A 56,588-nucleotide genomic window follows, 5' to 3' on the forward strand; every position below is an offset into this window, starting at 1 on the left:
CGCGATCGTCAGGTTCACGTTGTCGACGGCCGTGCTGTCGCCGAACTTCTTCACGACGTTCTCGATGCGGACGAACGTATCGTTCGGCTTGAGCATGTTTGCCGTCAAACGATTCAATGCATCAGGTGTACTGAATGAATCACGTTTCATGATGGTCCGTGTTGAGCAGGTAAGCGAATCTCAGGCGTCAGGCGCGACCGGAATCGGCCGATGCACTGGCTGTCGTGAACATTTCATCGGTTTTCATCGGGCTTTCCGCACGTTTCCGTCGTCTCCAGGGCGAATTTTTAAACCCGTCAAAAATTTTTTGGATCGCGGATTTCCGTTCCGGACATTGAACGGGATCGATGTTTGGGGAAGCAGGAAAAAGAGGGGCACGACACGGCGCCGCGCGGGAGCGCGGGCACCCGGCGGCTCGTGTGCCGCCGGGCGAAACGGAGGGTGGGGAAAACGAGCAGCCGGGCCGGCCGCTGCGCGCGGCCTGGGCGCCGAGCGGAATGGCAGGAACGGGCACCGGCCGGCAGCCGGCGCCCGTCGGGCGGAACCTGCGCGGCACCGCTGCTGCGGCGCCGCGCGGGCGTCAGAACGGCTTGGTCGGCAGGTACTTGCCGTCGAGCGTGATCACCGCGCGCGAACCACCCTCGGGATCGTCGACCTTCTTCACGTCGAGCCGGAAGTTGATCGCGCTGATGATGCCGTCGCCGAACTTCTCGTGGACGAGCGCCTTCAGCGTCGTGCCGTACACCTGCAGCATCTCGTAGAAACGGTAGATCGTCGGGTCGGTCGGTACGCGATCGTCGATGCTGCCGCGCAGCGGGATCGTCTGCAACAGCAGTACCGCGTCGTCGTCGAGGCCGAGCTTGTCGGCGACGACGCGCGCCGCATCGGCCGGCAGCGCATGCTGGCCGAGCAGCGCTGCCGTGACGAACGCTTCACTCAGGCCCGTGCCTTCGGTGAGCTGCGCGAACGACAGGTTCTTGCGCGCCTTCGCGAGGACGACGGTTTCCGCAAGCGCGTGGCGGGCAGTCTGGCTGTGCTGGGACTGGATCATGGCAATTCCTCGTGGTGGGGTGGGAGCAATCCGGATTCAGGCCGCGACGGCGAGCGTCGCGGGGGTCGCGCGGACACCGGGGTGGTCCGCGAGGGACACGAACCGGCCGGTCGCGCCGTCGTAGGCGTCAATGCAGCCCGATTCGATGTCGTAGACCCAGCCGTGCAGTGCGAGACGCCCTTCTTCGAGCGCGAGCCGCACGGCGGGGTGCGTCTTCAGGTTGGCGAGTTGCGCGACGACGTTCTCGCGCACCATCGAGTCGATCCGCTCGCGTTCGCTGCGATGCGTGCGCGCCTCGTTCACGACGCGTGCCGAATCGGCGTAGCGCAGCCAGTGGCCGACGGCCGGCATGTGGTCCATGCATTGGCAGGTCGCGATCGCGGTCATCGCGCCGCAGTCGGAATGGCCGCAGATCACGACGTCGGTCACGCGCAGCGCGGCGACCGCATATTCGACCGACGCCGACACGCCGCCCGGCTCGGGGCCGTACGACGGCACGATGTTGCCGGCATTGCGGATCACGAACAGGTCGCCCGGTTCGCGCTGCGTGACGAGTTCCGGCACGAGCCGGCTGTCCGAGCACGAGATGAACAGCGCGCGCGGGTTCTGGCTGCGTGCGAGGTCGCGGAACAGCGCGGCGCGTTCCGGATAGGCGTCGCGCTGGAACTTCAGGAAGCCTTCGATGATGTCCTTCATCGCGTGTTCTCCGGTGCAGGTGGAATCGATGAAGGGCAGGTTACGCCGGACTTCCAATAACGTAAAAGACCGATTTATGATCTAGCCGATAAGCAAGACTTATAGGACCCGCCATGCTGCTGCGCCATATCAACTACTTCCTGGCCGTCGCCGAGCACCGCAGCTTCACGCGTGCGGCCGCCGCGCTGCACGTGTCGCAGCCCGCGCTGTCGCAACAGATCCGCCAGCTCGAGGAGACGCTCGGCGCGCAGCTGTTCGACCGCACCGGGCGCGTCACGCGGCTGACGGACGCCGGCGACGTGTATTTCCGCTATGCGCGGCAGGCGCTGCACGATCTCGCGGAAGGCCGTCGCGCGATTCACGACGTGCAGGACCTGAGCCGCGGCTCGCTGCGAATCGCGGTCACGCCGACCTTCACGAGCTATCTCGTCGGGCCGCTCGTCGAGGCGTTTCATGGGCGTTATCCGGACGTGACGCTGTCGGTGCGCGAAATGTCGCAGGAGCGCATCGAGACGCTGCTCGTCGACGACGAGCTCGATGTCGGCATCGCATTCGAGGACGTGCAGTCGGCGGAGATCGAAGTGGAGACACTGCTGGTCGAGACGCTCGCGCTCGTCGTGAACCATCGGCATGCACTCGCGGGCAAACGCAGGGCCGGCCTGCGCGCGCTGCACGACGCACCGCTCGTGCTGCTCACCGCGGAGTTCGCGACGCGCGCGCAGATCGACCGTTATTTCCGCGTGCACGATGTGCAGCCGCGCGTGCTGATGGAAGCGAATTCGCTGGGGGCGGTGATCGAGATCGTGCGCCGCACGCACCTCGCGACGCTGCTGCCCGCGACGATCGCGACGGGGCATGACGATCTCGCCGCCGTCGCGCTCGATCCGGCCGTGCTGCGGCGCACGGCCGTATTGCTGCAGCGCAAGGGCGCGTACCGCAGCGCGGCCGCGCGTGCGTTCGTCGAGCTGGCGCTCGCGCAGGCGGCGGGGCCGGTCGGGCATTCACGATGACATGGACCGTCGCGCGCGGCCCGCTCGGCTGCTGGCGGCTGCCTGGCCGGCTGGACGTGTCGCGCCGGGCCCCACGTCCAGCCGGTGCCGACGTCGCCGAAATCGTGTGATTTATCCTGTAAAATCGCGAATCGAGAGAATTTGTACGATAAAACCGGCGATCGAATCGCTGCCCGCTCATCGTTCTCGATTCAAGAGGGCCACGACGATGAATTCCCAAGAACTGGTTCGCGCGATCGGCGGCGGCCTGTTTCAGCAAGCTCGCCTGCTCAAGCTCGACACGCCGCTGGGCCAGAATGTCCTGCTGCCGCAGACGGTTCACGGTGTATCCCGGCTGGGCCGCGATTACACGTTCACGGTCGACGCCGTGTCGACTCGCGACAATATCGAGCTGAAAAAGCTGATCGCACAGCCTGTCACGCTGTGGATCGAACAGCAAGGCGACGCCTATCTGCCATGGCACGGCTACGTGCAGACCGCGCGCCGGCTCGGCTTCGACGGCGGCGTCACCTCGTATCAGATCCGTTTCATGCCGTGGCTCGGCTTCCTCCGGTACCGCCGCGACCAGCGCATCTGGCAGGATCGCACTGCCGACGAAATCCTGACCGACGTTTTCAACCAGCATCCACAAGCCGCCGGCATGTTCCGGTTCGCGCTTTCCGCGCCGCTGCGGAACCGGTCGTTCTGCATGCAGTTCGAGGACGACTGGCATTTCGTCCATCGCCTGCTCGAGGACGAAGGCCTGTTCGGCTATTTCGAGCAGGCCGGCGATGGCTCGCACCACACGCTGGTAATCACCGATTCGCTCCGCTCGCTGCCCGCCGCCGCGCCGGCACGCGTGCCGTTCCAGCGCACGGCCTCGGGCGACGAGACCCAGGCGCTCGTCCAGTGGTCGGGCTCGCGCACGCTGCAGAGCAGCCACTACACAACGCGCACGTTCGACTACAAGTCACCCGGCACCGCACTCAATCCGAAGGGCACCGACGTCCCGACCCGGCCCGATCAGGGCGACCTGCCGAACCAGGCCGAGGTCTACATGTATACGGGTGCCTATACGTACGGCGCCCAGGGTGACGGCAACCGCCAGTCGACCATCCGGATGGAAGAATGGGAATCGCGCGCGAAGCGCTTCCACGGTATCGGCGGGATGCGCGGCATCGACGCGGGCCGCGTGTTCGAGCTGACCGACCATGCGGCCCATCCGCCGGCGGAACAGGACGGCAACCGGTTCGCGGTCGTCGAGACGGTGTGGTGGATCAGGAACAACCTTCCGGCTATGCCGTCGCATTTCCCGCACGGCCTGGCCGCCCGGTTCGACGCGATGAAGGCGCAGCTCGGCGACGCAGCCGGTGCGATGACCATGCGCCACGCCGATGGCAGCGAAGGCTTCTATCTGGTCGAAATCGAGGCACAGCGCCAGACGGTACCGTTCCGCAGCCCGTTCGAGCACCCGAAGCCCGAGATGCATCTGCAGACCGCAACCGTCGCGGGGCCGAAGGGCGAGGAAGTCCACACCGACGAACTGAACCGGATCAAGGTCCGGTTCCACTGGGATCGCCAGAATGAAGGCGACGAGCGCGCATCGTGCTGGCTGCGCGTCGCGTCGTCGGACACGGGCGGCGGGTACGGCAGCGTGCATGTGCCGCGCATCGGCGAGGAGGTGGTCGTCGACTGGATGTCCGGCGACTGCGACCGGCCGATCGTCACCGCGCGGCTCTACAACGGCGCGACCAAACCGCAGTGGCACACCGACGGTCTGCTGTCCGGATTCCGCTCGAAGGAATACGCAGGCGGCGGCTACAACCAGCTCGTGATGGACGACGCGACCGGGCAAAACCGCGCGCAACTGTACAGCAGCACGGCGAACAGCCTGCTGCATATCGGTTATCTGATCGAGCAGTCCGGGAACACGCGCGGCACCTACGTCGGCAGCGGCTTCGACCTGCGAACCGACGCCTGCGGTGCCGTACGCGCGAACCAGGGACTGTACGTCACGACGCATCCGAACGGCGTGTCGAGCCAGCCGCTCGACGTGCGCGAGACACAGCAGCAGCTCGTCGGCGCCGAGGGCCTGCTCGAATCGCTGTCCGACGTGAGCGAGACGCACCAGGCCGACACACTGAGCCCCGGTCGCGACGCACTGAAGACGTTCACCGACGCGACCCAGCAGAGCATGCCCGGTGCCGCGTCGGGCGGACGCACGTCGGGCGGCGGGACCGGCAACGCGAATGCGTTCGCGCAGCCCGTGATGCTGTTCGGCAGCCCGGCCGGCATCGGGCTGGCGAGCCAGCAGTCGGTACAGATGGTTGCCGACCGGCACGTCAACATCGTCAGCGGCCAGACGACCCATCTCGTGACCGGGAAGTCGCTGATCGCCAGCGCGATTGCGTCGGTCAGCCTGTTCGCGCAGAACGCCGGGATGAAACTGTTCGCCGGCAAGGGCAAGATCGAGGTCCGCGCACACGACGACGACGTCCAGATCACCGCACAGAAGACCGTGAAGATCGTCGCCGCCACGGCGCAGATCGACGTCGCGTCGAAGCAGCCGATCCTGCTGACCTCCGGCGGTGCGTATATCCGCATCGGCAACGGCAACATCGAGATCCATGCACCCGGCAAGGTGGATTTCAAGGGCGGCGACCACAGCTTCTCGGGCCCGACCAGCACCGACTACCCGTTGCCGCGCCTGCCCGAAGGCGTGTGTTCGGAATGCCGACGCAGCGCCGCAAAAATGAAATCCGCATTGACGCCCCGTACATGACATCCGCCGCCTCGATGAAGCCGTTTCACGACCTGACGCGCGCGCTTCCGCTACCGGCTCAGTGGCCGCGCACGACCGTCGCGCAACGGCATGACGATCTGCGCGACTGGCATCGCACACGGCAAGCCGCGGAAACGCGCGCGCTGCGCCTGCTGGCGCTCGTCGACGGCGCGCTGGACGATACGATGCTCGATGCGGCACGAGCACGCGGCATCGCGTGGCAGTCGCTGTATCCGGACACGATGCTCGAAGCGTCGCGGCCCGAAATCGGCCCGTTCCTGCTCGACCTGACGGCGGACGACGACGCGTCGCGCGCGACGATGCTCGACTTGCTGAATGCCGGGAGCGATTCGGATCTCGTTGTGTGGCTCGCGACAGGTCATGCATTGCCCGCGCTCGCCGCGTATCTGCATCCGCTTGCCGAGGCGACGTTGCCGGATACGCGTCAAGCGCTGCTGCGCTACTACGATCCGTCGATTCTCGAAAACCTCGTGCCGATCCTGACGCCTGCGCAACGGCGCGAACTGCTGGCAACGTTCGTCGAACTGCGCTATCGGTTCGATCCGTGGGAGAGCATCGTCGGCGAGGAAAAGGGACCGCTGCCCACCGCCGCCGCAACGCCGATCGTGTTCACGGAGGCGCAGTACGATGCACTCGCACGCGAGGGATTTGCGGAGACACTGTATTTCCAGTTGCATGACGAATTCCTGCCGCCGATGTCGGCCGTGCCGGACCGCTGGGGCATTCGCTATGTAAAGGATCTGGTCGCGCGAGCGCGGAGCCGGCACGGGCTCGTGAACGAGAACGACCTCGCGTATTTCGTGCTGATCGGGATGAACGTGCATCCGGCGTTCGATGCGCATCCGGCGATCGCCGGGAAAATCGCCGCGCGCGGAGAAGCGCCTCCGCCAATGTCGTCAACGCTCGCGGATGTCGACGCGGACGTTTGGGCTACGTTGCTCGATGCGCATCCGCTCGCCGGATATGCCGGCGAGTCGCGGGATGCCGAAGCAATAGCGGCCGATGCGTCGCCTGACGCGGGTTGAGCGACGGGAGATGAGGATGGTGCGCGAATTGACGTGCGGGATGCGGCGGGCCGTTGCGGTGGGCGCGGTAGCCGCTGGCGGTTTGTGGACTGCGTTGGCACATGCGGGGAGCGACGGACCGTATCGCGTCATCGGGTACAACTTCACCGATCGGAGTATCTATCGTTTCGTGATCGACGGGTTTGGGGCGGGCAACCTGCGCGCGCACAAACAGGGCGGTGGCGGCGGAACCGTGTGCTGCGTGGAAGTGCCGCGCGGGAAAAGAACCTGGCATATCAAACTCGAGTACGAGTTGACCCAGGAGCAGTACAAAAACAACCTGCCTGGCGACGTTTACGAAACGGACATCGCGATTCCCCCGCTTCCCGACAAGCACGGTGGATATATCGAGTTTTACTTTCGTCCGGACCGCAGGATCGAGGCTCGATGGGCGGCAACCCCGACCGATCCGCGCAACCCGAATACGACGAGCGATGCTTTGTCCAAGACAAATTAAAAGATAGAAACATGGAGCCGTCGATTATCTTCCGCCGCATCTCGCGCACTCTGATCGTCACCACGACGCTGCTGTTGGGCGGAGCACCGTCAGTTCATGCACAGACCGGGAGCTACGGCCCCTATCGCGTCGTAGGTTTCAATTACACCGACCGAGGCGTCTATAGCTTCGTCGTCGACGGGTTCGGTGCCGGCAGCGTTCGCGCCCGTCAATTCGGTGGCGGCGGCGGCACTGCCTGCTGCATGGAAGTACCGCCCTCCAAGAAGACCTGGCATCTCAAGGTCACATACGACCTGACGCCGGAAGAAGATGCAAAGAACCTGTCGCCGGAAGTCTATGAGACGGACATCGCCGTCCCGAAACTGCCGAACAGACGCGATGGGTTTATCGAGTTCCATTTCCTGCCTGAGCGCAAGATCGACGCCAAGTGGGTCGAATATCGGACAGATCAGCACAACCCGAACACTCGGAGCGACGCGTCCTCCGCAACGAACTGAATGACAGGAACATCGACATGCTGAATTTTCTTCGCCGCCTCATTCTCGGCCCTGCCATCGTCGCGGCACTGTTGCTCAGTGGCGCGTGGTGGGTACATGCACAAACCGGAGGGTACGGACCATACCGGGTCATTAGTTTCAATCACACGGATCGAAGCATCTACAGCTTTCAGGTCGACGATTTCGGCGCAGGAGGCTCGTATGCGCACGAATCCCAAGGAGGCGGCGGCATCGTGTGCTGCATGGATGTCCCTCGCGGGAAAAAAACTTGGCATATCAAGATTATTTATGATCTGACCAAAGACGAGGCTCAGAAAAACGTACCGAATGAAGTGTACGAAACTGACATTCCCGTTCCACCACTACCGAACAAACACGGCGGCTATATCGCATTTCATTTTCTGCCTGATCGGAAGATTGAGGCGCAGTGGGTCGAACGTCGAATCAAGGCAAACATTCCGAACGCAAACTAAGATAGCGAGCGCCGCATGTCAAACGAAGCCAGTTCTGCCCAAAGCGCCAACCCGAGCCGAGCCGATTCAGCGTCCGCGGACTCCCGCGCATCACGCGCAGCGAGCGTCAGCGCTCAGCTCCCTTCCGAACCGCCAAGCCCTTGCTTTCGCTGTCATCAGGAAATCTACCAATCCTTCTTTTTTGATGGATTTGCTCAAGGGCTGAAGGATGTCGATCACCCGTCGAATATCTTTCGACTCTTCAATGCGCACGAAGAAACGAACGACGAACGCGGCATCTACAAGATGTACTACGACGGGATGGGGCGCGACCTTGCCAACCAGACGGTCGGCACCGGCAAAAAGGTGGCAGGGGATATTGCATCCACTGCAGAGAAGATGGCGAAGGACAAGTTTTTGAAGGGGCCCGCTGACGCTATCGTGGCCGATGTCCGCAAACGGGCAATGAGTGACGCCGGCGACAAAGGTCTACTGACTCGAGCCAAATCCGCGATTGTGGAAGGTACTGCAGCCGCGAGCACCACGGCAAAAAATAGTATCAAAGAATCGTTTTCTGTGAAAAAGCTTGGCCCCGAGCTGATCTCTTCAGGTGTGAGCATCGCCGCGGACTCGTACCAGCCTGTCCGCGACAGCGAGTTTAGTGCTGGATATATGGGAACCGGCTTCGACATCCGTGTAAAGCAGGCGGTCGCCGACTTCAAGCAGAACGTACAGGACGCACGGGATTTCGATCCCCGAAAAATTCTACGAATTCGTGTAGCGATGTTCGGCTACGATCGCGGCGGCACCATTGCCCGAAAATTTGCAAACGAACTTATCGGCAAGGTATGCAAGCAAACGAACGGCCAAGTAATGTATGACGGGATCCCCGTCGAATTTGACTTCATGGGTCTATTCGATTGCGTGTCGACTTCTTTTGCGGATTCGATTTTTACCAAGGTCGTCTCCCCCGTGCTTGGCGTCATTCCAGGCGAAGGAAAGGCCGTCAGCTTCAGCATCAAAGGGCTGAGCATGTTCATCGGCCTGGCTAAACAGTCGCTCGGCGAGTACGACCTTCAGAAAGAATTCAAGTCCATCGTTCATCACGTCGCGGCGACAGAACTGCGCTTCTATAAAAATCTCGATTCACCGAGAAAATCGCCCGATCACGCTAATCTGCTTGAAATCGTCTACCCCGGCAGTCAATCCGACGTCGGCGGAGGATTTCGCGAGGGGGAGGACAACAAGTCCGCCGAGCTAGCACGTGTATCTGCACGCAACATGCTTGATCGTGCGTGGGCAGCCGGCGTACCACTCCTCCCGCTGTCACAAATGCGCGACAAGCGCCCCACCGCAGCGAAGGAATTCGAATTCCAGAAGACCGTTAACGTCAACGGAAAGAATCTCACGGTCAACGACCTCTTCGCAGCCTATACCGCGATGCTGCCGAAATCGAGTGGTCCGCTCGAAAAGCACTTCTTGGAGCATCAAAAGCTCTTCGTGTCATGGGCACGCTATGTCCACGATCGAACGGCTCATTCGAGCACCGGTAGCAACCTCTTCATTAACACCGTGGATGCGGACGTTTACAACTCGATCTTCACGAGTGGCGGCGGCTTGCCAAACTACGAAGGTCGCGACTGGTACTACAAGAGTCAGGATCCGAATTCCAAGATCCCCCAGTTCACGTTCGGCGAGCGCCGCACGGTCGACGACATCTCGGACAAGACCGTGCGCGCCTTGGCCACCGCATGGGTACATCCGCCGAAACTGACACCTGAAGTCATCGCATTCTTCGACAACTTCGTACATAACACCATCACGCCGCTCAACAACGTGGCACTCGGCGACGGCGTATTCATGCAACTTCGCGAAATCGAAGAGAAAGGCTGGATGGCGCGTCAGACCGACGCCGCCAAGGACTACATCAAGAAAGTCCTCGGCAACATCTCCAAGAACATCAAGGACGCCCAGGACGAATACGTCCGGCAAGTCACGTCCGGCCAGATTCCTCACGGCGCGTCGATCGGCGATCTCTCCGGCGACTGAGCATCACCCTTCGGTTCGGTTAGCAAACCACCCGGCCGCACGCGCGGCCGGGCAACTCACGCTCCCGCGTCGGGCGTCAGTTGTACCCCAGAATCGCCACCGCCGCGACATCCGGCCGGTCGAGCGTATTCCCGACGAGCGACGTCATCGGTTCCTGCAGAACGGCCTGATACGACGTCACGCGCGCCACTTCGGACACACCGGCATCGTCCGATGCCGGCTCGTCGAACGCCGCATCGAAACCGCTGTAAAACCCCGCTTGGTTCTGCGAAAAAGTCATCTCCACTCCTTTCCTTGATTATGCTTTTGATGGTCTAACCGACCTGCTTCAACACTGCTGCCTGCACGGGCGCACCGTCATGCGCGGCTTCCGATCGCGCCAGCTGCGCGCGCGTGCGCCGCGTGACGTGAATCACCGCGAACACGACCGGCGCGATCAGCAGCCCTTCCGCCAGCTCCGGATCGACCGGCAGGTTCATCACGTGCAGCGCCTTGAACGCCGCCGTCGCGAGCGACAGCACGTAGTACGAAATTGCCGCCACCGACAGCCCTTCAACCGCGTGCTGCAGATGAAGCTGGTTGCGCGCGGTACGTTCCATCCCGGCCAGCAGGCGCGTCACGTCCTTTTCCTGCGCGAGGTTCACGCGCGTGCGCAGCAAGTCGACGGCGCGGGCGATCCGCGCGGCGATCTGCTCGTGGCGGGCCCATACGCTGCGGCACGTTTCCATCGCCGGCGCAAAGCGCCGCTCCATGAATTCGGCGATCGTCGGCATCCCTTCGATCCGCTCCTCGCGCAACTCGTGGATGCGCGCCAGCACGAGCTTTTCGTACGCGCGCGACGCACTGAAGCGCGCGCCGGCCCCTGCCAGCGACTCGACCCGCACCGCGAGATGCGTGAGCTTGACGAGCAGTGCCGTGTCGTCGCCGTCGGCGCCGCTCGCGTCCATCCGCTGCATCAATGCATGCAGCGCCGTGTGGATCTCGTCGAGCTCGCGGCTCATCCGGCGCGCGACCGGCAGCGCGAGCAGCGCCATCATCCGGTACGTCTCGATTTCATACAGGCGCTGCAGCAGGCGACCGCCCTGCTCCTCGCGGAAATCCTCGTCGACGACGAGAAAACGCATGAAACCGTCGTCACGCACATGCCAGTCGCAGAACACCTTGCCGCCGCCGAGCACGCGGCTGCCGACGAGCGCGGGCCCGTCGATCCAGCGGCGCAGGTCGCCGCACACGAGCCGCGCGGCCTCGCCCGACAGCAGCTCCATCCGCACCGCGACGAAGCGGATGCCGGCCAGCCGCGCGAACCATGCGGGTGGAATGCCTTCGATCGCGAGATCGTCGAAATAGCCGGTATCGCGGCGCGGCGCGACGAACGTGAAGGTCGAGAATTCGGTGTGGCGCTCCCACTTCAGGTGCCAGCCGCACGGCGACTGCACCGCGTAGTGCGTCGCGCCTTCGTGCGGCGCGGCAATGCCGGTATCGCGGCACAGCGCGTGCAGCAGCGTTTCGTGGATATCGGGCTGGCCGTCCGCATAGATCGCGTAATGCGTGAGCGACACGGCTTCGGCGAGCCGCAGGAACGGCCGGGCATGCAATTCCGCGGCCAGTGCGGCGCGCAACGGATGGTCGATCATCGATACACCACGCTTCCTTGTTCAGTGCTGCACGCCGGATCGACCGGCCTGAACGCCGCGCCGCCCTCGGGCGAAACGCCAGCGTGATCGCACTATGGCAGACACACAGCAACAATAAAAACGCATAATGCTGATCGTTACGTTCAGTTTTCCTGATACCGATGAAGATGCTCGATCACGACGTGCTGGCCACCGTCGTCGCCGTCGCGGAGACCGGCAACATGACCCGCGCGGCCGAGGCCGTGAACCGCTCGCAGTCGGCCGTGAGCATGCAGATCAAGAGCCTGGAAGACGCGATCGGCCGGCCGCTGTTCATGCGCAAGCCGCGCAGCATCGTGCTGACGCGCGAGGGCGAGGTGCTGCTGGGATTCGCCAGACGAATGCTGGCGCTGCGCGACGAGGCATGGGCGGCCGTGGTGCGGCCGGAAGTGACCGGCAAGGTCGTGATCGGCGTGCCGGACGACTATGCGTCGTCGCTGCTGCCTTCCGTCCTGAAGAAATTCTCGGCGACCTACCCGAAGGTCGAGATCCAGGTGATGGGGTTGCCGAGCAGCGCGCTCGCGCCGCTGATCAAGGACGGCACCGTCGATCTCGTGTGCGGCACCCGCATCAAGGGGCTGACCGGCGACTTCATCCGCCACGAGCCGATGGCGTGGGCCGCGATGACGAACGGGCCGCGCGTCTGGGAAGAACGGCCGCTGCCGATCGCGGTGTTCATGCCGGGCAGCGTCGCGCGCGAGAACGCGATCCGCAGCCTCGAACGCGCGAAGGTGCCGTACCGCACGTCCTATGAAAGCCCGAGCCTGCTCGGGCTGCTCAGCATGGTCGAAGCCGGCCTCGCGGTCGCGCCGCTCGCGCGCTGCGCGATTCCCGCGCAACTGTCGATGCTCGGCCGCTCGCACGGGCTGCCCGACCTGCCGCCGCTCGAACTGATCCTCGCACGCAGCACGAAATCGAAGCGGCCGCCGTGCGACTTTCTCGCGGAACAGCTGATGGAAGACCTGCAGCGGCAAACCGGGCAGGCCGGCGACGCCTGATCAGCGCGTCGCGCCGAACCCGGCCGCGGCCAGCGCCGCGTTGACGTTCGCGGCGACCGCATCGACAAGCGCCTCGAGCGTGTCGCCGCGTACGTGCCGGTGTTCCGGCGCGATGTGCTCGGCCCGTTGCCAGCCCCACTGCGGACCCGACGCGACCGACAGCGTCGCACCGAACCGGTGGCCATGGCGGCGGCCGAAGATGCTCACGCGCCGCTCGGCCACATATTCCTGTTCGGGCAGGTAAAGCCGAATCTCGACTGCGACCTGGACGGGATCGTTGACGCGCGCGGCCGGGCTGACGGCCGCACCGAATACCTTGCCGATCCGCCAGGTCACGCAGGTCTCCCAGGCCGCGAGCGGCCCGCCAATCGCATCGACCCGCTCCGTGTCGACCGACCACTGATGCCTTGCAGGCAAGGCGATCGCCTGATGCAGCAACAATTCGGCCACGCGTACCGTCGTCAGAAGCTGACGCGCGAGCTGCTGACCCGACGGCAGCGACGCCGTCCGCGCGCGGCGGCTTGCCGGCCGCGCGACATGCACTTCTTCCTGGACGTACATGGACACTCCGTATTCAGGGGGTCGCGCCGCGTACGACGCGGCGCACGAACCATCTGCGAACGAGCAATGGTCGTTCCCGGTGTCACCGGGCCCGCGGCCCGACACGCAACCGGCGCGCAACCGGCCCGATCACCGCATCGGCCTGCTGCGCGATCAGCATGTGCAGCGTGAAGTCCAGATCTTCCGGCGCGATCTCGAAGTGGACGTGGATCACGTCGCGCACCGCGCGGGCGCTGACGACATACACGCCGAGCGGCGAATGCAGCAGCGCCGCGAGGCGGCCGCGCGCGTGCCCGGCGGAGTCGGACGTCAGCGTGACGGGCAATTGCAGCCGCGGGCGCGGCGGCGGGAACGGAATGACGTTGGTGCGTGCACCGGCGCGCAACTGGCGGCCGGCGACATCGAAGGCGGGAACGGGATGAATGAAGGTCATGGAGCGGACGGAAGCCGTCTCGGCTGTTCGACACACCCCCAGCTTAGAAGAGACTGCATAAACGTCGTGCAAAAAAATGGGGCGGCCGTGCAAAAAACGGCATGCAGGCGCCCCGATTGCACAGCGTGCACGCCATTCCGCCCGCGCGGCCGTCGCCCGCCCCCGTCAACCGTGACAGGTCAAGCGGCGGCGCTCCGCCGATACACTGTGTGCCATCCCGACGGCCATGAGCCGCAGCATCCCCGATGCGGCCGTCGCTTCGATTGCGCGCGGCCTCCCGCTACCCGCCCCGCGCACCTTCCCCATGCCTTCCAAGGAGCGCCTGTTGAAGCACTTACGCCGCGCGCTGTTCGCCGTCGCCGCCGGCCTCGCGGCCGCTGCGCCCTCCCACGCCCATCCCGTCTGCACCGTCGTCGCCGACGCCGCCACCGGCCGGGTGCTCGTACAGCAAGGCGATTGCGCGACCCGCGTGACGCCGGCATCGACGTTCAAGGTCGCGATCAGCCTGATGGGCTTCGACGCCGGCGTGCTGAAGGACGAGCACGCACCCACGCTCGACTTCCACACCGGCTACCCCGACTGGGGCGGCGCGCCGTGGCGCGAGCCGACCGACCCGGCACGCTGGATGAAGCTGTCGATCTTCTGGTATTCGGAGCAGGTCGCGCAGGCGCTCGGACAGGCGCGCTTCCAGCAGTACACGAGCGCGTTCGGCTACGGCAACGCCGACGCCTCCAGCAAGCAGGGCGAACTGAGCGGCGTGATGGGCGCGTGGGTCAACGCGTCGCTACGGATCTCGCCGCTCGAACAGGTCGCGTTCATGCGCAAGATCGTGCGCCGGACGCTGCCCGTCAGTGCGCACGCGTACGACATGACCGAGCGCATCACGCTGATCGACGCGCAACCGGGCGGCTGGACCGTGCACGGCAAGACCGGCACCGGCTCACCGGGGCTCAAGTACGACGCTGCGCACGCGTACGGCTGGTTCGTCGGCTGGGCGACGAAAGGGCCGCGCACACTGGTGTTCGCGAACCTGATCCAGGACGACAAGCGGCAGACGCCGAATGCCGGACTGCGCTCGCGCGACACGTTCCTCGCGACGCTGCCCGCACTCGACGAACCAGGCCGGCCGCAATGAGCGCCGGACTGCGCAACGCCCGAATCGACCTGCTGCGCGGCGTGTCGATCCTGCTCGTGCTGCTGCATCACTTCAACATCGCGTATCCGCTGCGCGACACCGTGCTCGCGCGTGTGCTCGGCTGGGACACGATCCACGCGATCGTGCGCAACGGCAACTACGGCGTGACGATGTTCTTCGCGATCTCGGGCTACCTGATCACGTCGAATGCGCGCCGCCGCTGGGGCAGCCTCGGCACGCTCGACGTGCGTGCGTTCTACGTGTCGCGTATCGCGCGCATCGTCCCGTGCCTGCTTCTGCTGCTCGCGCTCGTCAACGGCCTCGCGGCGGCCGGCGTGCCGATCTTCACGAACCACGCGCCGCAAGGCATCGCCGTGTCGTACTGGCTCGTGAACCTCGCGTCGCTCACGTTCTGGATGAACGTGCTGATCGGCACCTACGGATGGGTCAACTACGCGCTCGGCGTGCTGTGGTCGCTGTCGGTCGAGGAGGTGTTCTACCTGTCGTTTCCGCTGCTGTGCGTCGCGCTGCGCCGCAACACGCGGCTGTTCGCGTTCTGGCTGCTGATCGCCGCGATCGGTCCCGTGTATCGCTACACGCATCCGGGCGACGAAGGCGGGTTCCTCTACGCGTACTTCGCGTGCTTCGACGGCATCGCGATCGGCTGCTGCACCGCATTGCTCGCCGAACGCGCACGCTGGCAGAGGCTTGCGGCAGCGCCTGTGCAATGGCTTACGGCAACCTCGATGGTCGTGCTCTATCTCGCATGGCCGATCGCCGCAAGCCATGTGCTCGGCGTCTCCGCGATGGCGCTCGGCACGGCCGTGCTGCTGATCGGCGCACATGCGGAACGCACGCCCGCTCACGGCCGCATGCTCGCGCCGCTGCGCTGGAGCGGCCGGCTCAGCTACGAGCTGTATCTGTTCCACCTGATCGTGCTCGGCGTGCTGCGTACGTTCTGGCCGCCTTCGGGCATGCACGGCGACGGCAAGCTGGCATTGCTCGTCGCGTATCTGGCGCTGTCGGCCGGATTGAGCACCGCCATCGCGCGCGGCTATGCGACGCCGCTCGATCGCTTCATCAAGCGCGTCGCGACGCGGCCCGCGGTACGCGTGGCGGACGACGCGCGCGTGTAGCGGCTGTCGGCGGACTAACGTCCGGCGGCTACGCGCGGCGCTCGGTCCCTGCGCGGTAGCTTGACGTGCAGTGCCGCTGCCAGGCGGCACGCGTCTCTCGTGAGGCTCGTCGGAGAAGATCTCGCGAATGGAGATTCGAAGGATTCGTATGACTTATGAAAGCATTGGGCAGGGCGCTGCATCCGTGCGCCCTGCGTGCGGCGGCGTCACCCGGCGTGTTCGGCGGCAGCGCTGCGCACGGTCACGATGCGCGCAGGCGGAATATTTGCCCAGACGATCCGGCTGCCACTGGCAACAAATGCCGAATCGCCGAGCGGATGGCGGCCGGGCGGCCGCAGGTCGTACGTGAACTGGATCATCACGCCGTCGGCCGACAGCACGCGATGGCATTGATCGACGATCGCCGTCACGGCCTCGCGCGGCAGCGTGCGCAGCGGCAGGCACGACACGATCGCATCGACGCGCGCATCGGGCGGCAGCAGCCGCTCGAGCTGCCGCGCATCGCCCGAGACGATCGAGATACCGGGAAAGCGTCGTCGCAGATGCTGCACGAACGCCGGCGAGCGTTCGACCACGACGAGGCGCCGTGGCGCGACGCCGCGTTCGAGCAACGCCGCGGTGATTGCACCGGTGCCGCCGCCGAGCTCGACGACCAGCCCGTCGCCGTCCGGCACCGCATCGGCCATCTCGCGCGCCAGATGCCGCGAACTCGGGCACAACGCACCCACCGCAGCCGGACGGCCGACCCACTCGCGCACGAACAGTGCCGAGACCCGCCATGCGTTCGGCCACATCATGGGCAGACCTTGAGCGGTTGCGCCGCCGGCTTCGACGTGCCGGCGGCTTCGTGGAACAGGGCTACGGCGACACGGGGCTTGGGCATGCGCATCCTCCTGGACGAATCGGTCCGCCGCAGGAAGCGCGACGATCCAATCGATTCTAGGAAACGCAAACTTAAGGCGACGTGAAGATTGACCCTGATTTGACTGATCAATTCGTGCCGGATCAGCCGACGAATGCCCGGCCGGCGCGGCCCCGACGCGCCCCGTAGCGCCTCACCGCAGGTTGGTTCTCGCGAGCTCGACGATTTCATCGCCGCGCCCGCTGAGGATCGCACGCAGCATGAACAGGCTGAAGCCCTTCGCGTGCGCGAGCTCGATCTTCGGCGGCATCGCGAGTTCGTACTTCGACGTGACGACGTCGACGACGGCCGGCCCGTCATGCGCGAATGCCATGCGCAGCGCTTCCTCGACGTTCTCCGAATGCTCGACGCGTACGCTGAAGATGCCGGCCCCCTTCGCGATCGCCGCGAAATCGGTCGGGCTCAGGTCGACGTTCGTATCGAGATAGCCGGCCGCCTTCAGTTCCATCGACACGAAGCCGAGCAGGCTGTTGTTGTACACGACGATCTTGATCGGCAGGTTGAGCTGGCGCGCGCTCAGCAGATCGCCGAGCAGCATCGACATCCCGCCGTCGCCGGACAGCGATACGACCTGCCGCCCCGGATGCGCACCTTGCGCGCCGAGCGCCTGCGGCATCGCGTTCGCCATCGACCCGTGATTGAACGAGCCGTGCAGTTGCCGCTTGCCGTTCATCGTCAGGTAGCGCGCGGCCCACAGCGTCGGCGTGCCGACGTCGGCCGTGAAGATCGCGTCGTCGGCCGCGACTTCGTCGACGATCTTCGTCAGGTACTGCGGATGAATCGCGCGGCCCGGCGGCTCCGCCACCGCGAGATCGTCGAGCCCCTTGCGCGCGGCCGCGTAGTGTTTCAGCGCGTTCTCGAGGAAGCGCCGCTGCGTCTTGCGCGTCAGGCGCGGCAGCAGCGCCGCGATCGTTTCCTTCACCGTGCCGACGAGACCGAGCGCAAGCGGCGCGCGATGGCCGAGCTGCGAGCCCTTCCAGTCGATCTGCACGACCTTCGCGTTCGCCGGATAGAACGGCCGATACGGGAAATCCGTGCCGAGCATCAGCAGCGTGTCGCACGATTCCATCGCGTGATAGCCCGAGCTGAAACCGATCAGCCCCGTCATCCCGACGTCGAACGGGTTGTCCCATTCGACGAACTGCTTGCCGCGCAGCGCATGCACGACCGGTGCGCCGAGCGTGTCGGCCAGCGCGACCACTTCGTCGTGCGCACCCTGCGTGCCGCTGCCGCACAGCAGCGTGACCGCGTCGGATGCGTTGAGCAGCGCCGCGAGCCGGTCGAGATCCGCATCCGCCGGCAGGATCGACGGCGGCGCGGAATCGCTCCATGCCGGCGCTTCTTCCGGGCCGTCGCCGAGCGCGATGTCGCCCGGCAGCACGATCACCGCGACGCCGCGCTCCTCGATCGCGGTGCGCATCGCGCGCGCGAGCACGCGCGGAAACTGCGACGCGTTCGTCACGAGTTCGGCGAAGTGGCTGCACTCGCGAAACAGTTCCTGCGGATGGGTTTCCTGGAAGTAGCCGAGTCCGATCTCGGTCGACGGGATGTGCGCGGCGATCGCGAGCACCGGCTGGTGATTGCGGTGGCAATCGTACAACCCGTTGATCAGGTGCAGGTTGCCGGGGCCGCAACTGCCCGCGCACACCGCGAGCCGACCGGTCGACGCCGCATCGGCGCCGGCCGCGAACGCGGCGCTTTCCTCGTGCCGCGTATGCATCCAGCGGATCGAGCCGATCTGGCTCAGGCTGAACGACAGGCCGTTCAGGCTGTCGCCCGTCACGCCCCAGATGCGCTCGACGCCTGCTGCCGCGAGCGTCTTCGCCAGGTATTCCGCCATCGTCTGTCTTGCCATGATGCCCTCACAGTTGGGTTGTCGCGACATGCGGCACCTGCCCCGCATGGGCGCATGATAGTCAAGGACGCGAAATGACGTCTGAACGGTGCAATCGCGGATTGTTCCGCGCGGAACACCCACGGAAACCAGCCTTTCGTCGCGCTACAGCGGCAGCGCATGCGTCGACAGGATCTCCTTGAGCACCATGAACGAGCGCACCTGCCGTACGCCCGGCAGGTAAAGCAGCTGTTCGGCGTGCAGCCGGTTGAAGCTGTCGTTGTCGCGCGTGCGCACCAGCATGAAGTAGTCGAATTCGCCCGTCACGACGTGGCACTCGACGCATCCCGACACCTTCTGCGCGGCCTTCTCGAACGCGGCGAACGCTTCCGGCGTCGAGCGATCGAGCACGAAGCCGATCACCACCAGCATCCCCGCGCCGAGCGGCTTCGGATCGAGCAACGCGACGATGCCGCGGATCAGCCCCATTTCCTTCAGCCGCTCGACACGCCGGAGGCAGGCCGGCGCGCTCAGCTTCACCTTCGCCGCGAGGCTCACGTTCGAGATCGACGCGTCCTGCTGCAGCTGCCGCAGGATCGCGCGGTCGATGCGATCGAGCGCCGGCGCGGCGTCGGCCGGCGTTGCGCTGCTGCGATCTAATTTCATTGCGTCAACCTCCGTTTCATCGAACCAAAATTGTTTATCCCTCACTCATCTCGTCGATAACGTAGGTCACGGCAATTTATTTCGCAAGCTCATTTCCCGCGCTTCTGCCTATCATTTTTCTCATCGGGGCACGGCCTGCCGGCCTGCCCGATCGATCCGATTTCCCGCCCAGTCCCTTGCTTTCCGGAGCCCGCCGATGAACCTGCAACGCTTCCCCCGTTATCCGCTGACGTTCGGCCCGACGCCCATCCAGCCGCTCAAGCGCCTGAGCGCGCATCTCGGCGGCAAGGTCGAGCTGTATGCGAAGCGCGAGGACTGCAACAGCGGCCTCGCATTCGGCGGCAACAAGACGCGCAAGCTCGAATACCTCGTTCCCGACGCGCTCGCGCAGGGCGCGGACACGCTCGTGTCGATCGGCGGCGTGCAGTCGAACCAGACGCGCCAGGTCGCGGCCGTCGCCGCGCATCTCGGGATGAAGTGCGTGCTCGTGCAGGAGCACTGGGTCAACTATGACGATCCGGTGTACGACCGGGTCGGCAACATCCAGTTGTCGCGGATGATGGGTGCCGACGTGCGGCTGGTGCCGGACGGCTTCGACATCGGCATTCGCCGCAGCTGGGAGGAAGCGATGGAGAGCGTGCGACAGGCCGGCGGCAAGCCGTATCCGATTCCGGCCGGCTGTTCCGAACATCCGCTCGGCGGGCTCGGGTTCGTCGGCTTCGCGGAAGAAGTGCGTGCGCAGGAAGCGGAACTCGGGTTCAAGTTCGATTACGTCGTCGTCTGCTCGGTGACGGGCAGCACGCAGGCGGGGATGATCGTCGGCTTCGCGGCCGACGGGCGCGCGGATCGCGTGATCGGCATCGATGCATCGGCGAAGCCGGAGCAGACGCGCGAACAGATCACGCGGATTGCGCGGCATACGGCCGAGCTGGTCGGCCTCGGCCGCGATATCGTCGAGCAGGATGTCGTGCTGGATACGCGATATGGCGGGCCCGAATATGGGCTGCCGAGCGACGGCACGCTCGAAGCGATTCGACTGTGCGCGCGGCTGGAAGGGATGCTGACCGATCCCGTCTACGAAGGGAAGTCGATGCACGGGATGATCGACAAGGTGCGGCTCGGGGAATTCGAGCCGGGGTCGAAGGTGCTGTATGCGCATCTCGGCGGAGTGCCTGCGTTGAGTGCGTATAGCGAAACCTTCCGCGAGGGTTGATGCAGCGCCGCTACGTCGACCGACCGGCGCGCGCTTCGCAATCCGACAGGCGGCGCTATTGATAGGAAAAGGTGAACGTCGTGGCCGCGTTTACCGTCCCCGCCGTAAGAAGCCCGGTTCTGACGTACCGCACAGCCAGCGGGATGGACAGCGCGTTGTCCCTGCCCCTGCCCACGAACCATTGATTGGTGTTGCCTTTCGCGCTCGAATCCGGGCCGAACGAGATCTTGCTCGCGTCGTTCGCCCGGTAAAGCCGGAGACCGACACCGCGCGCCGTCGAGCCCGGCGACAAGCTCAGGACATCCGTGGTGTTGACCGGATTCGCGACGTCGGTCATCGTCACATAGACGTCGACCGTGCCCCGACAACTGACCTGCAACGATGTCGTGCCGACCACGTCCGAGACGTCGCCGACCGCAGCCAGCTTGCCGGCATAAACTCGCGATAGCGAAATGTTGCTGGTCGCGGCCGACGTCAGCGAACAGCCGCTCGCCGTTACATTGAGCGTAAAAGGGTCGAGCGAAATGGTACGGGTGTCAGAATATCCGTTCGAGCCGGAGATCCTGAATCTGAACATCGGACGCGGCTTCGACGTATGTGAGCCTGTCACTATCTGACCCGAAAATACAAGCGCGACGCGAAAAACGGTATACCACTTGTAATTGCTCGCGGGGACCTTGGCAACCTCGATTTCCCCGGGTCCGAGCACCGTCCATCCGCCCGTGCTTTGTTGCTGAACGCCTGCCATGACGGCAAAGCCGACACCGGGAACACCCGTTTCATAAACAGGATGAGTTTGCCCATCCACACGATACGTGACACCCGGAACCGGTGTCCCCAATGCGGTTGCCGTAATGGTCATCTCCGCTTTGCAATCGTTATAAATCACGCTCGTCTTCTCCGATGTCAACGCGTTCGGACCAACCAGTGTCCCCGGTACGTATGCGTCTCGCGAGGCCGTGATGTTCGCCGGAACCTTCACCGAAGTGCTTGACGAAAATACGCCCAACTCACACGCCAGCGCGTTCGTTTGCGGAGCCAGCAGACAGGCCACCCCCCAAAAAAAGCTCTTCACCAGCAACCGGATACGACACATCCTCGCTCCGTAGAAGTTTTTGAAATAAATGAAATTCACTTATTTTCTCTTTGACGTCAAAAATTATGGATAAGCAAAGCATTAATTTTGTTAAGCACGACCATGATGCAAAATCAGACCTATCTCGATCCACCTCAAAAATATAGGGCGAGTACGGCAATCACGTTCGAGCTTGATCGCATCGGGCCGCCCTGAAAAGTTGCGCCAACCGAGATCGAGCATCACGACTGCCCGGGAGAGACACGGCGGCGCCTTTCGGTATTGCAGCCGTGCCTATCCACCGGCCGGTTCAATACCTGTCACGGGACTGAACCGTGCAGTGTCTTTATCTCGATGTCGCCGTGGTATATCGGCCATCGGGTTACATCGGAGGGGCGTGTCTTCCGCCACCATTTGTAGAGACCGCGCCTGAAGCGGGCGTAACGGTCGTGCGAAAACGTGTTCGATACGCCCATGACGGACGCGACGCGTTTGCCGTTTCGAAAGACATCCGTCAGCGCGTCGCCACCGCGAACGTCGGGCCGAGATCGCAGCACCTATCGGATCGCCTGCCCCGGTTCGCCGAGCGCAATTGTCAGACTCGGCGTACCCGGCGCACCACGCACGTCGACCCGGCATTTCCCGTCGTTCAACAACAGCGCAAAGGGCGGCGATCCGTCGCTGACGCCCTGCTGCAACCATACGATGCGTTCCAGCTGCCTCGAATCGAACCGGTCGTCCGCAGGAATCACCGTCGACCAGCACACCTCGTAGTCGTGGCCGCATTTACACCGCGCGGTCGCGTCGACACGGATCGATTGCCAGATCGACGACGGGTTTTACCCTGCCATTTCAAAAAACAAAAAACGACTGATGACGAATAACCACACAATCGTCATAAACCGTCAAATATAGTATTAACGCAATACGATACTGATCCAAATGGCACTCGGACTCGCCGCACCCTTCTCCAGAGTTTTTCGGACCAAATCAACGCGATTCCGTATACTGCCATCGTAAAAAGTCATTCATAATAGGACACGTACTAAATATATTGAGATCTTCACGTGTTTTGTCCTATTTCTCAAACAGACCACGTCCGCTACCTAACGAGTCGATCGATGTCAAGCAATTGCATGTACCTATCGTCAGGCACGCCGTCCGCGCACTCGTGCTTCATCGCTGTTGGACAGTGCCGCGCATGACCTCGGCCGCGGCACTCGCACGACATGCCGCACGCGGAGAACGGCTGCACGGCAGGAATCACGGGGGCCGGTCTCGCGGCATCCATTCTTGATACCGGCCGTGGCAGGCTTATTCGCTTTGAGCTGGTTCGGGCAGATGCGTCGCACGATCGTCAGGATCCGTGCGGCATGGTTCGCGTGAGCCTGGCACCAGTCTTCTCCAGCGGCCGTGCCCAGCACCCGGCGCATGCTGTTTCGACGCGCCAATGCGCCAGAACGGTTCGTGCAAGGCGTGCTGGCCGATCCCGTTCACGAACGGCAATCGGTGCACGGGATGATCGACAAGGGACGGTGCGGGGATTTCGAAGCGGGGTCGAAGGTGCTGTATGCGCATCTCGGCGAAGTGCCGGCGTTGAGTGCGTATAGCGGGATTTTTGGGGAGGGGTGACGAGGCGGGCCATACCGGCGCACATCGCGCCGCCGCCCCCGCATGACTTCATGCATCGTCAGTCGCGCAATCCGGCAACGGTGCGGATGAAATCGGTGAATCCACGGCGATACCGTTCCGCGCGCAGGTAGCACGCTTCGTCGACACCGTCGCGCGGTACGTCCTTCAGCGCACCGATCGCCGCCACGCAATCGCTCGGAGCCGGCATCGGGTCGCGCGGCCCGGGCAATCCGCGATCGTCGAGAAAGTCGGCGCATTTGCGCTGATAGCAGAACAGCAGCACCGGCACGCCGTACGCATGCGCCGTGATCGCCCCATGCAGCTTCGACGTCACGACGCACGATGCCGACGCCAGCACGTCGACGATCGATTCGACCGAATCGCCGTAGCGAACGTCATCGACTTCCATCGTCCGCGGCGTATGGCGACTGCGTATCGCGTCGGCCACCCGCGCGCTGGCATCGTCCAGCGCAACGAAGCGAACACGGTCGAAACGGCCGCTTCGATCCGCGTCGCGCAGGATGGCCGCCGCATGCTCGACATAGCCCATCAAATGCACCGCGACAACCAGCGTGCGTGCCTCGTCGGCGCGCGCGGGCCGATAAAGCGCCGGCAATGCGAATGCGAGATCGCCGAGCAGCTCGGCGGGCCGCCGGACGAAGGCGCCGTTCAGTTCCTCCAGCGAGGCTGCGTCGCGCACCGCGAGCGCGTCGAGCCGTGCCGTCAGGGCGAGGAATTGCCTGAGCCGCCCGCCGTCGTCGAACGGGCCCACGGAAACGCCGAGTGCGGCGACCGGCTTGCGCATCAGCGCGCCGCCGAAGACGATCAGACGCGCGAATGCCAGCGATGCATGGGCGCCGAACAGTGAGCCGCCACCGAATGCGGCGGCGTCAGCCCGCACCAGCGCCGCGCAGTAGGTCGCAAAACGCGCGATCGTGCCGATCGTGCCACTGCACCCGACGCCGCGCGAGAACGGCTTCCATCGCCATGCCGCGCTCAGTTCGCGCCGCACCGGCGCGCCGACGAGCATGGGGCGTACATTGCCCGCGCGCCCGGCCAGCCGCTGCAGCACGTAGCCGAACAGGTCGTCGCCGAAATTGTGGCGACCGTAAAAGCCGAAGAACGCGATGCGCACCGCGCGTCGCCTCGTCGGCCGGGCGCACACGTCCCGATGCGTGATGTCGGTCGACTCGCTCATGGCGTCTCCTCCCGCCATCCTCGGCGCACGGGCACGCGTGGCACGCGGCGCCCGTGTGCGGCCTCGTACAGCGCATCGAACTCCCGCACGAAGCGCACGGCGCCGAACCGGGCGAACGCACGTTCACGGGCCGCATCGCCCATGCGTCGCCGCAGCGCCGCATCGTGCAGCAGCCGCTCCGTGTAATGCCGCAGTTCGTCATCGTCGTTGACGAGAAAACCGGTCACGCCGTGCTCGACGATGTCGCGATTGCCGACGATGCGGCTCGCCACGGCCGGCAACCCCATGGCCTGCGCTTCGATCAGCGCGATCGGCATGCCTTCCCACAGCGACGGCAACACGTAGACGTCGCTGCGCGCCAGCGCATCGCGCATCGCATCCGGGCTGATCCAGCCGGACTGCTCGACGGGCGTATCGGCAAGCCACGCGCGAACCTGATCGGGCGCACCGTCGCCAAGCCATACGCAGCGCACGTCGTAGCGGCCGGCAAGCGACTGTGCGAGCCGCGCGAACCGCCAGGGCGCCTTCTGATAAACGACGCGGCCGGACGTGCAGACCACCGCGGCCGCGCGGGCCGGCGCGTCGCCGGTCTCGACGAAGCGGCTCAGGTCGATTGCATTGTCGACCACGAACACGCGCTTGCGCGACAGCAGCATCGCCGCATAGTGCGCCTCGCTGCGAGAACAGGCGACCAGCGGGCCGCCGATCGCGTGCAGAACCCGTTCGATGCCGATCAGCACTTGCGCCCGCCGCCGCGAAATGTCGCGGCGCAGGAACGCGAAGCCGTGCGGCGAGTACAGCGTTCGCTTGGCGCAGCCGAGCAGACGCGCAGCCATTCGGCCGAGCGCGCCGGCCTTCGACGAATGAAGATGGATCACATCGGCGCGCAGGCGCAGCAAGCAGACGGCGACCCGGAACAGCGCGAGCACGTCGCGCGGCCCGATCGAGGTCGACATCGGCAGCACGCGACGTTCGACGCGGGCATCGAACCACGTGTCAAGCACGTCCGGCGACGGCGTATCCGGCCGAATCGAATGCACGACGATCACCTGATCACCGGCCGCGGCCTGCGCATTCGCGAGCAGCGCGACGCAGTGGAGCACGCCACCGCCGAGCGCCTCCGTCATGTGTACGATTTTTCGGGGAGAAGCTTTCATGGTCTGGTTTTCTGTTTATCGATAGATCGCATCGAGCGCGGGCAGCGCGCGATACGGCAGGAACGGAGAGGCGCCGCGACCGGCCTCGTCGAGCATGTTGTTGAACCGCCCCGCCAGCGCGACGAGGCCGATGAGGAAAAGGCACACGGCAAGGGCATGCGACATGCGGCCGCTCGCGGGCCGGTACTGGCGCAGCATCACCACGGCCATCAGGAACGTGAGCAGCAGCTGGAAGCGGATGCCGGCATAGCTGACCCGCGTGAGGCCATAGAACGCCGCCTCCAGCACGGCAAGCAGCCAGAAGCCGGTGCGCGGCACCGAGAAGTCGGCGCGGAAGCGCCACAACGTGACGAGCATGGCTGTCTGCAACAGCACGAACAGCAAGCCCGACGACGCATTCGGCGCGGCCATGCCCGAATACAGATCGGTCTTGTCGCCGAGATAGACCGGCATCGCGACGGCCGCCACGCACGCGCACAGCACGCCGAACGCGAGTGCCGGACCCTGCCCACGGCGCGTCGCGGCGGGAAACAGGACGAGGAGCAGGATCGACGAGTAATGCATGCCGGTTCCGAGCACCGTGAAGGCGAGGTAGCGCCACGGCCGCTCGTGCGCCGGCACGCGCGTCGCCAGCAGGAACAGCGACGCCGCGAGCCCGAACCGCATCACGTTCATCGACAGCTCGTAGAACATGCCGGGTACGATCAGCAGCCCGCCGAACCACGCGCCGTATCGCGCGCCGCCGAGCGCCCACATCAGGGTCAAAGCGATCAGCAGCGAGATGCCGTTGACGACGAAGCGCGGGTCGGGCCAGATGGACCAGAGCAGCGTGGTCAGCGCGTGGAAGAGCGGCTCCGATCCGTAGCCGCTCCCCGTGTCCAGCCCGGAAAACGCGGCGTAATACGCGGCGGTGTCGGTACCGGCATGCCCGCGCAACACGACGAGCGCGATCATCGGCAACGCGGCCGCCAGCAGTACCGCCCGGCTCGTGCCGCCATAAGTTGCGCACAGTGCGACGCCGAAATAGAAGATCGCGAGCGGAACGATGTAGTGGATCATCGGGCGCTCCGCACCCACGACGCGCGACCGTTCATGCGAACCGCCCCGACAGCGCGCATCGCCGCAGATACTTGGCGAAGCTCAGCGCCGCATGGACGCACCATTCGCCGACGCCGATCGCGCCGACGCGACGGAAGTGCCGGTAGTTGTGCTGCTCGCCCTGCTGGATCTTCCACAACTGGCCGCTCAGCCCACCGACGCCGAACTGCGCCTTGTAGACATGCGACAGCGGCATGTCGAACAGATAGGCGGCACCGCGCTCGACCAGTACGAGCTGCAGCAGCATGAAATAGTCTTCGGCGTGACGCTTGCGCTCGTCGAAGCGGGCCGCGACATCGGCGCGCACCATCACGCTCGACGGCGTGAAGCGATTCGAGAACAGCACGGCGCGACGCGACACCGGCACGGGCGCACGATGCGGCGCACGATCGGCCGGCAACGCGGCCCCCTCCGGCAGCTGCTGCACCGGATGGCCCGTGATCGCCGCTTCGGGCCAGGCTTCCATCCAGCCGCACTGGCGCGCGATCTTGTCGCGATGCCACGTATCGTCCGCGTCGAGGAACGCGACGAAGCGCTGCGTCGCGAACAACCAGCCGACGTTGCGCGCCACGCCCGGGCCACCGTTGCGCGACAACGCGATCACGCGAATCCAGTCGCCGCCGTATCGCGTCCGCAGGCTTTCGATGCACGCGAGCGTGTCATCGGGGCTCGCATCGTCGACCAGGATCAGCTCGGCGGGCCGCCACGTCTGCGCGTAGACCGACGCAACCGCCCGCTCGAGCGTCGCGACGCTGCGATGACACGGCACGATCACGCTGACCGGCGCGACCGGCGGACGATCGGCGCCGGCTCGTGCTGCCGCTGCGGCCGACACGCCGCGCGTCGCCGCCCGTGCATCGGCGCATCCGTCAGGAACGTGCCCGGATGACACCGCTGCTACGCAACGCCGCCCCGTCGCCCATGCCAGCGCACACCAGAGCACCTCGCCCGCAATCGCCGCAGCCACCGCGCCGGGCAATCCCCAGCCCGGCATCAAGCCCACGCCGAGCCCGATGCCGACGGCGAGCGCGACGAACGCGCACCGGTTCCGGAGCACGATGAAATCGCGTGTCGTCATCACCGACGATGCGCTGGTCGTCACGAACCGCAGCGGCGCGCAGACTGCCATCCATTGCACGAGCAGAACCGCGTCGCGATAGCGCTCGCCGAACGCGAACGGCACGACGGCCGGCGCAACCACGACGAGCGCCACACCCACTGCCAGGCCCGCCAGCACCATCCAGCGATTGCCGACATGAAACGCATGCCGCAGGCGCGCCGGGTCCGTCACCGCCCATCGATGCAGACGCGGCATCAGCAGCTTCTGGAACAACACGGCCGGCAACAGGTAGACCGCGGCGAGCGTCGTGACGACGACGTTGTACGTGCCCGCATCGCGCGGCCCGAGCATGACGGCCGCCACGATCAGGCCGCCCTGCGCATAGGCGAAATAAAGCAGGCTCGCGACGCCGAACGGAAGTGCCTGCCGCGCAACCTGTGCGACACCGGGCACCGGTTCGGCCGGGCCGCCCGCGTCCGTCCCGTCGCCATGGCCATCGAGTACGGCATGCCCGTTGCGCAGCACGCGCATCGACCGCCACGCGCCGACCGTCATGCCGACGGCAATCGCGCCGAATGCGATGGCGACGAACGTCGTGCCGGCATGCAGCCGGACGGCCAGCACCGCGACGACGAACCGTGCCGCATGCTGAGCGAGCTGCCATGCGCTCACCCGTGCAAATCGGCCTTCGAGCTGGCAACGCGCGCCACACAGCTCGACGGCGCTCTGGCCCAGCAACGCCGGCAGCATCCACAGCAACAGGTGCGCCGTGTCGTGTTCGCGCACGCCGACGCTCGCCCATGCAGCGACGGCCGCGGCGGTGACCACCGCGCTGATGCAGATGAAGTGCAGCGACGCCGGCACCCAGCGCGCCGCGCGCGCACCTTCAACCCCGTAGGCGCGCAGCCAGAACGCAGGTATGCCGAACCCGATCGCCGGCGCGGCGATCGTCACGACGGCCAGCGCCGTCGAAAAATGGCCATAGGCCTCGACATCCCACGCACGGGCAAGCGCGGCCTGCACCGCGAATGCCAGCACCGCCGCACCGCCCGCGCTCAGCACCAGCAGTACGAGCGCCGTCGCATCGCGTCTCGTCGCACGCGTCATGACCGAACCTCCTGCCCAGGTTCGCCGGCACGCGTCTTCGCCGCGCCATATCGATAGGTCGCGTACTTCATGCCGTAGCGGAACCGGCCGGCATGCGGATCGATACCGTTGTGGATCACCCCGTCGAGCTCGATACCGACCTGGCGCAGACGGCGCGCCGCTTCCTGCAGTTCGCCGCGCTCGGTGCGCCCGGCACGCGCCACCACGTAGACATTGCCTGCCGCAAACGGCGCCAGCAGCGTCGCGTCGGTGACCAGCAACAGCGGCGGACTGTCGATCACGACGATGTCGTAACGGCTCGCCAGCTCGGCCATGACGGCCGGCAGCGTCCCGGCGTTGAGCAGGTCCGCGGCATTGCGACGGCCCACACCGGACGCCAGGAAATCGACATTGGTATGACGCGTGGCGCGAATCGCGCCATCGACCGACGCGTCGCCCGCGAGCACGTCGGCGAAACCGGCCGGCGCGGTGCCGAACATCGCGTCGAGCCGGCCGCGGCGCAAGTCGCCGTCGACCAGCAGCACACGCTGGCCGACCGCCGCGAGCACCAGCGCGAGATTGGCCGACACGAACGACTTGCCGACGCCGGGCGTCGGGCCCGTGACCAGCACGACGTTGTTGCCCGACGTGCGCATCGAGAACTGCAACGTCGCACGCAGGCTGCGCAGGGCCTCGATCGCCGGATCGTCGGGATCGCTGCTCGCGAGCGGACCCATGCCGGCGCCGCGCCTGCCGATCACGCGCGGCACGGCGGCAGCCACCCGCAGGCCGGTCGCGTCCTCGAGTTCCGCCGGATCGGACGGTGCCCGGCAAAGCAGCCCGCGTCCGTAGGCGGCCGCCATCGCCAGCAGCGCGCCGAGCAGGCATGCGCCCGCGATCCCGAGCACCCGCCGGAAGCGGATCGGCCGCTGCGGTTCCTCGGCCAGATCGAGCACGCGCACGTTGCCGATACGGCTCGCGCGCAGCAGCTTCAGTTGCTCGATGTTGTCGAGCAGGCCGACGTAAAGCTGGCTGTTCACCTTCACGTCGCGCTCAAGCCGCACGAGCTCGCCTTGCCGCTTCGGCAACTGTGCGATCCGGGTGCCGATTTCGTTTGCCTGCGCATCGAGCACGGCAATCTGCCGGTCGAGCGACACGACCGATTCGTGCTCCGCCATGAAGCGGCCCAACAGTTCGGCGCGCTTCTGGCGCAACTGCACGCGTTGCGTCTCGTTGTCGGCCGCCGCCTGCAGGATCGCCTGCGCGTCGCCGGCAACGTCGACCGATCCGAGCTTGCTGCGCAAGGCGGCCAGCCGCGCCTCGGAATCGTCGAGCGTGCGGCGCAGCTCCGGAAGCTGCCGCTCGAGAAAATCAAGCGATCGCGCGGCCTCGGCCGCCTTGCGCGCAGCATTCTGCTCGACGTAGAACCCGGCAATTTCGTTGAGCGTCGCCGTGATCCGGTGTGCGTCGGTACCTCGCAGCCGGACACTCAGCACGTTCGAATCCTTGCCCGCTTCGGCCACGCCGAGTGCGTCCTGCAACCGGACGATCGCGTCGAGGCGCGCATGCCGGACCAGTGCGAAGCGCGTACCCGGCGCCGCCTGCAGCGCATCGATCTTCAACGCGACCGGCCCGCTCGCGCCGTCGAACTGCATGCGCCGCCCGACCTCGCCGGTCGCGGGCCCGGCAAGCCCCGGCCCCGACAGCACATAGCGCCCGCCGGGCAGCACGACGAGCGCGTACCGTTCTCCTTCGAATCGTGCCGGCACGTCGAACACGTCGATCGCCGCCTGCGCGTCACCCCACGCATAGCCGCCCCATCCGGACGCGTCCGGCGATTCACCCGCGCCCTTCATTCGTGCGAGCGCACCGCCGATCAGCGGAAAACGCACCGGCCGCGCATCGATGAACAGCCGCTGCCGGTCGACGGCGCGCGCGACGACGAAGCGCGATCCGAGCACACGTTTTTCGGTCTCGGCGGACGTCTTGACGCCGAACATCGACGACAGGTCGCCGAACGCGGAACGTGCCATCGAATCCGTGCTGCTGTCCTCGACCTGCACGAGGATGTCGGCCTGATAAACCGGCGCCGACAGCATCGCCCACGCGATACCCGCGATCGCGAACGTCGCGAAGACCACCGCCATCGTCCGGCGATGGATCAGGAACGTGTCGAGCAATGCGGCGAAATCGAATGTGCCTTCCTGGGCTGAAGTTCTCGTCATTGCCAGCCTCCCGATCGACGCCGGCCTGCGTAGCCGAGGTGGGCGATCCAGTCGGACAGGCCGGTCGCGAGCAGTGCGTAGCACGCGTCGAAGCGCTCGCGCGGTTCGCCTACCGGATCGAACACGTCGACCTGGTCGAACGCGCGCACGAGAAACACCTTGCCGCGCGTGAACGGATGCCGTGCTTCGAGTTCGCGCCGTTGCGCCACGGTCATCACGAGAATCAGATCGGCCGCCCGGCACATCGCGTCCGACAGGCGCGCCGCGCGATGGCCGGACAGATCGATGCCGTGCGATCGCAGCACCGCGACGGCTTCCGGTGCTGCGGGTTCGCCGACCGGCGCATCGAGACCGGCCGACATCACCGCCACCTCGGGCAGCAATCGGGCGAACAGGCCGGCGGCCATCGGGCTGCGGCACAGATTGCCGCTGCAAACGAAGAGAACGCGGGAGATCATGAATTCGGAATACATAAGAGGTATCGGGACAGGCGCGCGGCGGCGCCATGCATCACTTCGTCACCAGCCCGGCCGTCAGGCCGGCGTTGATGGCGGGCAGCAGCAGGTTCAGCACGCGGCTTGCGCGCACCAGGCCGTTCGCGTCGACATAGACGACGTCCTTCGGCTGCAGGTCGAACTCCTTCGCGACGAGCATCGAGACCGGCGACGTGCCGTCGAGGTGGAACACCTGCGGCTGCTCGTCGAGCGAGCCGCGGATCACGTACATCTGTGCGGCATCGGCCGAACCGGAATTCAGGCCACCGGCCTGCACCAATGCATCGGCCAGCGTGATGCGCCCGTTGCGATCGGGCGTCGCGGCCACCGGCTTGCCAACCTCACCGATCACATAGATGAGGCTGTCGTTGCGCGACGCGACGCGCAGCAGATCGCCCGGCTTCAGCGCAACGCGCGCCGCGCTGCTTTGCGCGGTCGTTCGTTGCGTCAGGTCGAGCGTGTACGCCGTGCCGTCGCGAACCAGTTCGATCCGGCTGCGATCGGCCGAATCGCTCAATCCGCCCGCACGACCGATCGCCTCGTAAAGCGTCGTCGGAACATCGTTCAGCGGCAGGACGCCCGGATTGCGCACCTCGCCTTCGACCAGCACCTGCCGCGACCTGAACGACGCAACGCCGAGCGTGATCTGGGGATCGCGGAAGTAGCGGGACAACGCCGCCGCGAGACGGTCGCGCGCCTGTTCCGGCCGCAACCCGGCGACCTCGATCCGGCCCGCGTACGGAAAGGACAGCGCGCCGTCCTGATCGACGACGAAGCCGGCGGCCGGATCGGCGTCGCGCGTGGCACCCGGTTGCTGCGGCCCCTGCGCGGCGGCCAGCTCCGGGTGGTTCCAGACGACGATCCGCAGCACGTCGCCGGGACCGATCGTGTACGGCGCCGGCGTTCCGGTGAGCGCGCGCGACACGTCGAGCGACGCCTGCGCGGCGTGGCCACGCATCTGTCGGACGCGACCGAGATCGAGTTCGACGATCGGGATATGCCGATCGGCTCGCACGCCGTCGCTGTCCGCATCGACATAGACAGCCTGCGGATTCCGCGCATCTGCCGGTGCAGCCATTCGCATGCCCGGCGCATAGGCGCACCCGGTCAGTACGGCGCAAATCAGCCATGCAGTTGCGTGGCGCGGCTCCGGCAGAAAACGGCAAGCGGACGCGACGCGCGCCTGCCGTGAAGTGTGTTCGTCAATACGCATTGCTGTGTGCCTTCCCGTGAAACAGCGTCGCCAGCACGATGCGCACGTCGAACGCAAGGGACCAGTTCCGCAGGTAGTACAAGTCGTGCTCGATTCGCCGCTGCATTTTTTCGATACGGTCGGTCTCGCCTCGCAGCCCGTTGACTTGCGCCCAGCCGGTAATGCCGGGCTTGACCCGATAGCGCTGGATATAGCCATCGACGAGCTCCTGGTAGACGAGGTCGTGTTCCACCGCATGCGGCCTCGGCCCGACCACCGACATGTCGCCCATCAGCACGTTGAAGAACTGCGGCAGCTCGTCGAGGCTCGTGCGCCGCAACAGCGCGCCGACACGCGTGATGCGCGGATCGCCTCGTGTCGCCTGCCGGACTTCGCCCGATGCGGCTGCGTCGTGCTCGCGCATCGTCCTGAACTTGTAGATCGTGAATACGCGCCCGTAAGCGCCCTTGCGTCGCTGCCGGAACAACACCGGCCCCGGGGACGACAGCTTCACGGCGATCGCGATCGCCGCCAGCAGCGGCGCGATCGCGATCAGCGCGAGGCCGGCGAACATGCGATCGAAAATTGCCTTGCCGACACGTGCCCGTGCCGACAGCGGCGATGCCACGAGATCGAGCGAATAGCCGGAACGTGCCGCGCAAGGGCGCAGTGGCGTCACCTCGGTCAGGTCGGGCATGAACCGGATGTCGACAAGGTCCTTGTCGAACGCGCGAACGATCGCGCCGACGCGATCGGCCTCCGACAACGGCAGCACGATCCGGATTTCCCCGACATCGACACGACGCACGCACTCGACGAAAGTGTCGAGATCGAGAAACACGCGCGCGTCGTCGACGTCAGCCGCCGGCGGTTCGGACATATCGAGAATCGCTGCCACCTGAAGCGGCAAGTCAGCCACATGAACATCTCGATCTCGCCCCGCAAGCGCGAGACAGCGAGCGTGATGCCCGACAAGCGCGACGGGCCGGCATCGAGCCGCTCGTCGCGTCATACCGATACCGAACCACCAGCACACCGCTCGCGACGCCGACAGCATCACCGTCGCCAATGCGAACCAGCCGATCACCCACTCCAATGAACGCGCGTACGCAGGATTGAACGCAACCGCCGTCACCGCACCGACACACAATGCGACTGCAACGCTGCCCGGCATCCACCAGATGCGGCGCGACGACGTTCGCTGTTCCGCGCTGTCATACGTACCGACCGAGGGGAACAGAACCAGCGCGCACGAAATCGACAGCGCAATCACGACTGCATCGGACACGGACTGCTGCGATCCGTCGAACCAGCGCTTCGCCATCCAGGCGGTGGCGGCGAGCAGGACGATATCCGCGAGACGGAGCCAGGAGCTCTTTCCCTGAACGACGGGGGCGTTTCTAATAGGGTTGAACGAGCGCATAAACCTGATCGATCACTCACCGCAAGCCAATGACGACGGGACGGCAGCGCGCGCTCGACGCGCACGCTTTCCACCGGCCCGATCCATGACTGAACAGGCTCGCGACTTCTTCCATTATTTAGATATACGAAATACATGTCGGGGAGACGGCCTGCGATCAATGTCACAAACCATTAAATTTCACGAACCGACCGCGATGTTCGAGCGCTCGCCGAAGCATGCTGCGCTCGGCTTATCGCCGCTCCACCACTTACCGACATGAGTCAGGTATCGATACTGCCATCCCGATTTGCCGTTTTAAATCGGTCAAGTACTAAATAAATTGGCGTCCCGATGAGTCTTGTCCCATTCATCGACAAGACTCCGTCACCTACTCAAGGAATCAAGAATGGTCAAGTGACGGCAACGCGTATCGCCCTGCCTTCGCGTCAGTCGAAAAGCGCGAGGCACGCCTGTTCTACCGGCCGACGAATGCCGTGCGATGCCTCCGATCGATGCATCGGTACGATTGGTCAAACGCGCATCCGCGAAAATCAGGCAAGACAGAGTAATTTCGCAAATGCGCTAGTACTAGTTCGATTTTCACGTGCGCGTCGCTTTCGTATTATTCCCGGCATCAATAACGGACCATCGCAGAAGGCTGAGACTGGTCCACGCATCTGAATCCGGGGTGAGGTATTTACATCAACTGTCGCACTCGGCCACCGATGATCGTCCGCATGTCGGTGACCGCCTCCGGCCTGCCGCCAACACCGTGTCCCGAACCGCGAACGGCACCCTGCGGTGCGCACGCGCCACCCGTCGCGAACCGAAAAATCGGATACTTCGTCGCGGCCCTGCTTTTTCCCGGCCTCGCCCATGCACAGGTCCCCAATGCCGGGCAGTCGATGCGCGATATCGAAACCGTCCGGCCGTCGCTGCCCGCCACGACCCGCCCCGAAATCGACATCACGCCGGCCGAGGCAACGCCCGCGCCCGTGGACGATGCCGGCCCGCGCGTCACCGTTCACGCATTCGACATCGAAGGCAATACACGCTTCACCACATCGCAGCTGACGCTTCCGCTCGCCGACCTCATCGGCCGCGACCTCGGCTTCGGTGAGTTGCAGCAGGCCGCCGCACGCGTCACCGCCTACTATCGTTCGCGCGGCTACGTACTCGCCCGCGCATATCTGCCGCGTCAGGACATCGAAGACGGTGTCGTCCGGATTGCGGTCGTCGAAGGGCACTACGGACAACTCGAACTGCACAACCGCACGCGCGTGATCGATCGCGCGCTGCGCCAGCCGCTCGCGTCGCTGCGGTCCGGCGACATCGTGCACGCCGATGATCTCGAACGCAGCCTCACGCTGCTCGACGAGATGCCGGGCGTCACCGCCAAGGGTACGCTGCGGCCGGGCACCGAGCCGGGCACGACGGATCTCGTGATCGACGCCGAACGTGGCCCGTTCGCGAGCGGTTCGATCGAAGTCGACAACTTCGGCGATCCCGTTACCGGCCGCTATCGAGCAAGCGCCAGCGTCGACGTCAACGCGCCGCTGCGCGTGGGCGACCGGCTCTCGCTGCGCGGCCTGACGAGCAACACATCCCAGCGCTACTTCCGCACCGCATACCAGGTGCCGGTGGGTCCGGCATCGACACGCATCGGCGTCGCGTATTCCACGATGCCCTACCGGCTCGGCGGTACGTTCAAGGATCTCGACTACCGCGGCAACGCGAGCGTGCGCAGCGCATTCGTCACGCAGCCGCTGGTGCGCAGCCGCCGCGCGAGCATCAGCGCACAGGTCACCTACGAGAACAAGCAGCTTCGCGACGAATACGGTTTCTACAACCTCGTCAGCGACAAGCACGTCGATCTCTGGACGTTCGGCATCAACGGCTATGGCCAGGACGGCTGGTTCGGCGGCGGCCGCAGCAGCGTCTCGGTGACGCTCGGCACCGGCCGCCTGAGCGGCAACGACGCGCTCGGCATGAACGACTTGAACCGAACGCATGATCGCTTCACCAAGCTCACGGTCAACGCAATGCGGCTGCAGGCGCTCGGCGCGCGACTGCAGCTCCTGACGCAATTCGGTGCACAACTCGCATCTCGCAACCTGGACGGCTCCGAGAAATTCAGCCTCGGCGGGCCCTACGGCGTGCGCGGGTATGCGCTTGGCGCCGGTAGCGGCGACCAGGGCTGGCAAGCGAGCGCGGAGCTGCGCTATCAGGCGGCGCCCGGCATCCAGGTCAGCACATTCGTCGACACCGGCCGCATCCAGGTCAACAAGCAACCGTGGAACGGCAACCGCAACGCGCTGCAGCTGTCGTCGGCCGGCGCCGGCGCCAGCTGGTTCGGCTCGAGCCGGCAAGTCAGCGTGACCGCCGCACTTCCGTTCGGCCGGGCCGAGAACGTCGCGAACGTCACGCGCTCGCCAAGCGTCTGGCTACAGGCCACGCAATATTTCTGAGCAGCAGCAAGCGCCCGGCCCGCTTCCAGACGCGAATCGGGTCAGGCATCGAGCGGATGGCAATGCCATCCGCGCAACGACGGGTCGGCGACTTTTTCCGATCCGGAACGGCGATTTGTTTAGGTATACAGATCGTACAAAAGCCAATTCAACGGCACTCATCAAGAGGACATCAACAACATGAACAAGACGTACGCACTGGTATGGAACCCGGCGCAGGGTTGCTGGAACGCCGTCGGGGAAACCGCGCGACGCCGCGGCAAGTCCGCCGGCGGCAAGCGCCTCGCCGCAGCCGCCGTCTCGCTGCTCGGCTTCGCCGCGCTGCCCGCCTTTGCACTGCCCACCGGCGAAGCAATCACCTCCGGCAAGGCTGACATCGTCCGTGGCGACGACGGCAAGTCGATGTCCATCAACCAGCACTCCGACAAACTCGTCACCAACTGGCAGGACTTCAGCGTCGCCGGCGGCGAACGCGTGTCGTTCCAGCAACCGGGCAGCCAGTCGATCGCACTGAACCGTGTGATCGGCAACAACGGCAGCCAGATTCACGGCCAGATCGACGCCAACGGCAAGGTCTTCCTCGTCAACCCGAACGGCGTGCTGTTCGGCTCCGGTGCGCAGATCAACGTCGGCGGCCTCGTTGCGTCGACGCAGAACATCGCCGATGCCGACTTCCTCGCCGGCAACTATCGCTTCGCCGGCAACTCGAATGCATCGATCGTCAACGACGGCAAGATCACCGCAGCCGATGGCGGCAGCGTCGCGCTGCTCGGTGCGCGCGTGTCGAACAACGGCGTAATCCAGGCAAAGATGGGGCGTGTCGCGCTCGGCGCCGGCAATGCATTCAACGTGACCTTCGACGGCAACGGCCTGCTCAACCTGCAGGTCGAAGGCGGCGCCGTCGACGCACAAGCGAGCAACGGCGGTCTGCTGAAAGCCGATGGCGGTGAGGTACTGATGACCGCGCGCGCAGCTGGCGATCTACTGAGCGCGGTCGTCAACAACGCGGGAACGATCGAGGCGAAGGGGCTCTCCGGCAACGGCGGCAAAATCACGCTCGACGGGGGGACGGTCCACGTTGCCGGCAAGCTCGACGCCAGCGCAACGGCCGGACGCGGCGGCGAGGTCCTGACGCGCGGCGAGCAGGTGACGATTGCCTCCACCACACGCGTCGACACGCTCGGCTTGAACGGCCAGACCGGGTCGTGGAAGATCGAAGCGGCAAACGCCGGCGTGGACGACGTCGGGCTTGGCGAGAACGGCGGCCGCACCATCGGTACAGGCACGCTTGCACGGAACCTCGACTTGACCAACATCGAACTGGTCAATACGAAAGGCGACCTGAGCGTCGCCGGCCCCGTATCGTGGACCAGCAATAACGCGCTGACGCTGACCTCGCGCAAGGGCAATGTCGATCTTCAGAAGAAAGTATCGGCGACCGGCGCGAATGCGCGCCTCTTCGTCAATGCCGCCGACAAGATCCGCATCAACGACGCGCTGAAACTCACTGGCCGCAACGCGCACCTTGAACTCAACTCGACGAACGGCCATACGCTCGCGAACGACGCCGCCGTGACCTTGTCCGGCGACAACGCGTCGTTCCGCTCGAACGGCGACGACTACAAGGTACTGCACACCCTCGCCGATCTGCGCAACGTCGACGCGAACCTCAAGGGCCGCTACGTGATGGGCAACGCGATCGACGGCGCGAATGCGCGCTTCCGCAGCCTCGCCGGCGGCGGCGCGTTCTCCGGCACGTTCGACGGCCTCGGCAATACGATCAGCCGCCTGATCATCTCGAACCCGGGCCAAACCACCGTCGGCCTGTTCGAACAGAACGCGGGCCGCATCGCGAACCTCAACCTGCTTAACATCGCGACGACCGCGAACGGTCTGCCCTACGGCTCGCCGACGTTCGTCGGCACGCTGGCCGGCATGAACACCGGCGTGATCTCGAACGTGAAGGCCAGCAACGTCGTCGTCACGACGCAGGGGCGCACGATCGTCGGCGGGCTCGTCGGTGCGAACTACGGCACGATTGAACATGCGCAAGTATCCGGGCGCATCGACGGCGGTCGCGATGCCCTGTCGATCGGCGGTCTGGCCGGCGAAAACCGTTCGCTGCTGGCGCGGCCGCCGATTCCGGCGGCGACGATCCGCGACAGCCACGCCGACGTGCGCGTGACAGCGGCACTCGACGGAGCGACGGGCGGCCTCGTCGGCATGAACACGGGGCTCATCGAAGCGTCGTCGAGCACGGGCAGCGTCATCGGCATGGGCGACAAGGCGATGGTCGGTGGCCTGGTCGGGATTAATGAACGTGGCGGCGTCGTCAAAGATTCCTCGTCGTCCGCGGCCGTCACCGCGCGCCAGAACGCCGTTGCCGGCGGCCTGGTCGGCGCCAATGCCGGCACCATCCTGGCGTCTCGCGCCAACGGCAAGGTCACGGTCGGCGATCGCGGCATCGCGGGCGGCTTCGTCGGCGTGAACTCCGGCGAGATCGAACGGTCCGCCGCGAACGGCGACGTTGTCGCGACGGCCTCCGGCACGGTCGGCGGTTTTGCAGGCTCGAACCTCGGCCGTATCAAGACTTCGCAGGCCAACGGCAACGTGGCGGCCGGCAACTCGACCTGGGCAGCAGGCGGCTTCGCCGGCTACAACGAAGGCGACATCGACGCATCGACCGCCAACGGTAGCGTCATCGCCGGTACGGACAGCACGGCGGGCGGCTTCGTCGGCCGCAACCACGCGGCCGGCCGAATCCATGCATCGAGCGCTCACGGAAGCGTCAAGGCCGCGGACAAATCGACGATCGGCGGCTTCGCGGGCAGGAACGACGGCTTCGTCGAGACGTCGCTGGCTGCCGGCACCGCGACCGGCGAGCACGCAGGCACGGTTGGCGGTTTTGCCGGGATCAATACGGGCGCCATCGCGACATCCGATGCATCCGGAGACGTGATCGCCGGCAACGCAAGCTCGGCAGGCGGCTTCGCCGGCGTCAATACTGGCCGCATCGAATCGTCCAGCGCGTCCGGCAACGTGACCGCCGGCGCCTCGAGCACGGCCGGCGGGCTCGTCGGTGCCAACCGTGGCATCGTCCAAACGGCCAGGGCACTCGGCAACGTATCGGCCGGGATGGCCTCCACGGCCGGCGGCCTCATCGGCAGCAACACGGGCACCGTGCTCGACACGCGCGCCGATGGTGCCGTGAAGGCCGGCGACCTGTCGAAGGCCGGCGGCCTGATCGGCGCCAACGATTCCGGACGCATCGAGCAGTCGCGCGCATCGGGTCATGTCGAAGCCGGTGCGAACAGCCACGTCGGCGGGTTGGTCGGCAGCCTCATCGGCCAGGTCTCTCAGTCGCACGCAACCGGCTCGGCGAAGGGTGGAGACTTCAGCTACGTCGGCGGCCTCGTCGGCAGCAACGGTGGCGTCGTCACGGCGTCGTCGTCGAGCGGTACGGTTTCCGGCGGCAGGTATGCACGACTCGGCGGCCTCGCCGGCGGAAACTTCGGCTTCATCGAGGGCTCGTCGACCACCAGCCGTATCGACGTCAAGGCAGGCTACAACCAGCTCCACGGCCCGCTGGTCGGCGTCAACTACGGGTACGTGGCGCCCTGAGCGCCATCCGCATGGCGTTCGGTGTCGTCTACTCGAACCGATGCCCGAACGCCATGACGCGTCGCAAGCAGGATGAGCACGCGTAGCTGGCAGCCTCCGGGCTGCCGGCCCATGGACCGGCCAACCGGGAATACCGCGCGAGCCGGTCTTTTGGATTTTCAGTACGAACAGCAAGATGACACGCGAATTCGGTTCACACGGGGGCACCGATTCGGACAATCCGGTAACGACGGCAACGGGCTGGCTGTTATGTATCGCATCTGCCTCGCTTTCCGGTAATCGGATTTAGTACTTGTCCCATTTCAATCTTCTCCGCCCCAATGAACAATCGCAGACCTGCTTGAGCGGACCACGTTAGTGTCCATTAAGCATCGGCTCCAGATCCAGTGCTTGTCTTGCTCGGCAGCCCGGAAAAAATCCGGTACTTCCGATACAAGGCGATGAAGTATGAAATACTCGATATTGTTATTGGCACTGCTTCCGATTCATGCCATTGCCGCATGCGCAGCCAACACGAAAGACGGGCGGGATTATTTCATCGTCACCGTTCGCGGATTCAATCCCCCGCCTTTCAGCCTCGGTGACATCCCGATCGGTGGGATCATCTATCAAGCCGAAGGATCAGGACTCACCTTCACCAATGCGGCTGACCCTTGGGGTCCCAAATCGACCTGCTCCACCAGTACCTATACTTACATCGCCGGCATTGGGGTGCCTGATGCCAACAAGGTTTATCCAACTTCCGTGCCGAACGTCGGATTGCGAGTCGTATCGCCCACCGGGCAGGTGGCACCTTTCACCGATGGGCCGAGCGCTCTGGTCAAGCCTTGGAACATATACTATGCACCCACGATCCAGCTGATCAAAACCGGAAACGTGACGGAATGTGGCGTATTGAGCGGTGCCTATGCCCACTACCGGGCGAACAACGGCTCGGGTCAGGTACTGGTGGAATATCGCTTCTCCAAAGCCGTCCTCCTCACCCCAAGGTTCCGAGCTGCAGGGTCACGACGCCACGCATCCAGGTGCCGATGGGTGAGACGATGGCATCGATCGCTTTCACCGGCGTCGGCTCGACGGCGCCGTCCAGATCGTTCGGGATCGACATTTCCTGCTCGGGCGCCGATACAGGCACATCTGCCAAGGTGTATGTCACGCTGACCGATGCGACGAATCCCGGCAATACATCGACAACGCTTTCGCTATCGAAGGGTTCTACCGCCACCGGCATGGGCATTCAGCTCCTGAAGGGCGACGACGTGCTTGGATACGGTCCGGATTCCGCCGCGATCGGCAACACTAATCAATGGCTGGGTGGGCGAGTCGCGCAAGGCGCGCCAGGCATGAGCATCGCGCTGCGCGCCCGCTACGTGCAAACCAGCCCACGCATTACGTCGGGAACGGCGAACGCCAATGCAACGTTCACGATGAGTTATCGATGACGTCACTGCCATACGAAGATTGACTGGCTCGTATCCCGTTACCCGAGACGCCCTGCGCAAGGCATGGACTGAAGATCGAGATATCCATCGCGGCACATTCGAACCCGGACTGAACAGTGATCGAAGCTGGCGCACCCCGCCCTCGACGCGCCGCTCATGGCCCACAATATCGGGTGCTGATTCAGACTGACCCGAGCGGTCGTCGAACACTCCGACAGCCGCTCCTGTGTCGGCTCGTGCTACTGGTAGCTCATGGTGAACGTCGCTGCCGCATCGGCCAATCCCCCCTTCAGCGGGCCGGTCCCTCTCAGATAGCGCGCTTTCAACGGAATGGACACGCTGGTATTGCCGTACTGCCCGACGAACCACTGATTGGGATTGCCAGACGCGGGGGAATCCGGCCCGAAGCTGACAATGGTATCGTTCGCTCGACGGATTTCCACTCCGACTCCAGTCGCGGCATTGGAACCGGACGAGGCCAGTGTCAGCAGGCCGCTGCGGTTACCTGGCCTCGCAGCATCGGTCAGCGTGATATACATCCTGGTCGATGTCCCCGCCGTCCCGTTCGAGCACCTCAGATTGATCGAGAACGACTGGTAGTCGGACGCGCCACCTGTCTCAAGCGCCTTGGTCGAAACCGAACCCAGCGGCACGCCGATCACCTTGTTCTGTACCGTACAGGTCGGCACGGAAGGGACAATCGGCAAACCGCCCGTCAAGAAAAGACGGCGCACCACGGATCCGTGGTCCGGGTAGTATGTTTGTCCGATCTCGCCGGACAGGGACCCTGCCGCCGTGATAGGGCCAGTCTTGACAAGCTCGATGGTAAAGCCGCTCGAACTCGACAAAGGCCCCCCTGTGGAAGGCATATAGTCCTGGTTCGGCCACCATTGGTTTGGATTGATCCCCCCCTTTATACGATAACCGACGCCTGCCACGGGAGTCGCATAGGTATGGTAGTTCGCGTTATAGGCACCGATGCCTCTATATATCCGGTTCCCAATAGGGAGTTTGATGCCGTTGGCATCTGGGCAGTATGCTGTGCCGGACTTCCCACTTCCTGTTCCCTTGCCAGTGTACAAGACGGTGCCGTCCGGCACTTCGGGATCGAAAGCAGCGGGCTGAAACGCAGGAAACTCGACCTTCTGATACGGAACCTTTTGTTCACTGGGGTAATCCTCCTGCACATAGCATTCCGCAAGAGCCGATACAGGAATCGACGTCGCGACGGCGACAGCACACATAACAAGTAATTTCATAAACACCTCCGGTACGTAGCCTGCAGGACGGACCGCACGACGCAATCTCGTTGCGCACATTCGCTTCCGGCGCGGAATAGCTTCCAACTCTCATTCGCTCGGTGATGTGTGCGCCACGCATCCATTTCCGCATATAACAGGCATGAGCCCACGTTATCGATTTGCCACGCGATCAATCCGACGCGCGGCTCGCAGAACGAGCGGTTCCGCCACCTCATGTGGCACTCATCGACCTGCCATCTTGCAGCTCATCGCCACGCGCTCATAGGCAACGGCCTTCTTCCGCTCCGGCAACGCATAGCCGCCTTCGCACGAGCCCTCGCTCCAGCGAATCGACAGACGCCCCTGTTCCTTGATGCCGAACACAAGCACGCGCGACTCGTTGTCGACCATGCCGAGTACCTTGTCGTTCTCGTCATAGGCGGTCGCGCCGAACGGCACCTTGCCGCCACTTGCCGTCGTCACGTCGAACTGAACCCGTCGCCCCGTTTCCGCGGCGAACTTCGCCTTGACGATTGCACCGCGCGTCGGCACCACCGACTTCGCGTTGTCGGTCAGGTCGGTATCGAAGCCGAGGCTCTCGGTATCGATGTTGAGCCAGTTGTAGCGATACGGCTGCGCATACGGCAGGATCGCGTAACCGCGGCGGTCGGTGCTGATGCTCGTCGACGACGTGAAACGCGCGCCGCGCACGCCCGGCACCTCGGCGATCGCAAAAGTCTCGCCGACGGTCTGCCCCAGCGTGATGCCGCCGCCATGTGCGACAACCGACCCAGCCACGCCGACATCGACGTGCTTGCCATGGCCCGACTGGTTGTAGTTCGTCGTCAACTTGGCCAACGGCGTGTCCCAGCCGAGGCCCACGCCCCCCGAACCACCGTTGTGCTTGCGGTAGTCGCCCTGCACCGAATAGTTGACGGTATTCGAGTCGTTCAGGAAACCGCTCAGGCCGACTTGCGAACTCATGTCGCCGTTCGTCGACGCGACCGTGTTCGCGAACAGGCGATGCGATCGGGTGCTGCCGCCGAGCGGAATGCTGACCGACGCGGTGAACTGGGTATCGGAACGGCCAAACGGCCCCGAATCCCGCGTGTGCGCCACCGCGACGCTGTAGCTCAGATTTTTCAGCGCACCGCTATAGCCGAGCTGGATGTTGCGGCTCGAACCGCCCTGGTTCCAGTAGCTCGTATCGCCGACACTCGCGTACACGGACCCGCGCGTGCCCAGCGACTGGTTGATGTTCAGGTCGACGCGACTCTTCTGGCGGCGATACCCGCTGCCCCACTGGCGATCGAGATCGTCGACGTGCTGGCTCAACGTCCGATAACCGTCGGTCGAGTAGCGATAGCCGACCATCGTGAACGTCGTATCGGTTGCCGCCAGCGTCTTCGAGTACAGGAACCGGAAACTCTGCCCGCTCGCCTTGCGGCCCGGCGCATTCGACTGGCTGTGCGTGATGTCGAACGACACACCGCCCAATCGCGAGTTGTAGCCGACGCCAAGTGCGACCGCCGCGTATCGCTCGGCGCCGATGAAGCCGCCGTAGCCGGTCAGGTTGTCGGACACGCCGTAGACCAGCGTGCCCTGCGCGAACTTCGGCCGCGACTGCCCGTAACCGCGATACTGCCCGGCCGAGAATGCATAGCGCATCGTGCCGCGACGGATCATGACCGGCAGGTAGGAATACGATTGCCGATACGTGCGCACGCTACCGTCGGATTCGATGATACGGATCTCGAGGTCGCCGTTCGAGCCGCTCGGGTAGATATCGCGGAACTCGAACGCGCCCGGCGTCACCGACGTCGAATAGATCACGTAGCCGTTCTGGCGAACCTCGACCACCGCGTTGCTCTGCGCGATGCCGCGCACTACCGGCGCATAGCCGACTTCGTTGTCCGGCAGCATCCCGGTATCGGAGCTGACCTGCACGCCGAGAAAGCGCACGCTGTCGAATATCTCGCCGGACGAATACACCTCGCCCGCGGAGAGCCGGCCCTTGATACGCTGAAGGTCGCGCTCGACGTAGGTTCGGTTCGCTGCGAAATCCGACGGGCTACCGCGCCGCCACGACACCGCCGATTCGTTGCGCAAACGCCATGCACCGATGTTCAGCCCGTTGCGCAGCCCGAGGTAGGCGTAGTCGCTTCGGTAGCCCGAATCGGTGTTGTGACTGAAGTTGGCCTGATAATTCGAATAGGCGGCAGTAATGCCTTCGTCCCACAGCGACGAATCGACGTAGCCGCGCGTTTGCCCAGGCGCATAGATCTGCGGCACGCTGACGTCGAGCGTCAGGGTCCCGACGTCGAAACTCGTCGACGCGCCGTCCACCAGCGCACCAAAGTCGATCGGCGCGTCATCCGCCAGCCCCTGCTCCAGCCGGTGCTCTCGCTCGAGACGCCTCACATCGACGCCGAGCGATTTCAACAATCCGTAGGTGATGACGGGCCGGACTTCGCCCGATGCATCGGACTTGAACAGGATCGACTCGCGCTTCGCACGTTGCTGGTTCAGCGACACATCGACATCGTAGATGCCCGGTGCAACCGAACTGCCTTTTTCGAAATACGAAAGCTCGACGGGCCCGTCCCCCTTCTTGAGGAACATCTCGTTGAACTCGGCGGCCTGCCCCACAACGGGCGCAAACGCGGCGCCAAGCGCCATCAGACAGGACGCGCGCTGGCATGCCTCTACGATTTTCTTGACAGTAGTGTTCATGTCCGACTACGCGCCCCTCATACAATATTTGTTAGTACAACGTATCTATCAAGACTTGCAGAATCGATTTGACCCGCACACCGTCGCGTTACTTCGTCACGTCGGATTGCGTATCGACCGTTGCGCCGAAATCGTTGATCGAACTGAATTCAATTTTGGTATTCGCCGGCAGTGCGTTTCCTGACAAATTCTTGACAGCGAGGCGCTTCGACGACTTGGGCTCGATCATTTCGGTCACGACTGGGTACGTGCTCCCGCCGGCCTTGAGACTCGCGTGGCCGAGCGATACGAAGTACGGCGTGTCATTGACGACTTCCAGTGCCGGCTTGCCGTGGCTTTCACTCCAACGCCACTTCAGCTGCCCCGGGGCATCTTCGGGCTTGCCGGATAGATCGGCAGGCCGGTAAAAGAGCTTGATCCGCTGCCGAACCGCGATTTGCAGGGAGTTGTCGCCCTTGGATTTTTGCGGGATCTCCTGCACGCTGAGCCAGAACACCGATTCACGATCGGCGGCCAACCCTTCACCCGCATAGAAGATCCGGAGGATTTGCTGCTTGTCACCGCCGAGGCGGCTCAGCGACGGCGTGATCGCAAAGGGCAGGTCGCCTTTGTTGCCGTCCGGCAATTCAAGCCACGACTGGATCATCACGTCGTCTTTCGACTGATTCTTGACGATGACCGACGTCTCCTTGCTTTGCGCCGGATAAACGATGCGCGTGCCGGACAACGAAACGCCGGCATGCGACGGAATGGACACGAACAACATCGAGCCGGCCGCGACCAGCCCGGCAATGAGCTTTTTCTTCATGACGGAATTGAATCTGGAGGCGGCGGCGACACGGCACGACGTGCCATGCCACCGCTCGATTGGGGGATTTACTCGTACGACAGCGTGAACGGCAGCGTGCCGTTGGCCGTACCGGCGTCGATCTTCTCGCCGTTCGCGACGTAACCGGCACGCATGTTCAGTGCGGCGGTGTAAACCGGCGCTTCGTCCGTACCGCCCTTGACCAGCGGCGCGTTGACCGTTTCGTTCGCCGCCAGGTTCACCAGCTTGTTGTTGCTGTCGTACACACCGATACCGACACCCGTTGCCGTGCCCGAGATCTTCAGCAGATTGTTGTTCTTGCCGTCGATGCCCGAGCCCGACTGCGGATCGAACTTCATTTTGACGAGCGTCAGGTCGGTCGCCGTGTTGCCGCAGTCGAGATTCAGGTTGATCGACGTGCCGCCGGCGATGCCGTGGCCTGCCGTGCCGCCGATGGAATCCGCGGCGACCGTGCCGAGGTTGACCGCGATGTCCTGGCTACCCTTGCCGCCCGTCACGTTCGTGCCCGAGCCGCCGGTGATCGAGCACGATGCCGCGGTGATGTTGCCCGTGAAGTTGATGGTGCCGTCGGCCGCCATGGCCGAACCAGCTGCGAACATACCTGCGACTGCTGCGAATGCGAGAATCTTCTTGTTGAGAGCCACGATTTTCTCCAAATGAAACGTGATTGATTAACTCCTTACAGAGCGGGATCAATGATGCCAATCAATAAGAAATCCGTATCTAGTCCGCGACCGATATAAACCCCCAAATATCTAGTACGAGTACGAAATTAATGTTTTTGGCCGCCCGCGCAACGGAATGTAAAATAGTTCTAAAGATTCAAGACGCTTGCCGAACGCCTATGCACCGAGAGTCACGAGCGTGAGTCGAGCGCAGGGGGATTCGCCGAAGACGCGCGATAGGGTGCGAATAAACGTTCCGGCACGGTACGACGCCGCTTTCCGGCTCCGAAATAGCACCGAAAATCAGCGTGGCCGCCGATTTCGGCCGCGCGCCACGTCGGCCACCAATGAACAAGCGGGATCAACTGAAGATACGAAAACAGGCCGACGTCATAAAACCGCCAGTCTTCTTTCAAGAGGAATATAACGACCGGTGCCCGAACAGGGTCTTGCAACGCTGTCCTGATCGAAATACAAGTCTGTAGAACACATCCTCGTATTGAACCTCGCACGGTCGCCAAGCCGACGTTTTTCAGGTGCCGGCCAATCTCGACAGTGCGGCCTCGACGACGCCCCTCGCTTCCGGCCAGTCGAGCAAGAGCGCGTTCACGCCGCCTTCGGCGAGCCGGCGCTCGCCGCGCGCACACGCATCACCTGCCTCAACCATGCCCGCCAGCGCGAAACCGCCGCGCATCGAATGGAGTTCGCGCCCGAGGCAATCGACATCGCCGCGCGCCAGCGCATCTTCGACCACTGCCAAGGAGTGCCGCGTCGCGCTACGCAGCTTGTCGCGTATTTCGTCCGTCATCGCCGGTGGCTGGAGGACTTCGGAATCGGCGGAATACGTGTTCACGGAATTGCCACGCATCCCGTGCCGCCGCAAGACCGCCTCGAGCGCATCGATCGACAGCGGCTTGAGCACCACCTCGACCGCGCCCACCTCCGTGCACCTCCGGCGGTCTTCGTCGGTCGCATGCGCGGTCATCGCGATCACCGGCACCTTCGCACCCTGTTCGCGCAAGAAGTTTGCGAGCGCGAACCCGTCGAGCTCCGGCATGCCGAGATCGGTCAGCACGACGTCGAACGGATGTGAAAAATACGCACGCATCGCCTCGATGCCGTTTGCGACGATCGTCGCGTCGTAGTGCAGCGCATCGAGTTGATCTCGCAGCAACGCGCGGCTCGCCGGATGATCTTCCGCCACGAGTACACGCAACGGCGCTTCGTCCTCGTGCGGCCAGGCCGGCGCGACCGGCACCTCGGCATCCGGTTCCTCGAACGCCAGCCGCCAGTCGGCAGGCGCGGCGGGCAGCGGCAACATGGCCGTGATCGCCGTGCCTTCGCCCGCCCGGCTGTCGACTGCCAGATCGCCGTGCATCAGCCGGGCAATCCGGCGGCACAGCGGCAATCCGAGCCCGGTACCGCCGAAGCGGCGATAGATCGACGCATCCGTCTGGATGTAGACGTCGAATAGAGACGGCAAGCGGTCGGCAGGAATGCCCATGCCCGTGTCCCGCACCGCGATCTCGAGCCGCTGCGCGGTTCCCGCCGCCGGCGCCAGCCGCGCGCCGATGCTGACGCTACCACGTTCCGTAAACTTGATTGCATTGCTGACGAGATTCGATACGAGCTGGCGCAGCCGGGTCGGATCGCCGATATAGCCGTCGGCCAGCTCCGGCGCGATCCGGCAGTCGAGCGCCAGGTGCTTCGCCTCCGCGAGCGGACGGAAGATCGCCGCGACGTCGTGCAACACCGCGCGCAGATCGAACGGCATGGCCTCCAGCACCATCTGGTTAGATTCGGCCTTCGACAGGTCGAGCACGTCGTTGATCACGCGCAGCAGCGCATCCGATGACGACATCACCGTCTGCAGGCGCCGCCGCTCGTCCGCCGGCAACGCCGCGCGCGCCATCAATTCGAGATTGCCGACGATTGCATTCAGCGGCGTACGAATCTCGTGGCTCATTGTCGCGAGGAAGGTCGACTTCGCCTTGTTCGCGTCGTCCGCAGCTTCCCGCGCCTCGCGCAGCTTGTCCTCGGCCTGCTTGCGCGCGGTGATGTCGGTGAGCGTGCAGAGCAGCACGTCGACGCCGCGATAGCGCGTACGGACGATATGCGCGGCGAGATAGGTCGTCCGGCCGTGGGCGAGGTCGACCGGCAACTCGTGCACGACGACGCGCGGCGCCCGCCCGCCCGCGATACTGGCGTGGTAAGCCTGCCAGATGCGCTTGCCGAGCGACGGCGCCGTTCCGGCGTCACCATAGGCCTCGGCGGCGTCATTGCGCACCATCGTGTCACCATTGGCCAGCGACAGCAGCATGAGTCCGGCTGGCGCCGTGCGGATCAGCGTGCGGTTGAGGGCCTCGCTCTCGATCAGGCGAATCGCACGGCGGTTGGCGGGGCGCAACGCACGCCGATCGAACGTAACGATCGAGATCCATAGCAGTGCAATGGTCAGCAGTGCGGTGGCGACCGTCAGGCCGGCCGGTATCGCGACGGCGCCCATGACGCTGCGCCACGAGAAGGTCGCCATCAGCACCAGATCGGAATTCGGCAAGCGGTCGCTGATGACGAAACGGGTGCCGACGCGATGCACGAACACCCGCTCGCGTTGCGGATCGTTCGCATGGTCGAGCGCGCGGGGAATCATGTCGCTGCTGCGCTGCGCGCCAGCCAGAAGTTGTGCGCGCGTATCGATCAGTGCATAGTCCTCGTCGCCTGAAAGCGGCGCGAGGATGCTATCGACCTGGGAACGCACGGCGACGACGCTCCAGGCAAACGGCTGCCCGTCGGTGTCGTACAGCCGGCGGACGAAGCGCATGATCGGATGCCCGAGCAGCGGATCGAAACGCCGTTCGATCAGGACCGCGTCGTTGTGCGGGATGGCTGCATCGGACGGTATCAGCTGCCGTGCCAGCCCCTTCACCTGGAACCCATCCGGCAACGCGGCCGCCTGCGTGGCGGCCCCGACCCCGCCCACGGCCACGAAATTCCCGTCGATACCGATCAGGTAAATGTTGAACCCCGGGAGAACCGGGGTCACCTTGGGCGCCACTTCCAACTGCGGCATGATCAGGCCGAGATAGCGCGAATACCGGCTCTCCCGATCATCCTGCGTGATGTCGGCCAGTCCGATCAGCGCGATCTGGCCCGATCGGCGCCAGATTATCCTGCCGCGGCCCTCAGTGAATTCTCGCAAAACGTCTCGCGATGCCTGCTTGTCGAACCTCCAGAGGTTCATCGCGTTGTTCGCCTGTTGCCCCGACAGCAGGTACGTCGCCTGCAGCTCGGCAGATAGCCGCGCCTCACGCCGCAGAAACGCCCCTGAAGCCTGCGTGAAGTAATCGAGCACTTCGAGCCGCACGACGAGCGCCGCGCACACGAGGATAAACGCCGTAATCGCCGCGCCGCTGCCGTACAGCAATGCGTGCTGCTGGCGCCGCACGCGCCCCGGGTCGAATGGCTTGCGGCCCGCCGCGGCGGCATGCGCAAGCAGCGTTTTCAGTTTCGTGGGCATGCTTGTTCTTGGAGTCTCTCCCCGGCGCGCGCCGCGATCGCCCGACTAGGCATCGGTCCCGGGCAATTCGGGCAACTGCCCCTCGCTTGCATAGCGGATCAGGTCGGCATCGCGGACGATGCCGAGTTTCTTCATCGCGCTCGACTTCTGCGAACTGATCGTCTGCTTGCTGCGATGAAGCTGGACCGCGATCTCGCCGACCGTCAGGCCGGCCCCGTACAACCGCACGACTTCGATCTCGCGGGCGGTCAGCGTGCGGATACCCGCGGACGGCTGGCACTCCTCCAGCAGCTTCTTGACGAACGGAGACAGATAATTTGCACCGACGAACGCCGCATGCACCGCGCCGACCAGATGCGAAATCGCGTCGGACTTGCTCAGGATGCACCCGACGCCCTGCTTCTGGATCGCAAGCAGCACGCTCGGGTTGTCGATCATCGTGATCGTCACGAGGCGCAGCGCCGGGTAGCGACGCTGAAGAAACGACAGCAGCGACAGGCCGTCGCCGTACTTGCCGCCGGGCATCACGTAATCGACCACGAGCACGTCGCTCTGCTGCTCGTCGAGCATCGCCACGAGGTCGGTCGAATTCGAGACGGCGCCGAGCAGCTTGATCGTGCTGGCGCCCTCGAGCGCCTGAGACATCCCGAGTGCAGACGAAGGATGATCGTCCGCCACCATGACCCGCACAAAAAATTCATCCATCTCCATTCTTCTCCCGAAACACGTGGCCCTACGTGCCATGTTGTGCGACGCGCCATGATTCGAATCGGTCTCGCAACACGGTCGCGTTGCAACGTTCGGCGAACCGGGCGGTGCGCAGCGTAATTTTAAGATAATAGACGGGTTCCGCATCGCGGCGGTGCGATGCGGCATGGCGGCCTGCGCCCGCACCCGATCCGATGCAGTCGCAGCCTCGCCGGGCACGGCGTTGCAGCACGAACCTGCATGGATCCGACGCCCACACGCGTTCGATCGGCGGCGCCCCCACGCCGTCGATCCATCGCGTTCCGCACGGCGGCCGGAGCCGCCCGCTAGCGTTTGACCGCGGAGGTGTCGGATTCGCCCGATCCGTCATCCGCGGCGTGCTGCCACTCGGTGATGATCCGCCGCTTCTGCGATGGCGACATCATCATGAATTCGTTCAGCTGCATGAGAAAATCCCGTCTGGATTTCTCCGGCAGCGTCGCAAATCCGAGCAGCAGCCTGAACACCTTTCCCATATAGCGCACGGCCTTACCCTTCCTTCTTCAGTCGAAATCACGCGGCACCGAAGCGATGCGGCGTGCCTGCCTTCCCCGTTCCGACGCAGCCGGTGTACAGCGCGCCGACGTTGTTTCTCTTTTTATCGTCCCGGCCAGTGCGCCGCGGCGGCGGCCGTGACCGCCGCCCCCGACCGCTCGTCCGCCGCACCGGCGGGAGATGCGATTCCGCGCCGCCGCGCGATGCGTGCCAGGCCGCGGCGCAGATCGGCCAGCGTCACCGGCTTGGTCAGCACGCATTCGACGTTCGACGCCGCGTAACGCCGGGCGTCGTCGGGCGCGAGATGCGACGCGACGACGATCATGTCGCACGGCAGCGCACGGGTGTGGACAGCTTCCGCCAGCTCGAGTGCCGACATGTCGTGCAGGTCGGCACCGAGCAGCAGCACATCCCACGCGCCGCCAGCGAGCGTATCGAGCGCCGCGCGGCCGGACGACACGCACCGGACCACGCAGCCGAGCACATCGAGTTGCTCGCGGAAAATCGATCCGTTGACTGACGCGTCGTCGGCAATCAGCACGCGTGGCACACGTGCGCTGATTGCCGGCAGCGCCGGCCGAACGGCATCGGCCGCGCGGCCCCGCCCGCGCAGCAATTCGGCCGGGGCGACGCGGGCCTGCTCGATCGCCAAGCGCAGCCCGTTCAGCGAATAGCTCGACACGCGGATCGTACGGCCCGCGACGTCCGGCCGTAGCGGGCCGTCCGGCGTGGCGAGCACGACCGGCGTACCGCCGCCGATGCTGTCGAGCTCCTCGCGCCGCCATTGGTCTGAATCGCCGAAGAGCACGATCGCGTGAGCACGCGCGAGGCACCCGGCGGCAATCCCGATCGGACTCGGATGCATCGCGACATCGAAACCCCATGCACGCAGATGCGGAAACGCGAACGCGCGCCATGCGTCCTCCGGCGACACGACGATCAGCGTCCGGCCGGCGCCCGCCCCTGCGCCGACGGGACATTTCGGTGCAATGCCCATGTGCAGCGGCAGGCGAACGGTGAACAGGCTGCCGATCCCCGGCGCACTGTCGACCGTGATCGTCCCGCCCATCGCCGCGGCCAGCCGATCGCACAATGCGAGCCCGAGCCCCGTGCCGCCGTACCGCCGCGTGATCGACGCGTCGACCTGCGAAAACGGCTTGAACAGCCTGGCCTGTTGCGTACGATCGATCCCGATGCCCGTGTCCTCGATGCCGATCGCGAGCTCGGGCGCACCGCGCGGGCTTCGCGCCACCGCCACGCGCGCGACGATGCGCCCTTCGCTCGTGAACTTGATTGCGTTGCTCAACAGGTTGCCGACCACCTGCGCGAGCCGCGTCGGGTCGCCGCGCATGCGCTGTGCGCCGCTCGCGTCGATATCGGCGAACAGCGGCAACCCTTTCGCCTTCGCAACCGGCGCGAATGCCGCAAGCTCACGCTCGATCACCGCAATCACGTCGAACTCGATCGACTCGACCGACATCGCACCGGCTTCGATCTTCGAGAAATCGAGGATGTCGCTGACGATCGCGAGCAGCCCTTCGGCCGACACGCGCAGCGTCTGCACGCGGCTCTGCTGTGACGCATCGAGCGCCGTGCGTTCCAGCAGTTCGAGATTGCCGAGGATCACGTTCAGCGGCGTGCGGATCTCGTGACTCGTCGCGGCAAGAAACGACGACTTGGCCGCATTCGCGGAATCGGCCGCGCGCACCGCTTCCTCGAGTTGATGCACGAGACGGCGCTGCGCGCTCGTGTCGGCGAACGCCGCGATCAGTACGTCCTCGCCCTGGTAACGCGCACTGTGCGCGATGACCTCGAGATGGAGCGGCGCATCGCCGTGTGCATCGAGCGCGAGCTCGGTCATCATCGTCCGGCCGGCTCCGCCGTTCGCGACGAACGCGTCGTACTTCTCCAGCACCTGCGCGGAAAGCGCGTGATGATCGCCGCCGTGCGGCAGCAACATCTGCGTCAGCGCGTCGCTCGCAAGCATCACGCGCCGGTCGGACAACGACACGAGAACGATGCCGACGGGCGCCATCGCGATCACGCTGCGGCACAACGCCTCGCTGTCGAACACGCGCGCCGAGCGCGCGTAGACCGGCACGAGCACGCGCCGGTGGAACCGGACGAGCAGCAGCCACATCACGGCGATCGCAAACAGCGTCGTCGCCGCGAGCGCACCGGCCTGCACGCCGATGCCGGCTGCCACGTCGGCCCACGACAGCGCATAGGCGATCGTCCAGCCCGTGGCCGCGAGCCTGCTGCGGAACACGATCGCGCCGTCGCGAAAGAGCGGCTCGCCGGATGCCTGGTCGCCCAGTGCGACGTCAAGACTCAACAGGCGCTCGGTCAACGCGTGCGTGCGCTCGACACCGGGATCGATCGCAATGAGCCGATTGTCCGCGGACATGATGAAGAACGCGCCGGCCGGCGTGCGCTCGGGCAGCCATGACAGCAGGTAGTCGGGCGCGTATTCGGTGACCAGTACCGCGAACGGCTGGCCGCCGGATCGCGCCTCGGCGGCCAGCCGGATGCGCACCTGCCCCGTGACCGGATTGAGATAGGGCGGCAGCCAACGGACGTTCGGCCGCCCATCGTTCGGAGCGGGCGGCCGAACGTCGAAATCCACGTGCAGCGCATCGAACACCTTCGCGCGCGCATCGGCCGACGCGAGCGCCGGGTTGTCGCGCGACAGGTGCGGCACCAGCCCGAACATCCCGGTTCGCGTGCTGTAGTGGTAGCCCTCGAGCGTGCGCCCACGATTGATCGAGCTCGCCGCGCAGATGCGCGACAGCAGGAACGACAGTGCAAGGTAACGCGCGACCTCGTTACGTTGCGCGGTTGCGCCCGGCACGCCGACCACGAGCGATGGAAACGGGGTGATCGCAAGCTGCTGACCGTTATCGAAGAACGCCTTTGTGACGTCCGCCGGCGCCGCGCCGAGCTCGCGCCAGATCAATTGCGTATTCGTTACGCCGTTGCGGAACGACGTCTCGGCCACCTGCACCTGGTCGGCGGTTTCCTCGACACCGTTCAGGAAATTGCGCCGCTCGCCGTCCAGATAACCGTAAACGATCGAAGTGATCCCGAGCCCGCAGGCGATCAGGATCAGGATCGTGACGACGATGCCGCCCCCGAACATCGAGATGCTCTGGTAGCGGCGAATGGATTGAAGCGTGCTGTATGGCATGGCTCGGCGTGACGGCGCCCGAGGGTACGGACATGCGGCAGATTCCCTGCCGGACCGGGCATCACGATGGGTACATTTGGGGTAGCGATGTCCCGATCATGCCAAACGACACTGCGAAAATCAGTCGTGCATTATCCTTTTAGTACACGTCCGATTTGATTGAACGATGATTTTGAACTTGAACGAAATTTCGTCGCGAAATCGCGTAGGGGAACTTATCCGATCGGACAAGTTGCGTCGTCGCTTCGCGGCTGGCGGCCGCGCAAATGAAATACCGCCGGCAAGCCGGCGGCAAAAGGCGCACCCACGGTAGACGCAGCGCGCCTGAGGCACTCGATACGACGCGTTGGGCACGAAACCCCGTCCCGCCGCGCCGGAAACGCCCGCTCAGTTCTGCGTGAGCGGATTCAGCGTCGTGCACAGGAAGCCCGTGCAGTTCTTCGGCGTGAAATAGTATGACGCCATCACCGGCGAGGACACGCCGAGCGCGATATCGCTCAGATACGCGGCGCCCTGTGCGCCGAACGTGTTCGCCTGCTGGACGAAGTTCGCGCCGGTCGACTGGATCGTGGCCGACTGGTACGTGAAGGTCGGCGACTGCGTCTGGTCCTTCACGTAGATCCACGCGACATTGATGGCGCCAGTCGGATTGGCAGGGCCGAACGACATCTCGCCCTTCGCGCGATAACCCTTGGCGCCCTCGCTGTTGGCCTGCGCGATGAAGTCGTCGACGCCCGCTGGTGGCGTCAGTGCATCGTACGTATAGGTCGAACCCGACGCATTGTTCTTCATGTACAGGTTCGCTTGCGCCGATCCCACCATCATCGGGCCGACAAACCAGTAGCCCGAGTGGCCCTGGCCGTTCGCCTGGGTGACGAACGCGTCCTGGCTGGTCGGCAACGTCGCCGTCGCGTATGTGTACGTCGCCGACGAGCCGCCATCCTTGCGATAGAGATCGCCGTACGTGAGCGGCCCTTCGTAGCGGTAGCCGCTCGCCCCTTGCGCGTTGGCCGCGTTGACGAAGGACGCCATGTCGGCCGGCGCCGTCTGCAGCTGGTACGTGTAGGTCTGGGCGGTGCCGTCGTTCACGAAGATCGATTGCGAACCGCCGCTGCTCGCGTTGTAGAAGTAGTCGCCCAGATAGCGGTAGCCCTTCGCGCCTTCGTTGTTGACCAGCGTCAGGAAGCTCGCCTTGTCGGCCGCGACAGGCTGGGCCTCGTAGCGCCACGTCAGCGTGCTGCCGCCCGAGCCACCCGAACCGCCATTGCCGCCGCTTCCCGTACCGCCCGAACCCGATCCGCCGGTGCCGCCCGTCCCGCCGCTGCCGCCGTTGTTGCTCGTGCCCGATCCGCCGGACGACGCGGGCGAGGAATTGTCGTCACCGCCGCCGCA

Annotated in this window: 41 protein-coding genes and 2 pseudogenes; 15 read left to right on the forward strand and 28 right to left on the reverse strand. The window is 64.9% G+C overall.

Going from position 1 to position 56,588, the window contains the following annotated elements:
• From DIE03_RS34845 to DIE03_RS34855, 3 genes and pseudogenes are all read right to left on the reverse strand, one after another.
• Positions 1-150: pseudogene (locus tag DIE03_RS34845) on the reverse strand (polyamine ABC transporter ATP-binding protein); the annotation flags it as partial.
• A gap of 430 nt (positions 151-580) precedes the next feature.
• Complete coding sequence (gene cynS, locus DIE03_RS34850; RefSeq protein WP_047901820.1) at positions 581-1,051, reverse strand: cyanase; 471 nt, start codon at positions 1,049-1,051, stop codon at positions 581-583.
• Positions 1,052-1,087: 36 nt separating this feature from the next.
• Positions 1,088-1,747, reverse strand: a complete 660-nt coding sequence (locus DIE03_RS34855) for a carbonic anhydrase (protein WP_124456640.1) — start codon at positions 1,745-1,747, stop codon at positions 1,088-1,090.
• 113 nt (positions 1,748-1,860) lie between these two features.
• Between DIE03_RS34855 and cynR the strand changes: the two genes are divergently transcribed.
• The 7 genes from cynR (at position 1,861) to DIE03_RS34890 (ending at position 10,058) form a co-directional block, all read left to right on the forward strand.
• Positions 1,861-2,757, forward strand: a complete 897-nt coding sequence (cynR, locus tag DIE03_RS34860) for a transcriptional regulator CynR (protein WP_124456641.1) — start codon at positions 1,861-1,863, stop codon at positions 2,755-2,757.
• Positions 2,758-2,965: 208 nt separating this feature from the next.
• Positions 2,966-5,518 carry a type VI secretion system Vgr family protein gene (locus tag DIE03_RS34865; RefSeq protein WP_124456642.1) on the forward strand — a complete coding sequence of 851 codons (2,553 nt, stop codon included), beginning with the start codon at positions 2,966-2,968 and terminating at the stop codon, positions 5,516-5,518.
• The gene (locus DIE03_RS34870) at positions 5,515-6,564 is read left to right on the forward strand and encodes a DUF4123 domain-containing protein (RefSeq protein WP_124456643.1); all 1,050 of its coding nucleotides are present in this window, start codon (positions 5,515-5,517) and stop codon (positions 6,562-6,564) included. Before DIE03_RS34865 ends, DIE03_RS34870 begins: the two co-directional genes overlap by 4 nt.
• 16 nt (positions 6,565-6,580) lie before the next feature.
• Positions 6,581-7,060 carry a DUF3304 domain-containing protein gene (locus tag DIE03_RS34875; protein ID WP_124456644.1) on the forward strand — a complete coding sequence of 160 codons (480 nt, stop codon included), beginning with the start codon at positions 6,581-6,583 and terminating at the stop codon, positions 7,058-7,060.
• Positions 7,061-7,071: 11 nt separating this feature from the next.
• Positions 7,072-7,557: a DUF3304 domain-containing protein gene (locus tag DIE03_RS34880; RefSeq protein WP_124456645.1), complete on the forward strand. Its 486-nt coding sequence runs from the start codon at positions 7,072-7,074 to the stop codon at positions 7,555-7,557.
• Between the two features lie 17 nt (positions 7,558-7,574).
• Positions 7,575-8,030, forward strand: coding sequence for a DUF3304 domain-containing protein (locus DIE03_RS34885; RefSeq protein WP_124456646.1), 456 nt, complete (start codon positions 7,575-7,577; stop codon positions 8,028-8,030).
• A 15-nt stretch (positions 8,031-8,045) separates the two neighbouring features.
• Entirely contained in the window at positions 8,046-10,058 is a 2,013-nt protein-coding gene (locus DIE03_RS34890) for a phospholipase effector Tle1 domain-containing protein (RefSeq protein WP_124456647.1), read from the forward strand.
• Positions 10,059-10,134: 76 nt separating this feature from the next.
• Here DIE03_RS34890 and DIE03_RS34895 read toward each other — a convergent pair whose 3' ends face one another.
• Together DIE03_RS34895 and DIE03_RS34900 are read right to left on the reverse strand one after the other, a co-directional pair.
• The gene (locus DIE03_RS34895) at positions 10,135-10,338 is read right to left on the reverse strand and encodes a hypothetical protein (protein WP_124456648.1); all 204 of its coding nucleotides are present in this window, start codon (positions 10,336-10,338) and stop codon (positions 10,135-10,137) included.
• 34 nt (positions 10,339-10,372) lie between these two features.
• Positions 10,373-11,692 carry a DUF3422 family protein gene (locus DIE03_RS34900; RefSeq protein WP_124456649.1) on the reverse strand — a complete coding sequence of 440 codons (1,320 nt, stop codon included), beginning with the start codon at positions 11,690-11,692 and terminating at the stop codon, positions 10,373-10,375.
• A 161-nt stretch (positions 11,693-11,853) separates the two neighbouring features.
• Between DIE03_RS34900 and DIE03_RS34905 the strand changes: the two genes are divergently transcribed.
• The gene (locus DIE03_RS34905) at positions 11,854-12,729 is read left to right on the forward strand and encodes a LysR family transcriptional regulator (RefSeq protein WP_124456650.1); all 876 of its coding nucleotides are present in this window, start codon (positions 11,854-11,856) and stop codon (positions 12,727-12,729) included.
• Here DIE03_RS34905 and DIE03_RS34910 read toward each other — a convergent pair whose 3' ends face one another.
• Together DIE03_RS34910 and DIE03_RS34915 are read right to left on the reverse strand one after the other, a co-directional pair.
• Positions 12,730-13,290 (reverse strand): hypothetical protein, encoded by a 561-nt coding sequence (locus DIE03_RS34910; protein WP_124456651.1) that lies wholly within the window; start codon positions 13,288-13,290, stop codon positions 12,730-12,732.
• An 82-nt stretch (positions 13,291-13,372) separates the two neighbouring features.
• Positions 13,373-13,723: a hypothetical protein gene (locus DIE03_RS34915; protein WP_124456652.1), complete on the reverse strand. Its 351-nt coding sequence runs from the start codon at positions 13,721-13,723 to the stop codon at positions 13,373-13,375.
• Positions 13,724-14,027: 304 nt separating this feature from the next.
• Between DIE03_RS34915 and blaOXA the strand changes: the two genes are divergently transcribed.
• Both blaOXA and DIE03_RS34925 read left to right on the forward strand, forming a co-directional pair.
• On the forward strand, positions 14,028-14,858 hold the full coding sequence (gene blaOXA / locus DIE03_RS34920) for an OXA-1043 family class D beta-lactamase (protein WP_124456674.1): 831 nt from the start codon (positions 14,028-14,030) through the stop codon (positions 14,856-14,858).
• Complete coding sequence (locus tag DIE03_RS34925) at positions 14,855-15,994, forward strand: acyltransferase (protein WP_124456653.1); 1,140 nt, start codon at positions 14,855-14,857, stop codon at positions 15,992-15,994. Before blaOXA ends, DIE03_RS34925 begins: the two co-directional genes overlap by 4 nt.
• Before the next feature lie 206 nt (positions 15,995-16,200).
• On the opposite strand, the gene DIE03_RS34930 is transcribed toward DIE03_RS34925, so the two are convergent.
• The 3 genes from DIE03_RS34930 to DIE03_RS34940 form a co-directional block, all read right to left on the reverse strand.
• Positions 16,201-16,791 carry a class I SAM-dependent methyltransferase gene (locus tag DIE03_RS34930; RefSeq protein ID WP_124456654.1) on the reverse strand — a complete coding sequence of 197 codons (591 nt, stop codon included), beginning with the start codon at positions 16,789-16,791 and terminating at the stop codon, positions 16,201-16,203.
• 258 nt (positions 16,792-17,049) lie between these two features.
• Positions 17,050-18,771: a ubiquinone-dependent pyruvate dehydrogenase gene (gene poxB, locus DIE03_RS34935; RefSeq protein WP_124456655.1), complete on the reverse strand. Its 1,722-nt coding sequence runs from the start codon at positions 18,769-18,771 to the stop codon at positions 17,050-17,052.
• A 144-nt stretch (positions 18,772-18,915) separates the two neighbouring features.
• Positions 18,916-19,416, reverse strand: coding sequence for an Lrp/AsnC family transcriptional regulator (locus DIE03_RS34940; protein WP_124456656.1), 501 nt, complete (start codon positions 19,414-19,416; stop codon positions 18,916-18,918).
• Between the two features lie 196 nt (positions 19,417-19,612).
• Between DIE03_RS34940 and DIE03_RS34945 the strand changes: the two genes are divergently transcribed.
• Positions 19,613-20,629, forward strand: a complete 1,017-nt coding sequence (locus DIE03_RS34945; RefSeq protein WP_124456657.1) for a 1-aminocyclopropane-1-carboxylate deaminase — start codon at positions 19,613-19,615, stop codon at positions 20,627-20,629.
• Between the two features lie 55 nt (positions 20,630-20,684).
• Here DIE03_RS34945 and DIE03_RS34950 read toward each other — a convergent pair whose 3' ends face one another.
• Positions 20,685-21,764 (reverse strand): fimbrial protein, encoded by a 1,080-nt coding sequence (locus DIE03_RS34950; RefSeq protein WP_124456658.1) that lies wholly within the window; start codon positions 21,762-21,764, stop codon positions 20,685-20,687.
• A 1,407-nt stretch (positions 21,765-23,171) separates the two neighbouring features.
• On the opposite strand from DIE03_RS34950, the pseudogene DIE03_RS34955 reads away from it, so the two are divergent.
• Positions 23,172-23,336 (forward strand): annotated as a pseudogene (locus tag DIE03_RS34955) (aminocyclopropane-1-carboxylate deaminase/D-cysteine desulfhydrase family protein); the annotation flags it as partial.
• A 58-nt stretch (positions 23,337-23,394) separates the two neighbouring features.
• Here the strand turns inward: DIE03_RS34955 and DIE03_RS34960 are convergent.
• From DIE03_RS34960 to DIE03_RS34995, 8 genes are all read right to left on the reverse strand, one after another.
• Entirely contained in the window at positions 23,395-24,534 is a 1,140-nt protein-coding gene (locus DIE03_RS34960; protein WP_185658291.1) for a polysaccharide pyruvyl transferase family protein, read from the reverse strand.
• Positions 24,531-25,691: a glycosyltransferase gene (locus DIE03_RS34965; RefSeq protein WP_124456660.1), complete on the reverse strand. Its 1,161-nt coding sequence runs from the start codon at positions 25,689-25,691 to the stop codon at positions 24,531-24,533. The genes DIE03_RS34960 and DIE03_RS34965 overlap by 4 nt, the downstream gene beginning before the upstream one ends.
• A gap of 15 nt (positions 25,692-25,706) precedes the next feature.
• Positions 25,707-26,750 carry an EpsG family protein gene (locus DIE03_RS34970; protein WP_124456661.1) on the reverse strand — a complete coding sequence of 348 codons (1,044 nt, stop codon included), beginning with the start codon at positions 26,748-26,750 and terminating at the stop codon, positions 25,707-25,709.
• A gap of 31 nt (positions 26,751-26,781) precedes the next feature.
• Complete coding sequence (locus DIE03_RS34975; protein ID WP_124456662.1) at positions 26,782-28,956, reverse strand: glycosyltransferase; 2,175 nt, start codon at positions 28,954-28,956, stop codon at positions 26,782-26,784.
• Entirely contained in the window at positions 28,953-31,160 is a 2,208-nt protein-coding gene (locus DIE03_RS34980; protein WP_124456663.1) for a polysaccharide biosynthesis tyrosine autokinase, read from the reverse strand. Before DIE03_RS34980 ends, DIE03_RS34975 begins: the two co-directional genes overlap by 4 nt.
• Positions 31,157-31,618, reverse strand: a complete 462-nt coding sequence (locus DIE03_RS34985) for a low molecular weight protein-tyrosine-phosphatase (protein ID WP_124456664.1) — start codon at positions 31,616-31,618, stop codon at positions 31,157-31,159. Before DIE03_RS34985 ends, DIE03_RS34980 begins: the two co-directional genes overlap by 4 nt.
• Before the next feature lie 52 nt (positions 31,619-31,670).
• Positions 31,671-32,738 (reverse strand): polysaccharide biosynthesis/export family protein, encoded by a 1,068-nt coding sequence (locus tag DIE03_RS34990; protein WP_409364443.1) that lies wholly within the window; start codon positions 32,736-32,738, stop codon positions 31,671-31,673.
• 118 nt (positions 32,739-32,856) lie between these two features.
• A complete protein-coding gene (locus DIE03_RS34995) occupies positions 32,857-34,269 on the reverse strand; it encodes an undecaprenyl-phosphate glucose phosphotransferase (protein ID WP_124456666.1) in 1,413 nt (470 codons plus the stop codon).
• A gap of 887 nt (positions 34,270-35,156) precedes the next feature.
• Here DIE03_RS34995 and DIE03_RS35000 point away from each other — a divergent pair.
• The 3 genes from DIE03_RS35000 (at position 35,157) to DIE03_RS38905 (ending at position 41,782) form a co-directional block, all read left to right on the forward strand.
• Positions 35,157-36,719, forward strand: a complete 1,563-nt coding sequence (locus DIE03_RS35000; protein ID WP_124456667.1) for a ShlB/FhaC/HecB family hemolysin secretion/activation protein — start codon at positions 35,157-35,159, stop codon at positions 36,717-36,719.
• Between the two features lie 180 nt (positions 36,720-36,899).
• Complete coding sequence (locus tag DIE03_RS35005) at positions 36,900-40,340, forward strand: GLUG motif-containing protein (RefSeq protein WP_124456668.1); 3,441 nt, start codon at positions 36,900-36,902, stop codon at positions 40,338-40,340.
• A gap of 1,043 nt (positions 40,341-41,383) precedes the next feature.
• Positions 41,384-41,782, forward strand: coding sequence for a fimbrial protein (locus tag DIE03_RS38905; protein ID WP_260434998.1), 399 nt, complete (start codon positions 41,384-41,386; stop codon positions 41,780-41,782).
• A gap of 239 nt (positions 41,783-42,021) precedes the next feature.
• Here DIE03_RS38905 and DIE03_RS38910 read toward each other — a convergent pair whose 3' ends face one another.
• The 9 genes from DIE03_RS38910 to DIE03_RS35055 all read right to left on the reverse strand — a co-directional run.
• Positions 42,022-43,041 carry a fimbrial protein gene (locus tag DIE03_RS38910; protein WP_260434999.1) on the reverse strand — a complete coding sequence of 340 codons (1,020 nt, stop codon included), beginning with the start codon at positions 43,039-43,041 and terminating at the stop codon, positions 42,022-42,024.
• Positions 43,042-43,266: 225 nt separating this feature from the next.
• Positions 43,267-45,756: a fimbria/pilus outer membrane usher protein gene (locus DIE03_RS35020; protein WP_221623710.1), complete on the reverse strand. Its 2,490-nt coding sequence runs from the start codon at positions 45,754-45,756 to the stop codon at positions 43,267-43,269.
• Positions 45,757-45,844: 88 nt separating this feature from the next.
• Positions 45,845-46,564: a molecular chaperone gene (locus tag DIE03_RS35025; RefSeq protein ID WP_124456669.1), complete on the reverse strand. Its 720-nt coding sequence runs from the start codon at positions 46,562-46,564 to the stop codon at positions 45,845-45,847.
• A gap of 68 nt (positions 46,565-46,632) precedes the next feature.
• Complete coding sequence (locus DIE03_RS35030) at positions 46,633-47,229, reverse strand: fimbrial protein (protein WP_226105285.1); 597 nt, start codon at positions 47,227-47,229, stop codon at positions 46,633-46,635.
• Positions 47,230-47,782: 553 nt separating this feature from the next.
• On the reverse strand, positions 47,783-50,767 hold the full coding sequence (locus DIE03_RS35035) for a hybrid sensor histidine kinase/response regulator (RefSeq protein WP_124456670.1): 2,985 nt from the start codon (positions 50,765-50,767) through the stop codon (positions 47,783-47,785).
• A gap of 45 nt (positions 50,768-50,812) precedes the next feature.
• Complete coding sequence (locus DIE03_RS35040; protein WP_124456671.1) at positions 50,813-51,472, reverse strand: response regulator; 660 nt, start codon at positions 51,470-51,472, stop codon at positions 50,813-50,815.
• 329 nt (positions 51,473-51,801) lie between these two features.
• Positions 51,802-51,990: a hypothetical protein gene (locus DIE03_RS35045; protein ID WP_124456678.1), complete on the reverse strand. Its 189-nt coding sequence runs from the start codon at positions 51,988-51,990 to the stop codon at positions 51,802-51,804.
• Positions 51,991-52,112: 122 nt separating this feature from the next.
• Positions 52,113-55,196: an ATP-binding protein gene (locus DIE03_RS35050; protein ID WP_124456672.1), complete on the reverse strand. Its 3,084-nt coding sequence runs from the start codon at positions 55,194-55,196 to the stop codon at positions 52,113-52,115.
• Positions 55,197-55,583: 387 nt separating this feature from the next.
• The coding region (locus tag DIE03_RS35055) for a hypothetical protein (protein ID WP_124456673.1) at positions 55,584-56,588 on the reverse strand (1,005 nt) is incomplete at its 5' end.

It is taken from the genome of Burkholderia sp. Bp8992, from assembly GCF_003853705.1.
Classification (GTDB): Bacteria; Pseudomonadota; Gammaproteobacteria; order Burkholderiales; family Burkholderiaceae; genus Burkholderia.

Bases quoted from the DNA above. Each gene is read 5' to 3' on its own strand.
- cynS (WP_047901820.1), bottom strand. From the start codon at position 1,051: ATGATCCAGTCCCAGCACAGCCAGACTGCCCGCCACGCGCTTGCGGAA.
- DIE03_RS34855 (WP_124456640.1), bottom strand. From the start codon at position 1,747: ATGAAGGACATCATCGAAGGCTTCCTGAAGTTCCAGCGCGACGCCTAT.
- cynR (WP_124456641.1), top strand. From the start codon at position 1,861: ATGCTGCTGCGCCATATCAACTACTTCCTGGCCGTCGCCGAGCACCGC.
- DIE03_RS34865 (WP_124456642.1), top strand. From the start codon at position 2,966: ATGAATTCCCAAGAACTGGTTCGCGCGATCGGCGGCGGCCTGTTTCAG.
- DIE03_RS34870 (WP_124456643.1), top strand. From the start codon at position 5,515: ATGACATCCGCCGCCTCGATGAAGCCGTTTCACGACCTGACGCGCGCG.
- DIE03_RS34875 (WP_124456644.1), top strand. From the start codon at position 6,581: ATGGTGCGCGAATTGACGTGCGGGATGCGGCGGGCCGTTGCGGTGGGC.
- DIE03_RS34880 (WP_124456645.1), top strand. From the start codon at position 7,072: ATGGAGCCGTCGATTATCTTCCGCCGCATCTCGCGCACTCTGATCGTC.
- DIE03_RS34885 (WP_124456646.1), top strand. From the start codon at position 7,575: ATGCTGAATTTTCTTCGCCGCCTCATTCTCGGCCCTGCCATCGTCGCG.
- DIE03_RS34890 (WP_124456647.1), top strand. From the start codon at position 8,046: ATGTCAAACGAAGCCAGTTCTGCCCAAAGCGCCAACCCGAGCCGAGCC.
- DIE03_RS34895 (WP_124456648.1), bottom strand. From the start codon at position 10,338: ATGACTTTTTCGCAGAACCAAGCGGGGTTTTACAGCGGTTTCGATGCG.
- DIE03_RS34900 (WP_124456649.1), bottom strand. From the start codon at position 11,692: ATGATCGACCATCCGTTGCGCGCCGCACTGGCCGCGGAATTGCATGCC.
- DIE03_RS34905 (WP_124456650.1), top strand. From the start codon at position 11,854: ATGAAGATGCTCGATCACGACGTGCTGGCCACCGTCGTCGCCGTCGCG.
- DIE03_RS34910 (WP_124456651.1), bottom strand. From the start codon at position 13,290: ATGTACGTCCAGGAAGAAGTGCATGTCGCGCGGCCGGCAAGCCGCCGC.
- DIE03_RS34915 (WP_124456652.1), bottom strand. From the start codon at position 13,723: ATGACCTTCATTCATCCCGTTCCCGCCTTCGATGTCGCCGGCCGCCAG.
- blaOXA (WP_124456674.1), top strand. From the start codon at position 14,028: ATGCCTTCCAAGGAGCGCCTGTTGAAGCACTTACGCCGCGCGCTGTTC.
- DIE03_RS34925 (WP_124456653.1), top strand. From the start codon at position 14,855: ATGAGCGCCGGACTGCGCAACGCCCGAATCGACCTGCTGCGCGGCGTG.
- DIE03_RS34930 (WP_124456654.1), bottom strand. From the start codon at position 16,791: ATGATGTGGCCGAACGCATGGCGGGTCTCGGCACTGTTCGTGCGCGAG.
- poxB (WP_124456655.1), bottom strand. From the start codon at position 18,771: ATGGCAAGACAGACGATGGCGGAATACCTGGCGAAGACGCTCGCGGCA.
- DIE03_RS34940 (WP_124456656.1), bottom strand. From the start codon at position 19,416: ATGAAATTAGATCGCAGCAGCGCAACGCCGGCCGACGCCGCGCCGGCG.
- DIE03_RS34945 (WP_124456657.1), top strand. From the start codon at position 19,613: ATGAACCTGCAACGCTTCCCCCGTTATCCGCTGACGTTCGGCCCGACG.
- DIE03_RS34960 (WP_185658291.1), bottom strand. From the start codon at position 24,534: ATGAGCGAGTCGACCGACATCACGCATCGGGACGTGTGCGCCCGGCCG.
- DIE03_RS34965 (WP_124456660.1), bottom strand. From the start codon at position 25,691: ATGAAAGCTTCTCCCCGAAAAATCGTACACATGACGGAGGCGCTCGGC.
- DIE03_RS34970 (WP_124456661.1), bottom strand. From the start codon at position 26,750: ATGATCCACTACATCGTTCCGCTCGCGATCTTCTATTTCGGCGTCGCA.
- DIE03_RS34975 (WP_124456662.1), bottom strand. From the start codon at position 28,956: ATGACGCGTGCGACGAGACGCGATGCGACGGCGCTCGTACTGCTGGTG.
- DIE03_RS34980 (WP_124456663.1), bottom strand. From the start codon at position 31,160: ATGACGAGAACTTCAGCCCAGGAAGGCACATTCGATTTCGCCGCATTG.
- DIE03_RS34985 (WP_124456664.1), bottom strand. From the start codon at position 31,618: ATGATCTCCCGCGTTCTCTTCGTTTGCAGCGGCAATCTGTGCCGCAGC.
- DIE03_RS34990 (WP_409364443.1), bottom strand. From the start codon at position 32,738: ATGCGAATGGCTGCACCGGCAGATGCGCGGAATCCGCAGGCTGTCTAT.
- DIE03_RS34995 (WP_124456666.1), bottom strand. From the start codon at position 34,269: ATGCGCTCGTTCAACCCTATTAGAAACGCCCCCGTCGTTCAGGGAAAG.
- DIE03_RS35000 (WP_124456667.1), top strand. From the start codon at position 35,157: ATGCGCGATATCGAAACCGTCCGGCCGTCGCTGCCCGCCACGACCCGC.
- DIE03_RS35005 (WP_124456668.1), top strand. From the start codon at position 36,900: ATGAACAAGACGTACGCACTGGTATGGAACCCGGCGCAGGGTTGCTGG.
- DIE03_RS38905 (WP_260434998.1), top strand. From the start codon at position 41,384: ATGGCATCGATCGCTTTCACCGGCGTCGGCTCGACGGCGCCGTCCAGA.
- DIE03_RS38910 (WP_260434999.1), bottom strand. From the start codon at position 43,041: ATGAAATTACTTGTTATGTGTGCTGTCGCCGTCGCGACGTCGATTCCT.
- DIE03_RS35020 (WP_221623710.1), bottom strand. From the start codon at position 45,756: ATGAACACTACTGTCAAGAAAATCGTAGAGGCATGCCAGCGCGCGTCC.
- DIE03_RS35025 (WP_124456669.1), bottom strand. From the start codon at position 46,564: ATGAAGAAAAAGCTCATTGCCGGGCTGGTCGCGGCCGGCTCGATGTTG.
- DIE03_RS35035 (WP_124456670.1), bottom strand. From the start codon at position 50,767: ATGCCCACGAAACTGAAAACGCTGCTTGCGCATGCCGCCGCGGCGGGC.
- DIE03_RS35040 (WP_124456671.1), bottom strand. From the start codon at position 51,472: ATGGATGAATTTTTTGTGCGGGTCATGGTGGCGGACGATCATCCTTCG.
- DIE03_RS35045 (WP_124456678.1), bottom strand. From the start codon at position 51,990: ATGGGAAAGGTGTTCAGGCTGCTGCTCGGATTTGCGACGCTGCCGGAG.
- DIE03_RS35050 (WP_124456672.1), bottom strand. From the start codon at position 55,196: ATGCCATACAGCACGCTTCAATCCATTCGCCGCTACCAGAGCATCTCG.